Here is a 49,445-nt window from a genome sequence, read left to right as displayed (position 1 = left end):
CTCTCTATTTGATCACACTATTTTAACAAATAAAAGCCTGAAATCTTTGCTCGGCAATCTTTTCAGGCTTTACTTTCTCTAAATTTTTAATTCCTAAATTTGCTTTAGTATCTGCGGAATGTGGGTTCTAACCGCCCGGTTAACTTAATCAGTGACTCCTGCTATATAATGGATGTCAGTTATAATCGTTGACTGCTCATGCAAATTCCTCGTTTACATCCAGACACTATCGAAGAAGTGAAACTCCGGGCTGATATTGTTGATGTAGTCTCGGAGTATGTAGTCTTGCGGAAACGGGGTAAAGATTTTGTGGGGTTATGTCCTTTTCATGACGAGAAAAGCCCTAGTTTTACTGTCAGTCCCAATAAGCAAATGTATTATTGTTTTGGCTGTCAAGCTGCGGGTAATGCTATTAAGTTTGTCATGGATTTGGGAAAACGCCAATTTGCAGATGTGGTGCTAGATTTAGCCAAGCGTTATCAAGTCCCTATTAAAACTTTAGAACCTGAGCAAAGACAAGAATTACAACGGCAGATATCTTTACGTGATCAATTATATACTGTTCTCGCTTCCGCTGCCCAATTTTATCAACACACTTTAAGGCAATCTCAAGGACAAAAAGCATTAGAGTATTTAGAAAAAACTCGTCAATTTCAACAAGGAACAATTCAACAATTTGGTTTAGGTTATGCTCCTGCGGGTTGGGAAACACTTTACCGTTATTTGGTGGAAAGTAAACATTATCCGGTGCAATTGGTAGAACAAGCGGGATTAATTAAACCCCGGAAAGAAGGGGGCGGATATTATGATGTATTCCGCGATCGCCTAATGATTCCCATTCGTGATATTCAAGGCAGAGTTATTGCTTTTGGTGGCAGAACTTTAACAGAAGAACAACCGAAATATCTCAATTCTCCAGAAACAGAATTATTTAGTAAGGGGAAAACCCTATTTGCTTTAGATGAAGCGAAAGACGGTATTTCTAAAGTAGATCAAGCTGTGATTGTCGAGGGGTATTTTGATGCGATCGCTCTCCATGCAGCAGGGATTAATAACGCTGTTGCTTCCCTCGGTACAGCCTTAAGTTTAGAACAAGTGCGGCTCTTATTACGTTACACAGAATCCAAACAATTAATCCTGAATTTCGATGCTGATAAAGCCGGAACAACCGCCACAGAAAGAGCAATTGGTGAAATTGCTAATTTGGCTTATACAGGGGAAGTCCAATTAAAAATTCTCAATTTACCTAATGGTAAAGATGCTGACGAATATCTACATAGTCATACCCCAGCAGATTATCAACAACTATTAACAAATGCGCCACTTTGGCTAGATTGGCAAATTCAAAATATTATTAAAAATCGAGATTTAAAACAAGCTACCGATTTTCAACAAGTCACGCAACAAATAGTTAAACTATTGCAAAATATCGTTAATAGTGATACACTTAATTATTATGTTTCCTCCTGTGCAGAAATATTGAGTTTAGGAGATAGTAGACTTAAACCTTTAAGAGTTGAAAATCTCCTAACTCAAATTAAACCCGGTAGTATAAAACCCTCAATTCCGCGCACAAGCAAACCGCCAACTAAAACACCAAAGCTATCTTTAGTCCACACAGAACGCAGTTTACTAGAACGAGCCGAAGCATTATTATTAATCATTTATCTTCATTCTCCCCAGCAGCGGCAAATCATTATTGAAGATTTAGAAAACCGCAATTTAGAATTTAGTCTTTCTCATCATCGCTTTCTGTGGCAACAAATGGCAGAATTCACAGTTGATGAAGTTGATTTAATTTCTAGTGTCCAAAATAGATATTTAGAATTAGGGGAAGAATTAGACATAGTTTCCCATATATTTCATCTCAATGAAAAAAATAAAACAGAAATATTGCGAACTCCTCACGTTATTCAAGCAGCACTAGCTTGTATGGAAAGGGTATTTAGAGAAAAGCGCTATCGTTATTTTATGGAACAATGGGAAAAAATAGATCCTGAAACCGAACCAGAAAAAGATAAATATTATGCTGAAGCTATATATATAGAAAAAATTCATTTACACGACCTTGAGAAACAGCGACAATTTTCTATTACCGATTTAATTTAGTAGGTTGGGTTGACGCAAGGAAACCCAACATTTTCGGAACTTTGTTGGGTTGCGCGGTCGCTTAACCCAACCTACATTACTTACATTACTACGCTATCAGACATTATTCATTTGCTTCTTTCAAAATACGATCATAGAGTTTATCACCAACTCTAAAAGTTGTTTGAGAAATTAAATCATCCATTACTAATTTAACATTATTGATGAATCCTCTTTTCTTAGCAATTAAAAGCATACCTAATATGCCTGTTAAAGACAATCCTAATTTTACTGCTTCTCGTCTTCCTAACCTTTCATCAATTAATAGTTGATTGGCATTTAATTCTACAGCTAATATAATAGCTTCAGCTTCTCCTTGATCTAAATTTAACTCTAACTTTCTGACTGATTGCTTATTAATAACACTTCTTATTTCTATCCAATTTGCATTTTTTAGGGCGTTATTAACTTTTTCTCCTGCTCTAATATCAGTTAATTCATTATATACTGCTTGCGGTATAATAACTTTAACATAAATATCTTCAAGCAAAGACAGTTGATCAATCTTTGCTAAACTGCTAATTGGTGAAGTATTACTAACAATAATCATAGCCAACCTGTAGCTTGAAGAGTTTTAATATCTTCTTCAAATTCTTCAACATCATAGTGCATAGAAATATTGCGTTGTGCAAGTAATTCTTGAAACTCTACATAATTCATTTCAGCAATTTTACTAGCCTTACCCAGACTAACCCTTTCTTGTAAAAATAGCATAACTGCAATTTCTACTAATAGTTCACTCCCTGTCATTCCGCTAGAATTTAGCACTTCATCAGAAATAGTTAAACTCATAATTTAATCTCCTTGCAAACAACCAATTTTATGTTCACAGCTTAATACTGAGAGAGATTTTTTACACCATAAGCAGTTTTTCAAACATCCTCTAAGGGGGAATTAGCTTGTTGTTTTCTAATTGCACGAGCAATCAAAGGAGCTTTCTTTTCTAATCCTGTTAGGGTAAGATCACCATTAATATACAACTTATACCATTCTCGACGCTGACGAAGAACTCTTTCATCATCCTGTAAAGGTAATCTTTGTAAAGTAAATTCAGCCTTTTGGCGTTTTTCTTCTGGTACTGCATCAGTTATTACTAATTGTAGGGAAGGTAACAAAATTTCAAACCAATCATCTTCAACTTCAAACGGGTCAAGAATCTGGTTATCAAGAGTACCTTTACTACTATTAATTCAACCAGAAGCAAAACGGTAATTAGTCCATTCATAAGCTAAATGACGATGATTTTCACAAGATAGGAAATGGTCTACAGTGCCAACAGGTTCATACATAACAGTATAACCACAAAGATTACCAAAGCCATCAGCTAAATCACTTTTAAAATTTGACCAATAATCTTTTAGTCTTTTTTTATCTGGATTTTTTGCTAACCAATTATTACCTGGTTGTCGTGCTTTTGCATCAAAATTTTCTGGTTCTGCTGGAGGATTAAACTTTAACATATTTACTATGAGTCTGATGATTTTTAATTTCTTCTTTCTGCTATAACTATCCAACGTGGCCAAAATGGATCATGTCCCGGTAAAAGTCTTTGCAACTCCTGATGAATTTGTGATTGTGTTCTCAAATGTTCAGGAAAAGTATTCATATTATCATTACGCATCCACGCTTCTGCTGCTTCAATTGCGGTTTCTGATTCTTGGGAACGTGCTTGTTTTAGTCCAAATATTTCTGATGTTAACCATCCTACAGTATCTCCTTGTTTAGTCCAGAACATTTCATTTAGTTCAACCTCTTTTCCTTGTAGTTCAAATAGAAATAATTTATCTTGTTCTTCATGAAATATTGGTTCTAATGAAGCCAGAACAAGGGGAGAATGAGTAGTAACTAAAGCTTGTACTGTGATATCTGATTTTAACTGATTGACTACTGATAAAATAGACGGTAAAATCGCTCTTTGCCAGCGAGGATGGAGATGAGACTCAATTTCATCTATTAATAAAACTATTTGATTCATTGGTTCTTGCTGCGTTAGTTCACAAGCTTTTTCGTGTTCATACCAAGTCCATACTAATAAATAAGCAAGTCCCAGAATCCTCTTCATTCCTGCTGATGCTTGGGTAATGGGAATATTTCCATAAGAAAGATTAATTGTCGGAATATCACGTACATCATCTACAGATACTCGCGTTGGTTCTCCTATTTCCATCCATTCATCAGGATGAGGTACAAGTTGTTTAATGACATCAGATAAAAGTTGAAATGGCGTTTTTTGGGGTTGATTTTGCCATGTTACCCAATCTTGAATAAGACCGTTAGAAATAACTTTTCCTTTTAATTTTAACCCATTCCAAAGTGTATCAGGGGTAAAATTATAGGCATTTTTATGGTTACGAGCAGGGTCAAAGACAGAAAAACTTCCATCAACACGAACAAAAATAACTACTCTTTTTAAAATCTTTAAAAAATCACCTAAATGCGATTTATTCTGCCATTGCTGCTCGGAAAAATCAAATTGACTCTGAACATCTATTTCAGAAAAAAGTAAGCCGCTATTTTGTATGTTAAGTTTGGATATAATTGTGGGTAATTGACTTGTATTTCTTTGCGGATAAGCGGGTTGTTCTACCCAGTTTCCAGTAAGTACCCACCAAGCAACATCTAGTAAGAAACTTTTACCTAATCCATTATCCCCAGTAAAGATATTGACTCTATCAGCAAATTCAATATCAAATTGAGCAGATGGTCCTACAGACCTTAAATGAAGTTCTTTTAGCATTTAACTACTTCTCCAATATATTTTCATTCACTTGCAACTAAATTTTAAACCTCACCAATAACCACAGTTTAACAAGGTGGTAACATATCAGATAAACGGATTTGCAAATCAGGAAACTCTAAAGGTGAAACTGTTGCAGTTTCCATAATAATTACCTGACTTTCATAACCGTTTTGAGTCGGGTTCCTGAAAATGTGTAATTCACGTTTCACCACATCCAAAACCCAATAATCTTTAATTCCTGCCAAAGAATAAGCTTGAGCTTTAGTTTCACAATCTAATTTTAAACTACTATCTGCAACCTCAATAATTAAATAAACTTCTGATGGTGTAGGATGATGATCTGCATAGTCCAAAGGATCTATTTTTACAACGGAAATATCCGGTTCTGGTTCAGACCTATCATTCAATTTTACTGGGTCTTGAACACATATTAAAGCCCGATTTTCCAATCTTTTTTTTAGTACATAGTTTATTCTTCCCGTTGCTGAACGGTGCGCTGTTGATTTTGCACTTTTACAAAGTATCTTTCCTTCTAACAGTTCTACCCGTTCGTCTGGTGCAAAAATACCCGCTTCATTCATGCGGTGATATTCTTCCACAGTCCACAAGCGCAATTGTAGATTTGTTTCTGTACTTTGCATAGTGGCTTTTGAGCTTGACTAGATATAGTTTAAATATATTAGATATTAGATTAGATCCCCGACTTCTTTGAGAAGTCGGGGATCTGAGGAGAATGATAATATTTATGATTACTTCTGGGTGATATGTTTTAGCAACCCTTCACAGGCATCCATCAGTAAATCAATCACCTGATTAAAGCCCTCAACTCCGCCATAATAGGGGTCTGGAACTTCCTTGAGGGTGTGTGTAGAGCAAAAATCGCACATCAACCTAACTTTGGAATGATATTGCCCAGAACGGTCAACAGCGAGGATATCATCATAATTATTACGATCCATTGCCAAAATCAAATCAAACTCTTGAAAGTCACGGATTTGAAATTGCCGAGCTTGGCCAATGAGTTTAAATCCTAACTTATTCTCTGCTGCGGCGCTCATGCGTCTATCCGGCGCTGCACCAATGTGATAACCAGCAGTACCGGCAGAATCGCAAAGAATTGTATTATTTAAACTGGCTTGGTCAATCAGATGATTCATAATATTTTCTGCCGATGGCGATCGGCAAATATTACCAAGGCAGACAAACAGTAGCTTATAAGGCATAATATTTTGATTTAAATTTTGTGTCAGTTGCCAGTTATTTTACACTACTGACCACTGACCGGGAATTTTAGATTTTAGATTTTAGATAAAAAAATTTGGTACGAGTTTCCATCCTTGAGAACGGAAAAATACTCGCTGCGCTGCGTACGCTTCGCTAACGTCAATCCCAAATCCAAAATTTTTGAGCTTCTACACTTTAGGTTGGAGTCAATCCAAAATCCAAAATCCAAAATACTCGCTGCGCTGCGTACGCTTCGCTAACGTCAATCCCAAATTGAGTGACTACATTCCGGGTAATTCCAGTCCACTGGTTAGATCTTCCATACGTTCTCGCATGGTTTCGGTGGACTTTTTATAGGCATCCTTCATCGCCGCCGCGACTAAATCAGAAAGCACTTCTGAACCTTCTGCTAAAGCAGATGGAGCAATTTCTACTCGTTTGGGTTCTTGGTTGCCACTAACGACGACTTTAACAAGTCCACCACCAGATTCTCCAAGAATCTCCATTTGCTCCAATTCTTCTTGCAGACGCTTTGCACCTTCTTGAACTTGTTGCGCTTTTTTAAATGCTTCGGCTAGTTCTTTCATTTTGCCTAAGCCAAAGCCAAATCCCTGTCCTTTTTCTGCCATAACTGGTTATCCGCTGTACGATTGTTTAGAAATCAAATTCAATTATAGATGCGATTAGTCATTAGTCATTGGTAATTGGTAATTGGTAATTGGTAATTGGTAATTGGTAATTTAATTACTCTTGCCTATTGCCTATTGCCTATTGCCTCTTGCCTATATTTAACAACCTGCTTGAAACTCACCCAACATTTTCACTTCTGGTTCTAGCCAAATTGACCAGCGTTCTTGCACCTCATTTTGAACATGACGAATGAGGGAGAAAATATCACTGGCTTTAGCTCCTCCCCGATTGACGATAAAATTAGCATGAAGTTGGGCGACTTGCGCTCCTCCTAATTGATAACCCTTGAGTCCGGTTTGTTCAATTAACCAACCAGCAGTATAAGGTTTAGGATTTCTAAATACACTGCCACAACTAGGATAGCTGTAAGGTTGGGTGCTAAGTCGGTGTTTTTTATGTTCCTTAGTCCTAGCTGTCACTTGCACTGGATCTGCTCCTGGTTGCAGTTGGAAGGTGGCTTGAGTGACAATTCGCTTACCACCTTGGAGAAGTGAACTTCTGTATGTGTAACCTAATTCCTCTGGGGTGAGAGTTGCCAGAGTTCCATCTGGGGAAAGAACTTGAGCGCTAACTAACATATCTGCGATACAACTACTATGCGCTCCAGCATTCATTACCACTGCACCGCCTACAGTTCCAGGAATACCCACAGCCCATTCTAATCCTTCCCATCCTAAAGCGGCTGCGTCCCATGCTAGAGTAGGGATGGGTTCGCCGGCGGATACAGTTAATTGACCTGTGGCTGGGTCAAAGCTTTTAGACCGGAGATGCCGAGTGGCGATGACTAGACCGGGTATGCCGCGATCGCTCACCAACAAATTAGAACCAGCGCCCAATACTGTGATTGCTAAATTATTTGCTTTTGCGTACTCAATACTTACTTGTAAGGCCTCTAAATCATCGGGAGAAACATAGCACTCAGCCTCTCCACCAACTCGATAAGAAGTAAACGCTGACAAAGAAGTATGGGTTTTTAAAGGACAATTCGTCCCTGGTAGGTAAATTAATTTACTATTATCCACATCATCTTTTGTTTGCATTTGTGGAGTGAAATTAGAAAATTCGCAGATTTTGCCAAATCCCTGGGAAGTTATCATTTTTACTTCAATTAGTGAATTTTTGACATTTGTTATTTATAGGAACAGACAAGATAGTGAAGACATCAATTAACTGTAAAACTCAGCAGACAACAGGGTTTTACTCCTGAATCGGTGAATCTTTGTCCATGGCAGTGAATTGATGAAAATACTACTAGAGTGCAGTTCTTAGCCTAAGAAGTGGCGATCGCTGGTTCACTCATCATGGTAATCAGTTCGGGAATAGCCTGATTTAAGTTGCCCGCACCTAAGAACAGTGCCAAATCCCCTGGACATAAGGCTTGCCGTAAAAACTCACTAACCAAGGATAAAGTTTGTTGATAAACTACTTCAGGATTGTGTTTACTAATCGCAGTAGCTAAATCCTGTCCACTCACTTGTCCTAAATCAGGTTCACCCGCACTGTAAATATCCGTCAGCACAACTAAATCAGCATGAGTAAAAGACTCAGCAAACTCTTCTAAAAACGTTAATGTTCGCGTGTAACGATGGGGTTGGAAGATAGCAACTACCCTTTGTCCCGGTCTAGCTTGAAGACGAGCAGCCGCTAGAGTAGCGCGAATTTCACTAGGATGATGGGCATAGTCATCAATAAAAGTCACCCCAGCCGCTTCACCTCGGAACTCAAACCGTCGTCTTGCACCTTCAAAGGTAGCAATACCTTGGGCAATTTCTCCAAAATCTAATCCCAAAACTCTACCCACAGCCACTGCTGCTAGAGAGTTGCTGAGGTTATGATGACTCAATAGCTGTAAATTTAATAAACCCAAGGCTTTGCCTTTTTCCCATACCAACGCTGTTGTGCCATCAGCACGATAATCTATATTGGTAACGGTGTAATCAGCACCTTTATCCGGGTAAAGACTATAGGTAATAGTTGGTTTAAACCTATCACGCACTGTCTCACAATCAATACTACCTACCAACGTTTTGCAACCTTGAGTGAAGGTTTGGAAGGTATCAACCACCTCTTCCAATGTCTCGTAGTGGTCAGGATGATCTAATTCAATATTAGTAATAATACCAATCTCTGGAGCGTGTTTTACCAGAGAACCATCGGACTCATCTGCCTCTGCTACTAAATAACGGCTTGCACCCACTCTAGCATTACCTTCCCAAGCCTTAACTTCACCACCGACCAAAATTGTCGGATCAAGCCCAGCTTGCAATAGCATATAACCAATCATACTACTAGTCGTGGTCTTGCCATGAGTTCCTGCTACAGCAATACTGTAATAATCAGCAATCAAGGCCGCGAGAACGTCAGAACGATGCCAAATGGGGCAACCTAGTTCTAGGGCCGCCTTATACTCCAAATTATTAGCATTAATAGCTGTAGAACAAATCACTTGGGGTAAAGCGGTCTTCACAGCAGACAACTTTTCTGGGTAAATTAATGGTACCGTATTAGCCGCTACTTCTGACAGAAAAAATGCCAAATTGTTAGCTTCTTGTTTACTGAAAATGTGAGCGCCCAGGGATTCTAACTTATGCGTAATATGGTTAGCACGTAAATCTGAACCGGATACTGGCAATTGGCGTTTAGTTAGAACATAAGCCAAAGCAGACATTCCAATCCCACCAATCCCAATGAAATGAAATGGTCTGCCACTAAAATCTATAGAATTACTCATTTTTATTTACCTCTTACACCACACCACACCAGAATCACATAAGACACGCGTATCATAACAGGATTTTGATTGTTACAGATCCTAACTATGCCATCCAAAATATTCATCCCTGCTGAATGATTAAATTTTGACTTTCGTTTTGCTCTGTGAGCCAGATTACCCCCCGGTCGAAAATTCTTGCTGTTTTTAATCTGCCCATAAGATTATTCTGAAAATTTCTGCTACATCGGGAAAGAAAATTGTGTAAATTTAAATACATTTTGTTATGACGGTTTTAGCACTAAGTAGCATCGGCTTAGAGACAGCAACTTGCATTACTTATCAAAAGCCTCTGTCGGAATTGACTACAATAGTACATTGGTAGTGAAATTATTGTGCAATTTATAAAAATCATCATTGGGAGCAGGGAGCAGGGGGCAGGGGGATTTCCCTCTTCCTTGCTTCTTCCTTCTGACTCCTGATTATAAATTCTGTATTTTTTTGTTGATCTAAAACTTTCTGGTTATAAATAGCCACCCTCTTTGCGATATGATTGGGGTCAACGATATCAACTTATAGGCATAAATACAGAGGGCAAGACACTGTGATTAGAGTTGCAATTAACGGTTTCGGGCGCATTGGACGTAACTTTGCACGCTGCTGGGTGGGGAGAGAAAATAGCAATATCCAACTGGTCGGGATTAATGACACATCTGATCCTAGGACTAATGCTCACCTGCTTAGATATGACTCCATGTTAGGCCGGTTGAAAGGTGTAGATATTAGCGCTGATGATAACTCCATTACAATTAATGGTAATACAATTAAATGCGTATCTGATCGCAACCCAGATAACTTGCCCTGGAAAGAATGGGGAATTGACCTGATTATCGAATCAACAGGCGTTTTTACCAGCAAAGAAGGGGCAATGAGGCACGTCAATGCCGGGGCTAAAAAGGTTCTGATTACAGCCCCCGGTAAAAATGAAGATGGTACTTTTGTCGTCGGTGTCAATCATCATGATTATGACCACAACAAACATAACATCATCAGTAACGCTAGTTGTACAACCAACTGTTTAGCTCCCATTGCCAAGGTATTAGATGAAAAATTTGGTATCATCAAAGGCATAATGACCACTACCCACAGCTACACAGGTGATCAGCGTTTACTAGACGCTTCCCACCGTGATTTGCGTCGGGCTAGAGCAGCAGCTATCAACATTGTTCCCACTTCTACAGGTGCAGCAAAAGCAGTAGCTTTGGTGCTTCCTCAGTTGAAGGGTAAGTTAAATGGTGTGGCTTTGCGTGTACCAACCCCTAACGTTTCTATGGTGGACTTTGTAGTGCAAACTGAAAAGCGCACTATTGCCGAGGAAGTTAATCAAGCGCTGAAAGAGGCTGCTGAAGGTCCTCTCAAAGGCATTTTGGGTTACACCGAATTGGAACTTGTATCTTCTGACTATCAAGGTACAGATGAATCTTCTGTTGTTGATGCCAGCTTGACTCTTGTTATGGGCAATGACATGGTGAAGGTTATGGCATGGTATGACAATGAGTGGGGTTATAGCCAACGTGTTCTTGATTTGGCGGAATTAGTAGCTGCAAAATGGGCGTAATTGTCCTTTGTCAGTTGTTCTTTGTTTGAAGACTACTGACTAATGGAATGGGCGGGGAAACCCCGCCCCTACATGGAATGGGCGGGGAAACCCCGCCCCTACATGGAATGGGCGGGGAAACCCCGCCCCTACATGGAATGGGCGGGGAAACCCCGCCCCTACTAAGCAAAATGTTGAAATCCCTGGCTGAGGCTGAGAACTTGGTCGGGGATTTCTGCTGTTCCTTGGTGTAAAATTACCTTTGAGCCTGGGGTAATTGTGCCAATTATGGCTGCACTTGTGCCTAGTTTTTGCACTAATGCTAATGCTGGTTCCGGTGGTAAACACAGGACTAATTCAAAATCTTCGCCACCATAGAGGGCATATTCTAATGATTTTTCTGGTGTTAGCCACTCTTCAAAGGCTGATGGTAAGGGGATTTTACTAGATTCTATAACTGCACCGACTTGACTGGCTCGGCAAATTTGTAATACTGCATCTGCTAAACCGTCGCTGCTATCCATACCAGAGATAGGGAAAAGGCAGAGGGAGGTGAGAATTTCTTTGAGTATGGGGATGACATCTAACCGGGGGTTGGGGCGTTGATGGGCGGTGATTAAGGCTGCTTTGACTTCAGTTTTGAGGTTGTTACCTATTTCGGGATTTAAGAGTAGTTCTAAGCCTGCACGGGACGCTCCATGTATACCTGTGATTACAATAGCATCTCCTACTTGGGCGATCGCACGGCGGAGGATGAAGTTGGGGTTGGCTTGACCAAAGGCGGTAATTGCTAAAGTGGTAATGGGCGATCGCACTATATCACCACCTACTATCTTGACATGATATTTTGATAAGCATTCTGTCATACCCTGATATAGTCGCTCTACCCAATTTACAGTTACATCTCCAGGTAAACCTAGTCCCACAGTTATTCCCATTGGAGTTGCCCCCATTGCTGCTAAATCGGATAAATTCGCCGCCGCAGCCCGCCAACCGGCATCCTCTGGGGAAGTGGTAAGATCACTAAAATGCACGCCGTCAACGAGCATATCTGTGGTGACAATTAAAGATTGATTTGGCAAAGTTTCCAATACTGCCGCATCATCACCAATGATATCGGGTGGACAAAAGCGTTGTAATCTTTCTAAAAGACCTTGTTCACCAATATCTCGAACTCGCAGGGAAGATAAATTATTATTCATAATAAAATTTACTGATTACTTTATAGACTAAAATAAAAGTATCATCTAGGAGACTATTGCTAATCAAAAAATTATATCGCGGACTTTTTCCGAATTAAATATTACAGTTGAGCAGGTAATTTGGGATAGTCAGTGTAAATAGTGGGTTAGCTACCCTACAAATCTGAGATATTTTTAAAGGTAACAGAAATGGTTTCTAGCATTGGCATCACAGACAGCATTAAAAGTTTGAGTGATTTACAAACTCGTTGTCACTTACACCAAGCAGAAGATGAAAACTTTTTTAACGAATGGTTGACAGACTTACCCCAACTTAATACACAAGAACAATCGGGTGTTACTCGCATCAAACAGCGTTATGATTATCATCGCCTTGATGGTCTATTATTAGAAGGAACAATTAATCTTTTAGTAGTTTCACCACTTTTGGAACTTGCAGGTTTTCTAGATTCACCTTACCGAATTCGTTCACCCTATGGCATAACTTTAGAAATTGAAGAACCAGAAGAAACAGTTCGCGGTTTTATTGATGTCCTAGTTGTCCAGGGAAAATTTTGGATTTTTGTGGTTGAATCTAAACGAAATAGCATTCCAGTTGTCGCAGCAATACCGCAGTTATTAGCCTATATGTTAACTACTCCCCACCGGGGTAAATCAGTATTTGGTATGGCTACAAATGGTGATGAATTTATATTTATTAAACTAGCTATCACAGACAAAACTGAATACGACGTATCACGCACATTTTCCCTATTTCCCCGCCGACATGAATTAGCTGAAGTGTTGCAAATTTTAAAACGATTAGGAGAATCCATTGTAGCTTAATGCAGGTAATCTGATGTAATCAGATATGGCGTTGTCAACATTTAGGCTAAATTAGAAATCACTTCCAGGAAATTTTTCAAAATTATAGATACATTATCACTTCGCCAAACAGCAACGATTTCTAATACTGGTGATTGTCCTTCTATGGAACGATAGATTACACCATGTCGTTGCAAATTTTGTACATTAGCTGGAAGTAGTGAAATTCCCATTCCACCTGCAACTAAACTCAGAACAGTTGATATCCATGCAGCTTCTTGTCTAACTTTTGGCTTAAAACCTGCATCCAGACAAATATCATTAATTTGCTCACGTAAATTATATAACAGGTTATTTGGTGGAAGGATAAATTGCTCATTTGCCAGTGCTGCAAGTAAAATACTAGTTCGTCTTGCAAAACGATGGTTTTCAGGTAAAACAATGACCAGCGATTCTTGAAGAATAGGTATAAAAGTCAAAACATTATCATTATCGTTATTAATATTATGCAAATTATGTAGGTGGAAGAAACCTAAATCAAGTTTTTGGTTTCGCAATTTGTCAATTTGCTCATAAGAAGCTAGTTCCTGTAACATCAATTCTACTTCGGGAAATTTCTCGTGAAATGCTCTGAGAATGTCGGGTAGTTTACTATTGGCAATGGAGGTATTGATTCCTATATTTAATCGTCCTTTCTCACCACGACTTAATCGTTGACCTAATTCAATTGATTGTTCAACCTGATGGAGAATTTGACGGGCTGCTTGCAAAAACTCATTTCCAGCATCTGTTAATTTTAACGGGCGATGGTGACGATCAAATATTTGAAATCCAATTTTTTTTTCCAGCCACTTTATTTGCTTACTCAGAAATCCCTGATCGATTTCCAGATATGCAGCAGCGTTGCTAAATCCCTGCTTATCATTTACAGCGATCGCATATTTCAGATGACACAGTTCGAGTTGATCCCAATTCGACCATTTATGATCATCGGGCAGTTTGGGGTTAGTCATAGGGCTAAAAATTCTTGTTTTATCGGCATTATGACATTTTAGTCATGGAATGTTGCATAAATAGGGTGATTGTATCATAGGTTTCTCGGATATCTTCAGAACAACACAACCACTTGTCACTGGAGAAGCAGAAATGAAGCCTGAAAATAAACTGAGTCGAGTGTTGATTGCCGGTGGAACTCACGGGAATGAGTTCACTGGAGTACACTTGATCAAAAAGTTTGAGCAATTCCCTCAATTAATTCACAGGTCTAGTTTTGAAACACTGACGCTATTGGCTAATCCTCAAGCGTTTACAGCAGTAAGACGATACATAAACAAAGATTTAAATCGGTGTTTCCTACGCCAAAATTTAGAGGATTCAAAACTTTCTAGTTATGAGGATTTACGAGCTAAAGAGATTAACCATCTTTTTGGACAAAATGGTGAAACTCCTGTTGATTTTATCTTGGATTTACATAGTACAACTGCGAACATGGGCATAACCATAATTGTAGATAATTATGAACCCTTCAATTTGCAATTAGCAGCCTATCTCAATTATATGAATCCTTCAGTTAAAGTTTATAGTTCTGGAAACTCTGGTCGAAGTCATAATTCACTGCGATCGCTTGGCAGATTTGGAATTTGTATTGAGGTTGGATCTGTTCCTCAAGGTGTTTTGAATGCAGATTTTGTTCTGAAAACTGAAACCATAATATACACAATTTTAGATTATTTGGAACTGTACAATCAGGGAAAAGTTCCATCCTTGTCAAATAACCTAATCTGCTACGAATATATGGAAGCAATTGATTATCCGAGAAACGAACATGGAGAAATTAAAGCTATGATCCATCCTCACATTCAGTTTAAAGATTATGAGGTTTTGAATCCTGGTGATCCTATGTTCTTAACATTTGATGGTCAGATAATTAGCTATCAAGGAAACTCTAGTGTTTATCCAATCTTTATTAATGAAGCTGCTTATTACGAGAAATGTATTGCTATGTGTTTTACCGAAAAACGAATGATTACTGTTGAGTAAGCCAAAATTAGGACTTACATAAATAACTGTCAAGAACTCATCGGTCGTTCATTCTATTACCTATTGATTAGTTTTGACAATTTAACTTTCAATACTTCAAAGGAGTTACTAATGAATGCTCAACAGGAAGAGCTTTATCAAAATATTCAAAAATTTTCTCTAGATGATGCTGATGCAGTTTTATCATTTACTCCACGATTAGCAAAAGATAACGGTTGGACAATTGAATACTCCCAACGTGTTATTAACGAATACAAAAAGTTTGCCTTTCTTGCCATGATCGCTGGGCATCCTGTTAGTCCTTCTTCTCAAGTGGATCAAGCTTGGCATTTGCACTTAACCTATACTCACTCATACTGGGATGATTTTTGTGGCAAAATCTTACATAAACCATTGCATCATAATCCTAGTCTTGGTGGCTATAGTGAGCAAGAGAAGTTTCGCAGGTGGTATGAAAAAACGCTGATAAGCTATGAAAAAATATTTAATGAACTCCCACCAATTGATATTTGGCCGCTATCAAATATCCGATTCGCTCAAAATGTTCAGTACCAACGAATAAACACTCGTGGTTACTGGATTATACCCAAACCATCCTTGAATTTTCTTCGATTTCCTGGGTTGAAAGCAATACTAATTGCGCTGTTATCATCTATGTTAGTCCTAGCAATGAGTAGCTTTTTTCCTCTGCTGGCTAATACTCATAACTATTCCAATAATTGGAATAGCTCTGAATTTGTCATATCTCAGGTAGCCGAAAATAATCTAAGTTCTGGCAATACACCCACATCTAACCTTGAGAATAATCAAACTACCTCGGACGAAGCTTCCGAGTTGTGGTGGTTGTGGTGGTTGCTAATATTAATTGGTTTCTTGTGCGGTAGCGGGAACAGTAATGGTGGTGACAATAATAATAATAATAATTGCAGTGGTTGTGCCTGTAGTATGTGATGAGTCATATCTGGATTCACCATGCCAAAAAATGTTTTTTGTATACTAAGAGAATTTCAATCATCTGAAACGAAAATTTTTCATGAAAACTATCAGTATCCACTTTTGGTAGAAACATAATTCTTTAGCTCAAGATACCCTACTATATGGTTGGTTTTTTGAAAAAGTCTATCTGCCAAAACTGGAAGTTTTCAGAGTTAGAAGCATCATCAATTATCGTCAGTTTAGATTAGTAAACTTGTGTAGCTGAATGCTGAAGATAAGTTTTTGTTTTTGGCATCATACATGAAAACAAATTTGACTATTGCTAAAAAATAATCAGGGAGGATTTATGAGCCTAGAGGAATTATGGAGACAGAAAAGCGATCACCAGCTTGAGGTTGCAGCTAAAGAGCTTTCTAACTATACAGAAGAAACTGAACAGGTAATTCGAGCCGAAATACGCAGGCGTGGTATGCCTGAACCACCAATATCTAAAAGAAGATTAAAACCTAACAAAGATACTAAATAAGCTGTTGTGCATTTAGTTTGTATAATTCTAGCGGGCAAGATGCCCGCACCACAAAGTTCAAGTAAATTATGGTTATCAAATTTAGCTGCGTAACAGCTTACTACAAAAGAATAAAAGAAACTTCTCTTGCTTTCTGTGAATTGTTAATAGGTTTGTTTGGCTTGTTAGTAGGGGCTGCAATTTTATTAGTAACATTGGCAGGTCAAATTTCTGCAATAGTGGTTGGCTCTTTAATAATTTGGTCAGGTATTTCATCAGCTTTCATAGGTCAAGCATCGTTCACCTACATATCAGGTTATCACAATCCATTACCTTTATTTAAATTCAATCCAGGTTTAGGTAACTTTTGCTTAGGCTGGGGAATACTTTTTTCGGTAATAATAGCCTGGAGAAAAGAGAAAGGAAGCAAAGTATATTTTCTCTATGCTGCTATCTTTGGGATAGCTAACCTAATTGTAGGTTTAATAAACCTATTTACAACCCTTCAAAGTGATATTGGAATTCATCTATCAGGTTTACTTGCTTCGATTTTTTCTTTCTTCATGGGGTTGTCAATCGTGATTACTATCCTACAATCATGGGAAAGCAAAAATTAATTAATATCTGATATATTAATCTCGAAAATTGGATGTTGTCAGAGCTGTAAACATTATCAATTATGATAGGTTTGGAATAGCAAATATTTCTAGCTGAATGCTCAAGATAAATTTTGATTTTTGGCATTATACATGAAAGCAATTTTGAATATTTCTGAAAAACAAAGGAGATAAAAATAATGCTAAGTTGGATATCTATCAAGCCTCTACTACAGTTGAAATTTGACTATATTTTATATATTCTAGGCATTTTGAGTTTTGTAGTAGGAATATTCTTATCCTCAAGACCTGTTTTTATTCCTCCGATAAAACGTATACAAATTAGAGGTAATGATGAGCATGATTGCATAATTCATTTTGCCTTTCATATAGGATCTTTTTGCATATCACTTCCTTTCTTTAATTTCTTTTACACTTTAGCTAGTGAGTCAGCCCCATCAGACCCAAATAATTATTGGCATTTCGTAAAGTTAATTATTATTTTTTCCGGTTTCTTATATTTTATACAAACAATCTATGAAAGATTAATAGGTATTTTAGAAAAAATTAATAAACGCAAATCTTTACGACCAATATATTGTGAGAAATGCAAAAAAGAACTCAAACTAATAAAATCGGTGGTTGATTTCTTAAATGAAAAACAAATCACCGCTATGCGAATTAAAAGTATTTATTTTGAGGCATGGTATTGTCAAAGCTGTTGTACAAAAATTGATTGTAATTCTATCCATTTACGTGCCTATACAAGTTTATCGGATCAGTTTAAAACTTGTAGTCATTGTGGGGGATTAACCATGACCGTAACTTCTATTATAATTATAAAAGAGGCTACAACTAAAGAAAAAGGCGAAAGATTAGTTGTTTATACTTGCAACTATTGTTCTCAACAGGAAAATAAAGTTGAAATAATTCCTATTGATACTTCGGGTGATTAGGCTGGTTTTGAATAATTCACGAAAAGTACCAGCAGTCTAACAAATATTTTGCAGCAGACGCAAGACGGTTGAATTATTACGTTCCATTTTTGATAAAAATATTAATAGATTTTGGATTTTAGAATTAATCCAAAATCCAAAATTTAAAATTAATTAAGCTGCTTGAGGTTGAACTAAATTTTCTCCACCTTGAACAACAGTTGCAGATTCGATTTTGTCACCAGCTTTGAGCTTATCTAAAATCTCTCTTCCTTCAGTCAAATAACCAAACACAGCATAACGACCATCTAAAAGATTACGTCCTGCGGGAGTAAGTTCTGGTTCAAAAAGGAAAAAGAAAACTTGAGAAGAACCACCATTAGCTTCACTTTCGGGACGTGCCATAACTAACGCACCAAAAGACGAAAATGGTAAAACAGGCATATCTAAATAACGCCCAGCTTCTTCGAGAGTAATGCCATAGGTGGGTTCTTTTTCACCTTGGACTAAAATTTCTAGAGGAATAGCCCGATATTTGCCAGTTTGAGGATCAATAAAACCGACTTCCTTACCTACAGGATCTCCGGTTTGCAAGAAATAAGATTCTTCCGAACGGGTGAATTCTAAACCGTTATAAAAACCTCTTTGTACCAAATCCACAAAATTACCAGCAGTCACAGGGGCGCTATAGCCATCTACAACTACAGTCAAATCACCTTTATTAGTTTTGAAAGCAATCCTAGCGCGTCCTTTGAGTTGAGGTAAGTTACTATACTCAGCCGGAACTTCAAAGGGGAATTCCTTCACCATTGATTCTTCTAACAAGCTGACAAGATTGAGTAATTTAGCTCTGCCGTCAAGAACGGGTTCTTTTTGTTTAGTTTTCACCACTTCTTGCAGTTCTATGATGCCAGATTTCAATTCAGTCATCCAAGCTGCGGCTTGAGGTTGGCGTTCTTCCGGAACGCTTGCTAATATTTGGGAAGGTTTATCGAGTATCCGCAATGCCTGTTTGAGGTCATTATTAACTGCACCCCATCGTTTATTTGCCCGCAGTTGGTTAGAAATATCCTCTAAACGGTTTTGCAGTTTACGGACAGGTTGATTATCTATTGGCAGTGCATAGCGCAACAAAGCCTTACCGTCGGTAATTGCGTTTCCTGCTGGTAAGCCGGCGTTACTAGTGGGAGTCCACCCAGCCGTACCTGTGCCTAAAAATATTGTTAATAGCAATATTACCTTTAGGCTGTTCTTCACCCAGGACTTAAATAAGTTCAACATGAAATTTCCCTTTCTTCAGCATCAAAGTGTTGACTGGAAGTAACTCATTGATTATCTTCCCACATTGGGGGACTAGGAATGGAGGAGGCAGGGGAAGTAGGGGGCAGGGGAGCAGAGGAGAGAAATATTCTTTTGCAACTGACAACTGACAACTAACAATTAACCAATTATGACGCTAGAAGGGTACAATAAATGCCGATTGTCTTGCAAAATTTGAAAGTTTCATGATCTCTAGTAACGACTTTCGACCTGGTGTTTCAATTGTATTAGATGGTTCGGTTTGGCGCGTGGTAGATTTCCTTCACGTTAAGCCAGGCAAGGGTTCTGCCTTCGTGCGGACAACACTGAAAAATGTCCAAAGTGGGAAACAGTTAGAAAAAACTTTTCGGGCTGGAGAAAGCGTTCCCCAGGCAACTTTGGAAAAGGTGACGATGCAACATACCTATAAAGAAGGCGATGAGTTTGTCTTTATGGATATGGAAACCTATGAGGAAGGTAGATTAACTTCAGCGCAAATTGGCGATCGCGTCAAGTACCTTAAAGATGGTATGGAAGTGAACGTGATTCGCTGGGGTGAACAGGTTCTAGAAGTAGAACTACCTAACTCTGTAGTTTTGGAAATTGTGGAAACAGATCCTGGTGTTAAGGGTGATACTGCAACCGGTGGTACTAAACCAGCAAAATTAGAAACTGGGGCAACTATCATGGTTCCTTTGTTTATTGCCCAAGGGGAACGGATTAAGATTGATACCAGAGAAGACAAGTATTTAGGCAGGGAATAATTTTCCTATTTTTTGATACCAATTTGGAATAGTGAGGAATACAGCAGGAGTCAGCAATTAGGAGTCAGCGTCAGGAGTAAAACCCTGTTGTGGCTAAGTTTCATTCATGTCAATTGAGTTCCTAATCACCTGGAAAGTTGCCATAAAATCCCAAATCTAAAATCCCAAATCTAAAATTGGTGCTCATGATTTCAATCCCTTTTTTATAGAGGGATTAAATCCCTGCCTTACTGAGAATTTTAATTTAACAATTAGGTCGAGGTAAAATAATTGTGACATTAGACTTTAATGAAATCCGTCAGCTATTAGTAACTATTGCCCAAACAGATATTGCGGAAGTTACTCTCAAAAATAATGAATTTGAACTAACAGTCCGTAAAGCTGTCAGTTTTAACAATAATGCTCCGGGAACATTTAGTGGTGTGGTGAGTGCTGGTGTCACCCAGTTAGTATCTACAGCCTTACCAAGTTCCACTGAGGGGGCTGTAACCAATAAAGTTGTTGATAATTCAGTCGCACAACCTCCTCATTCTTCTTCACCAATTAATCAAAAATTAGTTGAAGTACCATCACCAATGGTAGGGACATTTTACCGTTCCCCAGCCCCAGGAGAAGCAGCGTTTGTGGAGGTAGGCGATCGCGTCAAAGCTGGTCAAAGTGTCTGTATCATTGAAGCTATGAAGCTAATGAACGAAATTGAAGCCGAAGTCTCTGGACAAGTGATGGAAATTTTAGTTCAAAATGGTGAACCAGTAGAATATGGTCAGCCTTTGATGAGAATTAACCCTGATTAAATAGGGAATAGGGAATAGGTGACAGGTGACAGGTGACAGGTGACAGGGAACAGGGAATAGGGAACAGGGAATAGGGAATAGGGAATAGGGAATAGGGAATAGGGAATAGGGAATAGGTGACAGGTGACAGGTGACAGGTGACAGGTGACAGGGAATAGGGAATAGGGGACAGGGGGAATACAATATATTTCCCAATGACCAATGACCAATGACCAATGACCAATGACCAATGACAACTGACCACTGACTAAAGCGGATAATTTTTCTGAAAACTTGCGCGGGTGAGAGGTTGTTGTAATTCCACACCTTCACCCCCTAAAACCTCTAAAAGCTTGCCATTGACTTCGATATATACGTTAGCTTGAGGATTTAAGCTGGTAGCAGTATATACAACTTGTCCCACACGCCCCATCATAGAAGTGCTACCTCCACCAGTGGTAAAGTTTTCAGACAAATTCACGTGAACATCATTATTTTCTGCTTTGAGTCCCAATAGTTGAGTACCCTGGGGAATAGTAGTAGAGTCAGTGCCTTCACTTGGACCGGCTAATAAAGTTTTAAATGCTGCTTCTAAAACTTGATTGGGTTGGGTAGCAGCAACTTTAAAGGGTTGGGGAACTAAATCCAGGCGATTTTCCTTGGATCTGAGCCAATATATACTAGCAGTCTGTTCATTGCCTTGCTGAGTGGTTGATTGCTTGATGGGCTGTTTAATAATTTGTGAAGAGTTATCAGGTGTAGAATTATTGGGAGTCTGGGCAGAAAACCAAGCCACACCACCGCTTACCACGACCACTGCTGCGGAAATAGCTGCTATCAGACTGGTAGAAACACCGTTAGTTCTTTGTTGGTTATTCATAATATAAAACCTACTGGATTGAGGATGGAAATAGTATTTGTAAGATAAGTAGCCTGTTTATAAACGTTCTTCCCCGGTGTAGATATTGGCTTTTGATTTGGACATGAACTGTTATTGCTAGTTTTGCCCCTTGCCACTCCAATTGTAGAGTGATCTTTACGAGTCCGTTACCTTTCTCTTTATCTAAATCCTATGGTTTCTTGAAAAAACTTTTAAATTAGACTTGAGTAAAATATGGTAAGCAAATCAAATAGTCGGCAAATAAACGGATCAAATTTTCAATAATTGTACGTTGTGCGATCGCTCTAAGAAGCGTAGCCATGCCCTCAATGGCTTTACACACCATACATATCTGCTATATTAATCAACTTTTCCAGGGCAATTTCCCGAAAAATGAATTGATAAATACTATAATAGGTAATTAATCCCTTATTTGTGGTTGTTATGGTTGTTACTGCTTCGACCCACAAGATTACCTGGGAACTCTTGCCTGAAGATTTTGTTTTAGAAGATGAACCAGTGGATAATGTTAATCAACCTTCTTTAGCTGCTGCACTAACGGAAAGCCTACAACTGGCCGGGAAACTCCCCGAAACAGCCCTGGCTACGACTAATTACGGCATCTGTACCGCAGTTAATGGCAAAATTGTCATCAAAGCACCTGATTGGGCTTATATACCCAAAATTACCGTGCCTAGAGAGCAAATACAACGTAGTTATACTCCTCACAAACAGGGTGAAATACCGGTTGTGGTGATGGAATTTCTTTCTGACGTAAATGGGAGTGAATATTCCAGTAAACGGACTTTTCCCCCTGGTAAATGGTTTTTTTATGAAGAGGTGTTAGAAGTTGCAAATTATCTGATTTTTGCACCTGATACGGGTGTTTTAGAATTTCATCGCTTACAAAGTTCAGGAAAATATCAATTACGTTCCCCTGATGAAAATAACCGTTATTGGATAGGGGAAATGGATTTATTTATTGGTGTATGGCAAGGAAAGCGCGAAAACCGTGATGGTTATTGGTTGCGCTGGTGGGATCAGGAAGGTAATTTGTTATTGTGGGGGTTTGAGTCGGTTGAGAAGGAACGCGCAGAAAAAGAACAAGAAAGACGAGAAAAAGAACAAGAAAGACGAGAAAAAGAGCAAGAAAGACGGGAAAAAGAACAAGAAAGACGGGAAAAGGAGAGAGCTTTACAACGGTTAGCGGAGTTGGAGAAACGATTACGAGATGCGGGAATTGAAGATTAGGAATTACGCAGAAGAACACGCGACTCGCAAACCACTACCGTAATTACTGCCGCCAGCAACTATGTAGTGACGATAGGCACAACGGCAGTTGCCTGACTCTTGCAGCCAAGAACCACCGCGTAATATGCGTTTGTTATCGTTACCAGTCCAAACGCTACCATCATTAGGTGCATTTGTATAGTCTTTATGCCAAGCATCTTCACACCATTCCCATACATTACCGTGCATATTATACAAATCAAAGTTGTTAGGGGGAAATCCGCCTACATCTGTGGTTTGTTTGTATTTATTATGATGATTAACTACATCTGTATTAATGGTTTCACCGAAGTAAAATGGAGTTGTGGTGTTGGCTCTACAGGCATATTCCCATTCAGATTCGCTGGGTAAGCGATACATTTTACCTGTGTATTCCCCCAACCTAGCACAAAATTCTTGGGCATCTAACCATGATATTTTTTCCACTGGCAGATTTGCACCTTGGAAGTGTGAGGGTTTGGGGTTTAAATCTATGTTGATTTTGGGTAAACTGGCGATTTTTTGCCATTGTGCTTGGGTAATTGGGTATTTTCCGATATAGAAAGGTGAAATTGTCACCTGATGTTGGGGTTTTTCATTTTTATATCCCTCTCCTTCTGGTGAACCCATAGAAAATGTACCACCAGGAATACCGACCATTTCCAGAAATAAATTATTTCCTAAATTGTCTCTAAAAACTATGGGTTGTTTTGGGGAAACAATTGTTGTTGTAACTTGCTGAGAGTGACTAGAAGAAATGGTTATTTGTGAAAGTTGCTGTGGTTGCAATACTGATAAAATTTCTGTTGCCGATTGAAACCGATTTGAGGGTAGGTCTTGCAGCATTTTATCTAAAATTATTTCTAAGTCATGATTTACAAATATATATTTTTTCCATATCCATTGCATGATTGTTAAGTCAAATAGTGGATCAGTACCATCGGGTCTTTGGAAATATCCTGTTAATAATCGAATACAAGTTACAGCTAAACTATAAAGATCGCTGTTGGGATAAACTATGCCGCGAAATTGTTCTGGTGGTGCATAACCAGGTGTACCTGTAACTGTTCCCAGTTTGGTGAGGACGTTGTTACCTACGTCTTTGGAGACTCCAAAATCAATTAAAAATAAAGTACCTGTTTGCGAATGTTTAATAATATTTTCTGGTTTAATATCTCTATGAATTACTTTATTGTCATGAACAAATTGTAAAATATGTAATAATTCAATTAATATTTTTTTTACTTCAAATTCGCTAATTTTTCCCTTTTGTCGCAGTTCACTTAATAAATTTTGACCTTCGATAAATTCTTGAATTAGATAAAGTCTGCCTTCTTGGGGAAAGAAGGCGAGTAAATCTGGAATATGGGGATGTTTCCCTAAATCGTTGAGTCTGAATGCTTCTTGTTCAAATAACTCTGTGGCTTTTTTGAGCGCCGCACTGCCTGATTGTTGGGGTAAAAATTGCTTAATGACGCAGGGGGTATCTAATCTTTGTTCGTCTACTGCTAAAAATGTCCGTCCAAAACCACCTTCACCAATGATGCGGACGGCGCGATACCGTTCTTTCAGCACTATTTGACTGCCACAGGATTGACAGAGAATAGTTTTTGGTGGGTTTCGCTGTAGACACGCGGGGTTAAGGCACTGACTCATAAATGCTAGTAAGTAATTATATGGATATACTGGAAACGGGTAAATGCTAGACTTTTGCCCAGGCAAAAATCTTTGTATATCAATACTCTTAGTGATTTTAGAGGTAAAGCTGCAACCCGTTTTTAGTATAATTATAGTCACATTTTAGCAGTGATATAGGTTAGCGAGAAAATGACATAATCAAATTTTGTAAATAATAGACATCTCCAGAAATGAAATGTACATGACTGGAAACCCCTGTAAAGACGTTCCGGCGGAATGTCTCTACAATCATTTTCACCAGATGTCTAATTTAGATAGTTTTTCTAAATCCTTAACAGATATTATCTCTATCCAATCTGCTAATTTGACTAATTTAACGGCTGGGTGTGTACCTGTTGTTACTTCATAATAAACTTCTTGCGCAATAATTACTTTACCAAAAACATCCCGCAATAAATTGAGTTGTCCAACTTTTGCTAATTCACTCAAGGGAGTTGTATCGGAGACAATAATCACTTTTTATACTGGCTTAAAATTGCTAGCGTTTGAGTAACTTCTTGCTGTAGTTCTTCCTTTGTTTGACTGGGGAAGGGAGATATTTGGTAAATATCCATTAAATCAGAAAGTTGCCATTGTTCAATTTCTAATAATTCTGCTGCACGTCCAGCACTAATATCTCCATGACGTAATAATGTCATGATGTATGCTTCTTTGGCTTTTTTTCTGCTTCTAAACAATGAATTTCTGGGACTTCGGGTAAGGTGAGGGTAAATTTGACTTCTGTTGCGGCCATTTTATTTTACCATTACTAAATATTGGGTTTCCTTGCGTCAGTTTAATCTACATCACTTAATTATACAATATAATAGCTGAGTGATCACATTTTGAAAGTTTGACTAAAACCAGAGTGTCAGTAACCCAGCCCTAAAGGAACTGGGCTTGCAAGAGTAATCAAGTAAGCCGTACTGACCAAACCACCCTGAGTTTACTCTCATGGTAGCCGTTATTTGAGTCACGACACCCATGCGTTCGCGCCAGCGTGCCCTCGGGCATAGCCAGTGTAAAATTGGAAAATTAACCAAGACTTATAAACAACTTGAGTTTGGACTAAATTGACTTCCATAGCCTGAAACCCTTACTAGACAAGCATTGGAACTTACGAATCCAAAGGAGACTTCTAAAGCCTGAAACCTTCTCTCAGCTTGCGTCTGAAGCTTTAGCCGAATAAATTAGTCCAAACTCCAGAAACAAATCTTAACGGCAGTAACGACAGGCAAGATGCCTGCCCCACAAGGGTTAATTTTAACTCTCTATTGCCTCATTAATCCATTGTTGCAATGTATTGATAACTTCGTCAATGGCAATTTCTTGAGATTCACGGGTTGCACGTTTGACTACTTCGACTTTACCATTTGTAATGGCTCTACCGGTGACGATTCTGAAGGGGATACCGATTAAATCTGCATCTTTGAATTTAACACCGGCCCGTTCATCTCTGTCATCTAATAAGGTTTCTACACCTGCTTGGTTGAGTTCTGTGTAAAGTTTTTCGGCAACGGCGATTTGCCCTGCATCTTTAATGTTAGGAATGGTGATGATGGCGTGATAGGGGGCGATCGCTATTGGCCAAATTATGCCATCCTTATCATAGGATTGTTCTACGGCTGATTGTGCTAACCGTGACACACCGACACCATAACAACCCATAACTAAAGGCTTTTCTTCTCCTTGTTCGTTGGTATAAGTTGCACCCATCGCCTGGGAGTATTTTGTCCCCAGTTGGAAGATGTGACCGGCTTCGATGCCTCTAGCTGTTTGTAGGGTTTGGGTTGGGTCGTGGAGGGAGCGATCGCCTAATTTGGATTTCCGAATATCTACGGTTAGTGCAGGTAGCTTAAATTGCTCACCCCAATTTGCGCCAACTACATGAAAACCAGCTTCATTTGCACCAGTGACAAAGTTCTTTAACTCCACAGCGGTTTTATCCACCAACCGCACAAACTGAGAATTTACCTGTTTACTTTCCGCAATATAATCATCACTAATATCTGGTGCTATGTAACCTAAAGGCAAAGATTTTGCTTGCCATGTTGCTTGGGCTTCGGCATTTGGTACAGTTAAAGTGAGGATAGTTTTAGCACCAAATTGAGGAGCTAACTTAGTTAATTCATTTTGTAATTTAACTTCATTGATTTCCTGATCTCCGCGAATATTTATTAACACCAAAACAGTTAAACCGTTATCATAAACAGTTTGATATAAAACGTTTTTGACAATTTGGGTAGGAGAACATTTCAAGAAATTACAAACGTTGTCTATAGTTTCTGTTCCCGGAGTTTCCCGTTTTTCGTAAGTTGTAAAAGGTGAAGTTTCCGCTTCTGCTGCTAAAGAAACCGCCTTTTCTACGTTTGCTGCATATTTACCATCTTCAGTATAGAGAACTTCATCTTCTCCCGCTTCTGCTAACACCATAAATTCTGTAGAACCAGAACCACCAATAGCCCCAGAATCAGCTTCCACAGCCCGAAAAGCCAAACCAGAACGCCGCAACATATTACTATAAGCAGTGTACATTTCCTGGTAAGTTTTTTTCAAACTTTCTTCATCAGCATGGAAAGAATAACCATCTTTCATAATAAATTCTCGTCCGCGCATTAAACCAAACCGAGGACGAATTTCATCCCGAAACTTAGTTTGAATTTGATATAAATGTACAGGTAATTGACGATAGGAACGAATCATATCACGGGCAACTGTGGTAATTACTTCTTCGTGAGTTGGTCCTAGTCCTAATTGTTGTTCTCTTCTATCCACAAGAGAAAACATAATTCCCTCAGCTTTAGTATAGGTGTCCCAGCGTCCCGACTCCTGCCATAATTCCGCAGGTTGTAACTGTGGTAATAAACATTCTTGTGCGCCGGTAGCATTCATTTCTTCCCGGACAATTTGGGAAACTTTTTGCAAAACCCGCCACATTAGGGGAAGATAAGCATAAATCCCACCACCAATGCGACGGATATATCCAGCACGGAGTAACAATTTATGGCTGGGTATTTCCGCATCAGCCGGATCATCCCGCAGTGTAACAAATAACATTTGTGATAATCGCATTGTTTTTACCTTTATTTGCTAATTTTTCAAATCGCGTAGGTTTAAAATGTTTCCACGTCAGAAGAAAATAGGGAACAGGTTGCAGAAAATGTTTACCTATTACCCATTACCTATTACCCATTACCTATTACCAATAAAATGTATCAAGCACAACCACCTTTAGAATTTATTCCGCCAGCTTTTAACCCTTTGTTGTTAAAGTTAGTACATCTAGTCCTACCTAACTGGATTCGCTGGAAAACACCCATTAGCAACATTGAAGCAAACAACGTTGAAACTTTGGCGGATTGCTATCAACGGTTTCAGGATGGTAAAATCCGGTTTATGTTGGCGTTTCGTCATCCTCAAACAGCAGACCCTCTTTGTTTAACTTATTTACTGTCCCAAATCTTGCCTAAAGTAGCACGAGTTGGGGGTATACAGCTACAATATCCGCTTCATGCCCATTTTATCTATGATCGGGGCATTCCTCTCTGGGCTGGTTCTCAAGTTGGTTGGGTAATTTCCCATTTGGGGGGAACTCCGATTCAACGCGGTAAAGCTGACTGGACTGGGTTGCGTTCGGTGCGGGATTTGTATGCTAATGGTCAGTTTCCCATGGCTGCTGCGCCAGAAGGCGCTACAAACGGTTTATCGGAGATTATTAGTCCTTTAGAACCGGGTATCGCACAGATGGGTTTTTGGTGTGCGGAAGACTTGCAAAAAGCGGGAAGAGATGAGGAAGTTTTAATTTTACCAATTGGCATTAAATATAGTTACGTTAATCAGCCTTGGGATAATATAGCAAATTTGTTAACTGAATTAGAAGCGGCTAGTGGTTTATTGGTAAATCAAGAGAAAACTGAGGCTAATTTTACTGCGCTTTATCCTCGATTATTGGGTTTGGCAGAACATTTATTATCGGTAATGGAGCAATTTTACACTAAGTTTTATCATCAAACATTACCAAATGAGAAAATTACGAATGGAGGAATTACAGATAGAAATGAAGCGTTAGCTTATCGGTTGCAATCTGTGATGAATATTGCTTTATTTATTGCTGAACAATATTTTGATTTGCCATCTAGGGGAAATTGGAATGATAGATGTAGACGGGTGGAACAAGCCGGTTGGAATTATATATTTAGGGAAGATTTTAAGGATATTAAATCATTATCACTCATTGAGAAAAGTTTGGGAGATAGAGTTGCTGAAGAAGCACATTTTCGGATGTGGCACATGAGGTTGGTTGAGAGTTTTGTTGCTGTTTCTGGGATGTATATCCGCGAAAAACCAACTGTGGAAAGATTTGCTGAAATGACTTTACTTTTATGGGATATGATTAATAAAATTAAGGGGAATATTCCTTTAAATCGTCCACAATTGGGTAAGCAGCAGGTGAGGATAACTGTGGGTGAACCAATTTCTATTTCGGAACGTTATGCAGTTTATAAAAGTAGTCGAGTTGCTGCTAGACAGTCGGTGGCTGAGTTGACGACTGATTTACAGCAGGTTTTGGAGGGTTTGGTTGATAAGGGATGATGTTTTTGGTAATTTAGATAATTTTTGTCAGAATCAGGATGTCCAAGATTTGAGGATTTTCAGGATGTAACTTTTTGATTATTAGTATGGAGAGAAGCAAATATTTATGAGATATAATATAAGAATAAATATATGAGTCTCATCTATCAACCATCAAATAACAATCCTGTACATCCTTTAATCCTGGATATCCTGATTCTGACAAAATAATTATATTTCATGAAGCATCATCACCCTCCTGGGAATAAATTCCAAGTCTTATAGCGAAAGTCCGTTAAAACGGACTAAAAGAATTTTGCAATAAACATCCTGTAAATCCTTTAATCCTGGATATCCTGATTCTGACAGTTGAGAGTTTATAATTGACATAGAGTGTGATATTGCCTATAACCTAGTAAATGACATAGATAATTATGAATGTACAACTTGTTGACTCCCTTGTAGAAATTGTTTCCAAATTAACTCCCGAAGATCAGAAACTTTTCTTATCTAAACTTTCTCATATCAATATAATTCCGTCAGCAGAACAGCAAAATTTAACATCAGCAGAAAAAGTAGCACAATTTCAAGAATGGTTATCTCAATTTCCTCAAAGTAGTATTACCCTATCAGATGAAGCACTGCGTCGAGAAAATATTTATGATGATAGAGGAATATGAAAAGCTATTTACTTGATACCAATATTATTCTTAGATTTGCAAATTCTCAATCTCTGGAATATAACCTTATACAGAATACTATTTCTGAAATTTTATTACAAGGTGGTCAATGTTTTATTACCTCTCAAGTAATTATTGAATTTTGGGTCGTTGCTACTCGTCCTGTTAATGTTAATGGATTAGGGTGGACTGTAGAACAAACAACTCAAGCAGTACAAATGCTAATAAATCAATTTGATTTACTAGAAGAGACACCAGATGTATTTTCTATTTGGTTAAACTTAGTGACAACATATAATATTTCTGGTAAACGCACTCACGATATACACATATTAGCCGTGATGCTTGCTCATAATATCAGCCATATTTTAACTTTAAACCCCAAAGATTTTATAGCTGTTCCAGAAATTACGATTATTCATCCTCAAAGTATGAATAGCTAAGAATATTGTGAATAAAATTATCCTGTAAATCCTTTGGATAATGATTCTTTCACAAAGATGCGACCTAGTAATCGCGTCTGGGTGAACCTTATTGTATTGTTTTTTACTCACTTTTAACACACAATTGGGAGCGAGTAAATTCACCTCAATGCGTTATTTTGATTGAGTTTTAGCCATTTCACAAAACGAAATATATTTTGATTTTTTTATGATATTGTTTTGTTGTATCAATATTTTACCTTGGAGAAAACAGTTATGGGTTGGCTAGAAAGACTATTTGGGCAGGAAAAACCAGAAAATGCTCAAGTGAATCCTGATGAATATTTAATGGCTGAAAACTCTGCGGAAGGCGAAATTACTCCTCCAGAGCGTGTGGGACTCAATGGGGAATATGATCAAAGTGGTTTAGCAAAGCGAGTGGCGCTGGCTTTTGATGTAGACTCCCGTTTTGATGAGATAAATTCTATTTATATTGCCCAGTTGGGAGGTACAGTAGTTTTGAAAGGGGAAGTTCCCAATCAAGATATTCTGGATCAGTTAGTCGAGATAGCTAAAGAGGTTAATGGTGCTACCGATGTTGTCACCGACGAAGTAACAGTTGGGTGATTATTCCCTACTTGAGCCTTTAAAAATGGCTGGAAAAAAGATTGTAGATACGTTCCATAGAAAGTCTCTACTCGTCATTAGATTTTTAGTTATTTGGCGCTATTTTTTAATTCGGCGTTGGTGAATTGGGGTATGAAAGTCGAAAATTCCATCTCTCAAACTCTTACTCTCTGTGCCTCTGAGTCTCTGCGTGAAATAAAATCATACTTTTACTCAGCAACGCCTTTAATTCGTTCCAGGCTTTGACAACTTTATCTAATTTGTTTGGTAGTTGAGATTGCGAGATGTCATTATATTGGGTTGTGGCTTTTTGACTGGTTAGGGTATAGCTAATATGTAATATGTAACTGCTCAATAATTCGGGGTAAATCGTTCAATGACAAGCCTCAAATGGCCTAAAATCGTTCCCGAATAGTTAGTCCGTCCCCATTTATTGAGCAGATACAATTTAACTCAAATGATTCTCTAGCAAGGACGCGATCGCTTCTGGCTGAACTTTTTTGTATTGTTTTTTACCTAACATCAAAACACAATTGGGAGCGCTGCTACAGCGTTTTTGACAATCGGTGTGTTCAATTGTCACTTTATCAGATAAACCGCGATCGCCTAAAGTTTTTTCTAAGTCTGACAATAACCCCTTTCCACCCCGTTTCAGACAACCAGATTTTTGACATACCATAATTTTGGCTTTGGGTTGAGGAAGAAAATTTTCCAGCACACAAAAACCAATGGCTTGAATTTGATAAAGTTGCAGTTTGAGTTTATTGTTACGGAGATTTAATTTACTAATAGCATCTATGCGAATTTGTTCACCAGGAACTAAGGATAAACCTAGGGAACAACGTAAATTTTTAGGAATTTTTAGTTTAATATTTCCCCCAGGAACTGCTAACTGTAAATGTTTACATTTCCCAGCATCTTTACCCACAAACCCTAAAAACTGTCCTTCAATATTCAATTCCGATAAGGTCAAATATTTTTCACCCATTTGCGATAACCCAATTTTTTCAAGAGGAAATAGCTTATCTGTTGGCTTCCACACCCGCCAGGGAATAAATTCCCTGTCTCATAGCTCAAGTCCGTTAAAACGGACTAATAAATTTGGTTCTTGCGTAGATTTTATGGAGAACCCAGTTCAAAATCATTGAAAGCCTTATTGTGTCGGCATTTCATTCAAAATATGGGCATTATAGTTTATGATCCTTGCCCCGTAAGGGTTTTGTGATAATCAATCCTCAACCTCCATAAAACAGACGCAAGAGCCATAAATTTTCTTAATGTTTAGTCATCTTTAGATGACTTTCGCTATTAGACTGGGAATTGATTCCCAGGCGGTTTTTACCCTTACCCACGTATTTGTTTCATTATTAAAGTGAAACGGTATTATCTGGAGTTATGTTGATGATTCCAATCAAGAAGGAAGAGGAAAAAGAGATTTTTACCTTTTCCCTTCTGGGGATGGATTGAAATGTTAAGAAAGACGTTTAGCTTCCACTGTTACTGGTAAACGACTTTTATCGGGAAATTCACTAACTTCTAATTCCCAACCATTAGTTAAAGTGAGAATTTTACCTGCTTCGCTATCTGTTTCTTTAACTACTTCTTCTTCTAAGTCTTTTTTAGGGACGTAGACAACCAAAGTACCAGTATTATTCATTCGGAGCATTACTTTCATGTGTTTCCTCAGCAGATTCTAGTTCTCTTTTTCGACAACCGATGATGTACCCTGTTTCCAAAAAATGTACAGCATAGATATAATAAGCTTGCAAAAATGTGCCAATGCTGGAGACATAACCAACATCACCAATGTTTGCTAAAACTTCCCCAATTTCTCTACCGGGAAAAGTTCCATCGTTTTTGATTAGTTTCTTAACTCGAACTTTTTGACCAATTTCAAAAATGGGTTGCGAGTCCAGTTCTATTTCATCACGTTGCATGGGAATACCTTTTTTCGCTGACTAAATTTAATAATTCTTCTGTAGTGAGACTGCGTTTTTTGAGGATTGATTGCTGACGGACTACATCTAAAATAGCTTGGGTTTCTTGAGAATCGAGAAAGATGCCATGCTGTTCTAATAGATTAGACAATGAATGCCGACCAGAATGTTTACCTATGACTAAACGCCGTTCCCAACCGACATCTTCAGGAGCATAAGGTTCATAAGTAACGGGGTTTTGCAATACACCATGAGCATGAATACCAGACTCATGAGCAAAGGTATTTTCACCCACAATTGCTTTCCAAGGTTGAACATTAGCACCGGAAGCTTTAGCGACTAATTGAGATAGTTTTAACAAGTGTTGAGTTTGGATTCCTAAGTCAACACTGTAAATACATTTTAGAGCCATGATTACTTCTTCTAAAGCGGCATTTCCGGCTCTTTCTCCTAGTCCATTAACGGTAGTATTTACAGATAAAGCACCAGCTTTGATTCCGGCTAAGGCGTTAGCAGTTGCTAGTCCAAAATCATTATGGGTGTGAATCTCAATAGGAATTGATAGAGTTGATACTAAATGCTTAACTTTCAGGTGAGTTCGGAAGGGATCAAGTACCCCAACTGTATCACAAAACCGAAAGCGAGATGCGCCCCATTCTTGTGATAACATGGCAACATCTTGGAGAAAGTTTTCGTCGGCTCTCGAAGAATCTTCGCCACCGACTGATACCCAAAGACCTTGATCTAAGGCAAAGCTAATACAGTCTTTTAGTTTTTGTAAACTTACTCGCCATTGTCCATGAAATTTAGCGGCAATTTGCACTCCAGACACAGGAATGGCAATATGTACTCGTTCTAGTCCACAGGCTATAGAAGCTTTAATATCTGATAATACAGCACGATTCCAACCTAATAGTTTAGCGTTTAAATCTAAGTTACGAATGGCAACAATGGCGCGAATTTCTTCTTCTCCCATTGCCGGAATACCTACCTCTAATTCATGGACACCAATGGCATCTAAGAATTGAGCGATCGCTACTTTTTCTTCTAAGTTAAAAGCAACACCTGCTGCCTGTTCCCCATCACGTAATGTCGTATCATTAATCATGATTTGATACATTTTCAAGGTCCCTCTAGCGGAGTTTTTTGTAATATCCTTGTTCGCTACAATTTTTCATGGTGGTAGATGGGTAGTAAATTATTAATTGAGCGAATAAATCATGATTCATGATTTACGATCCTTAATTATTAACTAAATATTGCTGTTGCATCTGTATGACAAGAAACAAAAAATAAGTATAATTTATCCAATATTTTCTGTAGTATTATTTGTGGATTTTGTTAATAGCCAATAACCCAGACAAATATTAGTAAATCCTGTAAAAAATAACATACTCATGCCAGCAATCAAACTAAGTAGGTTAGCATTGAAAATTGTCGTTTTGGGAAGGCAATAGGCAAGAGGCAAGAGTGAAGAAGCTTTGGGAAATTTTACTTTTCTTTACACACTTTGGTTTTATTATTTTCACCTACTTAGTAATCATAATTATTACCTCTTATATTTACTGATAATTTTTCATTTACCTCAATTCAGGATGTTCTGCAAGCCAATCAAAAATTCTGTCTAGTTGTTGTAAATCCACTAAACCATATTGCCAAAGCAGCATCGGTAAAGGTCCATGATTGAACTCAGGATGTCTCGTTGCTACAGCAATATCAGCCTGGGAAAGTGCCAGTTCTTTTTCCAGAAATTGCAGTAACTTCCTATCAATACGATTAATCACCATAATTGGACATTGACAATTGAAATCAACATAAGGTACAAGTTATTCCCATTAGCAATTACTAATTTTTTTAGTTTTAGCAAACTGGGTGAACCTTAGCTTATGTGAATTATCTAGAATATGCAAGATAGTTTGTGAGTGAATAATGACTTGAGATCAATCAGACTTGCATTAAAAATTAACCTCTGATATGCTTTGGATTAGACAGGGCTAGAATTTTAATTGTTATCAGTCGTACTAATCAAAAAAACATGATTGTTTCCAGCAATCTTTACTCAACACCGTTGCACAAACAATTCTCTAACCATGTCACCAATTGATGACGAGAAGCAAAAAATTGCATCAATGTACTACGAACAAGAATCGCTTCTTCTAGGTTATTAACTTGCACGCGCAAAGAACCATCCGGGGGACAGGAACAGGAAATCATCAACTCTTGCAACCGATGATAAATACACCATCTATCACCTAAAGGAACTTGCAAAATTTGTTCACCGACAGTTAAAAAGTTACAATTTGGTGACATCAGTAATTCACAATTTATGAAGTTAACTTGATTGATCATCTTGGTGATGATTGGTGAGAGTTTGGACTTGTTGTTCTAACTGCTCAATCCGCGAGAGTAAAGAACGAATTACACCTGCCTCTATATCGGGTAATTTGCCATGTTCTAAGGGGGAAATGGGGTTACTAGACTTAGGAGCGATAATCCGTCCAGGAATGCCCACCACAGTGGCATCTGGAGGCACATCACGCAAGACAATTGACCCTGCACCAATACGGACGCGATCGCTAATTTGAATATTTCCTAATACTTTCGCACCTGCACCGACAACAACATTACTACCTAATGTCGGATGACGTTTACCGCTTTCTTTCCCAGTTCCTCCCAATGTTACACCCTGATAAATGAGTGTATAATCTCCCACAATGGCAGTTTCACCAATGACAACACCCATGCCATGATCAATAAATACACCCTTGCCAATTTTTGCCCCTGGGTGAATTTCAACACCTGTGAAAAACCGTCCTAAATGAGAAATCAACCGGGGAATAAAACCCACTTTATGGATATGTAACCAATGGGAAAGACGATGTAAACACAAAGCATGAAATCCGGGGTAACAAAATATTACCTCTAACCAATTACGTGCTGCTGGATCACGCTCAAAAATAATCCGAAAATCACTGATTAATGGTTCTAAAAAAGATCTAAAACCTTCATATTTACGTAGCTTTGTATTTACAGTCTCAGTCTTACTGATCCTGTTTAATGACTGGTGCATTGGTATTGTTAGGTGAAAAAATCCTGTACTGTTTTCATGCTTATAGCAGATAACTTCTAAACAGACAGAATTAGCAACGCAGATTAGATTTATTAAATTTATTAAGCTTGTACTCAATAGGTTTAAAACCCTATTTAACAGAACTTTACATTTTGTCTTGGGGTAGGGGGACTAGCTTTTGATCACAGGGGTACTGGTATTTTCAGATCAGGGATGCAGCTTTTTTGTACTCACCAGAAACCTCTTAACCTGTAGGACTTTGCAGCTATTTAGCCAAGATATTTTTCCATATATTTAGTTGTACTCATTTCCTGATAAACATTGTTTTGATGACAGTAAATATAGATTTTATGTATTACTCACTACTATTATTATTTTATTATTTTGGTAGTGGAAAGGTGGATTTCTTTATTTTGTTTTCGGATTTATTTGCTGTATATGGGGATACAAAATTGTAATAAGATCCCCGACTTCTTTGATTCATTCTGTCCATAAATAATAAATCAATGTTAGAAGTCGGGGATCTGGGTATGAACGATTGCTATATCAATCAAGAACCAAAGAAATATTTCATCTTAATCTTAATATCAGTAGTAGTTTTAGATACAGCAACAGCCGAATCATTAAACTTAGGCGGTCCAGTGAAAACCTCTGGATTGTTAGAAAACCCAAAACCTTCTATGGGCGCACCAAAAGCACCAGTATCAAGATTACCATTTTCATTGGCATCATGAATTAATCCAACAGCATAACTACCTGCTCTCAAGTTATTGAAAGTCAGTTTTTGAGATAGTTCTGTGATCTTGATACATTGGGATTGTAAAGCATTTTTACTATCACGAGGAAATCCCTGACTTTTATCAAAAATAGTCGCACAAATTTGTCCAGATTTGTTTTTGAGTCCCTCTACTTCAATTGTCAGACTACTATTCAACTCTGCCTTAGCATTAGCTAAAAAGAGTAAGTTTCCCAATATAGGGAGTAGTAACATTAGCCCCAGACTTGATGTTTTCTGCAACGCAATGTTTAACTTTTTCTTCATTAATTTACCCCGTATTAAATAGAACTAATATGTTACTTCGCAATGTTGTCAAGTTAGATTTTGTGGAGTTGCTGATTAAGGGTATGAATTTTAGTCTCACGCAAAGGCGCAAAGGTAAGAGTTTTCAAGGTTCAATTTGGGAATTTCATGCTTCAATTTAGCAACGCCGACTTTGTGAATTACCTAACAGACACTTTTGTAAATATAACAGTAAATATAACAGAAAGTAACAAAATGTCAAAAATCAATAATCAATCAATAACTAAAAATGTGCAAATTTACCCAAAATATAGAATCCAGGCGACTGGAAGTCACGGCTACACAGGCAAAACCCACCTGCGTGGGTTTTAAATTTCCCTAGTCCGCGTAGGCGGACTTTGTTTGTATAGCCGTGTATTCCTGACGGGAGCCGGAGGCATCTTTCTAATCGCCAGCTTATTTCTGTAAAATTGGGATGCTCCCGACAACAATAGCTTTGATCACATTTTTCCTAACTTGCTTTGTTTACTATATTTATAGTCTAGTGATGGGGGAAAGTTCATGGCTAACATAATTATCAATATCATCAAAAAATAATGATCAAAAAATTAAATCTTTTGCAAAATATCTGCATTAATATAGATGGTGTAATTAGGCTGTATTTATTGTATGGCAAGGAATACAGCTATAAAAATGTCAGCAATAATCAAAAACTTAAAAAAATATAAATGGCATTTTTACGCTAAAAAAAATGATAGGTTGTATACAGAATTGAATTTCGCACGTATCTGGAGTAATCGGGCCGATTTGACTCCAGTTTTTTCACCTCAAATCTCTGAAGAACAAGAGTTTCCAGGAGAAGTTGTAGGAAAGTTGAGTACAGTCGAATATCAGGAAAATTCGCTAAAAATATAGCCAAAACCCTTGCGGGTATTGAGTTTGAGATGAGTACAAAGAAATCCTGAACCCCTAACTATAAATACTCGTACCCCTAACTATAAATACTCGCACCCCAACCCGAAAAAATCTTTTTTAACTTTTGTATCGTTGCAATGTAAGGATTTAAGGATTTGAGTACAAACATAATAAATTCAATAAGTTCTATCCTGGTGTAAACCAAAGGGGGCAAAAAAAGGGCTGCTATAAATCATTTATCGCCAATCACTTAACGCTCCTTAACAAAACCAAGTTAACAGTCAAAAGTGAGTGGAGGGATGAGATTAGCACCATATCTAAAATAATTTAGATATTGCCAGTAGTAAAAGCATCTCCCACAGTGGCTCTCAAGTCCACCTCCAACAGCGAAATTCAATGACACTACCTGCTACAGATATTCTCACCTCCGACCATCAGGATTCCCTTATCATCCCCGCTAAATCTGGTAATTGTGGTTGCGACAGCAGCACAACTCCAGAAATGGACGAAAAACTCATAGAGCGTATTTCTAAACACCCCTGTTATAGTGAAGAAGCTCATCATCACTATGCACGGATGCACGTTGCCGTTGCTCCAGCTTGCAATATCCAATGTAACTATTGTAACCGCAAGTATGACTGCGCTAACGAAAGTCGTCCGGGAGTAGTGAGTGAATTACTCACACCGGAAGAAGCTGCCCATAAAGTGTTAGTAATTGCCGGAAAAATTCCCCAAATGACTGTGTTGGGAATTGCTGGACCTGGTGATCCTTTAGCTAATCCAGAAAAAACTTTTCGGACTTTTGAATTAATTGCAGACAAAGCACCAGATATTAAATTGTGCTTATCCACAAACGGTTTGATGCTGACAGAACATATTGATCGCATCAAACAATTAAATATAGATCACGTTACTATTACCCTTAATACCATTGACCCCGAAATAGGCGCACAAATCTATTCTTGGGTTCACTATAAACGCAAACGTTACAGAGGGGTAGAAGGAGCAAAAATTCTCCTAGAAAAACAGTTGGAAGGATTGCAAGCTCTCAAAGAAGCTGATATCTTATGCAAAGTTAATTCCGTGATGATTCCCGGAATTAATGATCAACATTTGGTAGAAGTTAATCAGGCTATTCGGGAGAGAGGCGCATTCTTACATAACATTATGCCGCTGATTTCTGCGCCAGAACATGGGACTCATTTTGGTTTAACTGGTCAACGTGGACCAACAGGAAAAGAACTGAAGGAAGTCCAAGACAATTGCTCTGGTAACATGAAAATGATGCGCCACTGTCGCCAGTGTCGAGCCGATGCGGTAGGATTATTAGGAGAAGATCGTAGCCAAGAATTTACTAAAGATAAGTTCATGGAAATGGCTCCAGAATATAACTTTGAAACCCGCCAAGAAGTTCACGAAGGGATTGAGAAATTTAGAGAAGAAATTAAGGCTGCCAAAGATAAAGCATCAACTGGCAAAAAATCTGCTAATAGTCCTAAAATATTAGTTGCAGTAGCCACAAAAGGTGGTGGATTAGTTAACCAACACTTCGGACACGCGAAGGAATTTCAAGTCTATGAAGTTGATGGAAATGAAGTTCGTTTTGTTAGTCACCGCAAGATTGATCAATATTGTCAAGGTGGTTACAGCGAAGAAGCTACCGCAGATAATATAATGAAGGCGATCGCAGATTGTAAAGCAGTCTTGGTATCAAAAATAGGCAATTGTCCCAAGGAAAAATTAGAAGCAGCAGGAATAAAAACTGTTGAAGCCTATGATGTAATTGAAAAGGTTGCTTTAGAATTTTACGAGCAATATGTTCAGGCTAATGGGTAATTAGTAATAGGTCATGGGTCATAGGTAATATTGTTCCAATCACCAATCACCAACCACCTATTACCTATTACCTCTTCACCAATTCCCACAAAGGTAAATAATCATGGCTTACGAAATTACTAGCCAGTGTATTTCCTGCAAGTTGTGTTTATCTGTTTGTCCTACCGGTGCAATTCAAGAAGTTGACGGTAATTATTGGATTGACTCTAAACTTTGCACAAATTGCGCTGGTAGTATTCACACTGTACCTCAATGTAAAGCCAGTTGTCCTACTGTTGATGGTTGCGTTAAACAACCTAGTGATTATTGGGAAAGTTGGTTTGCTAATTACCACCGTGTTTTAGCAAAGTTAACCAATAAACAAGACTACTGGGAAAATTGGTATAAGTCCTATTCTCAGAAGTTTTCCGAACAGTTGCAAAAGCAGCAAGGAGAAGCAATTATATAGGTGACAGGGGACAGGTGACAGGTGACAGTTAACAGGGAATAGGGAATAGGGAATATTTATCTTTATTCCGACTCCTGATAGCGTGGCGTTAGCCATAATCCTGACTCCTGACTCCTGACTCCTTCTTTATCACTTTATACTTTTATAGAGAAAATCATGCAAAATAATTGTATCTATCTTGATAATAATGCCACCACTAAAATAGATCCTCAAGTTGTTGAGGCAATGATGCCTTATTTGACGGACTATTATGCTAATCCTTCTAGTATGCACACTTTTGGTGGACAACTTGGTAAGGCTGTAAAAAAAGCTAGAGAACAAGTTGCTGCTTTGCTGGGAGCAGAAGAATCAGAAATTGTTTTTACCAGTTGCGGAACTGAGGGTGATAATGCGGCTATTCATGCGGCGTTATTAGCTCAACCCGAAAAACGTCACATCATCACTTCCCAAGTAGAACATCCGGCAGTTTTAAATGTCTGCAAACAATTAGAATCTAAAGGTTATCAAGTTACTTATTTGTCAGTAAATGCTAAGGGACAAATAGATTTGAGTGAGTTAGAAGCTTCTCTAACTGGTAACACTGCTTTGGTGACAGTAATGTATGCCAATAATGAAACCGGCACTATCTTTCCAATTGAAGAAATTGGTGCTATGGTTAAGGAATACGGCGCTCTCTTCCACGTTGATGCAGTGCAAGCGGTAGGTAAAGTACCCTTGAATATGAAGACCAGCACCATAGATATGTTAACTATATCTGGTCACAAAATTCATGCTCCTAAAGGTATTGGTGCTTTGTATGTAAGACGTGGGGTTCGTTTCCGTCCTCTATTAGTTGGTGGACACCAAGAACGAGGACGGAGAGGAGGTACAGAGAACGTTCCCGGAATTATTGCTTTAGGAAAAGCTGCGGAATTAGAACTGTTACATTTAGAGGAAGTAACTCAGAGATTAACAAAGTTGCGCGATCGCTTGGAACAGTCTCTTTTATCCAAAATTCCTGATTGTGAAGTAAATGGTGATGCCAAAAATAGATTACCAAATACTACAAATATCGGTTTTAAATATATTGAAGGTGAAGCCATTTTACTTTCTTTAAATAAGTACGGTATTTGCGCTTCCTCTGGTTCTGCTTGTACTTCTGGTTCTCTAGAACCTTCTCATGTTTTACGAGCTATGGGTTTGCCCTATACTACTTTACACGGTTCGATTCGCTTCAGTCTTTCTCGCTACACAACTGAGGCGGAAATTGATCAAGTAATCGCCGTAATGCCGGAAATTGTTGACCGTCTTCGGGCTTTATCTCCCTTCAAGAATGATAATGCTGATTGGTTACAACAACAGTCAATGGTCAGTAGTCATTAGTAGTTAGTCATTAGTCAGTGGTCAGTTTTCATTTACTACTAACTAATGACAAATCACCAATCCAAAATCTAAAATCCAAAATCTAAAATTAACTATGTGGGACTACACTGATAAAGTATTAGAGTTATTTTACGATCCTAAAAACCAAGGGGCAATTGAAGAAACTGGCGAAGCTGGTGTGAAGGTGGCAACTGGTGAAGTAGGAAGTATTGCTTGTGGTGATGCTTTAAGATTACATTTGAAAGTTGAAGAAGCAACAGATAAAATTCTCGATGCTCGGTTTCAAACTTTTGGTTGTACAAGTGCGATCGCATCTTCGAGCGCTTTAACTGAAATGGTCAAAGGTTTGACTTTAGATGAAGCTTTAGGAGTGACAAATAAGGAAATCGCTGATTATTTAGGTGGTTTACCTGAAGCGAAAATGCACTGTTCTGTTATGGGTCAAGAGGCTTTAGAAGCGGCGATTTATAATTATCGTGGCATTCCTCTAGAGGCACATGACGATGAAGAAGGTGTCCTCATTTGTAGCTGTTTCGGAATAACTGATGCTAAGATTAAGAAAGCAGTTGCACAAAACAATCTCTTCAGTGCAGAGCAAGTAACAAATTATGTAAAAGCTGGTGGCGGATGTGGTTCTTGTTTAACGAAGATTGATGATATAATAAGGGAAGTAAAGCAGGAAGCCGCCAACAAAAATCTCTACAGCTACAAGGCGAAAGCTAAAACAGAAATTCCTAGTTCAGAGCCACAAAGACCATTAACTACAGTTCAAAAAATTGCTTTGATTCAAAAGGTATTAGATGAAGAAGTCCGACCTGTTTTAATCGCCGACGGGGGAGATGTAGAACTTTATGATGTTGAAGGCGATAAAATTAAGGTAATTCTTAAAGGTGCTTGCGGTTCATGTTCTAGCAGCACTGCAACTTTAAAGATTGCAATTGAAGCGAGATTACGCGATCGCATCAGTAAAGAAATTATTGTCGAAGCAGTGTAGGGGCGGGGTCTCCCCGCCCAGGGGTTTCAACTCCCCGCCCAGGGGTTTCAACTCCCCGCCCAGGGGTTTCAACTCCCCGCCAACGCCCATTAACCAATTATTCTTACAACCCAATAAATACTATGAACACCACTAGATTTTCTGTAGAGCGATCGCCTCCATAAATAGCGACGTTCTACACACGCTCACCGCCGTAGAACTTTGGCCGTGAGAACCAACAGACAAAACCACCAATCAACTAATTCTAGGAAACACGAACAATGACTGAAGAAAAAATTAGACAGATAGCTTTCTACGGCAAGGGCGGTATCGGTAAATCTACCACTTCTCAAAATACTTTAGCCGCTATGGCTGAAATGGGTCAACGCATCATGATCGTCGGTTGCGATCCTAAAGCTGACTCTACCTGTTTTAATAATATGGACATTATTTAGACCCAGAGGGTTCACCTGTACCTTGCTTCTTTGCAGATAGCGTCTAAAGATGACTAAGTAACCCGAAAATTCTTTACCCAAAACCTCTTCCCTGTTCCCTTGTCATAACAATAATTTTTAATGTTCACCTACTTAGAGGATGTTTTAAAAGTTTTTAATGTATAAATAAACCCCTCTCCAAACCTCTCCCCGCCGCGGGGAGAGGCTTTAAAACCCCCATTCCCTGGCAGGGAAGGGGGGCTGGGGGGTTAGGTTTTTGGAAATTACTAGTACAACACGGCGTAAATAAATCAACCATTATCAATCGCCAAAAAGCTTGCTCAGTATTAGTTTTGACTTTTGACTTTTGACTTCCGCACCCACAACTATTCCCTATTCTCAACTTATCGGGTTAGTATAACAAGTACCGAAGAACCCTTATTTTTAACTGAGACTAATATTTTAATATTGGTAAATCTACTCTAGATTTTCATCAAACAAATATTTTATAGTGGGGGATATTGATGCTATTGCCTTGAGCTTAGAAATTGATCAGAAAAGTGCAGAATACTACTGCTTGTCTTTTGAAAATTAGTGATGAAACTATAATAAATCAAGGAATCTATATAAATTTGAAAACTGCGTAAATTAGCTTAGTTAATAATCCCATTGTGTGGGTATTGATGACCCCATTCCCCAAACCAATTATGATATCTAGTATGACAGATTCAGCGGTAAAAGCTGCTATTGCGTCCATATCTTTGGAGTCAGTAACAACAGAAGAAAAAATCCAAATGCTGATAGAAATTGGCACAGGGTTTCAAAAAAAACCGAAAACAGCCCAAGATTTACACAATGCAATCGGGCTATTTGAGCGTGCATATCAGATGTGTGGGGAGGAGTATCTTTTACTGAAAGCACGGGCTAAAGTGGGCATTGCAGGGACATTACAGATGATTCCTGATGGTGATTCCCAACTTTTGCAACAAGCACGGGCAGATTATGAGGAAGCTTTGCCCATTTTACAACAATTTGCCCCAGCGGCAGAGGTAGCCGCAGTGCAGATGAATTTGGGATTGGTTTTACAATCTCTTGTTCCCGAAAATTTAGGGCGGATAACTGAGAGTATTCATGCTTATCATGAAGCTTTGCGGGTGTTTACTTGGGAAGATTACCCCCAGGAATATGCGATTTTGTATAATAACATAGCGATCGCCTATCTTTCCATGCCCATGTCATCGGCACAAGAATCTTTACGTCAAGGTTTAGCAGTCCAGTCCTTTGAAATCGCCCTCAAACATATTAACATAATTGACCATCCTAAAGAATATGCAATGTTGCAAAATAATTTAGGAAATGCCTTACAATATTTAGTGAGTTCCCATCCTGTGGAAAATAATTTACGCGCTGTTTTAGCTTATGATGAAGCTTTAAAAGTGCGTAATCTTCAAGATACACCGTTAGAATATGCCAATACAATTTCTAACAAAGCTAACCTTCTCTTCAACTTACCCGACAACCTCGAAAAACCAGAATTAGGAAATCCCCAAAATCTCTTAAAAGCAGAAGAATACTATCAAGAAGCTTGGCGAATATTTACAGAACATAAGCAATTACAACAAGCCGAAATAGTAGCTAAAGCCCTACAAGATTTAACCGCAGAAATTCAAGCATTTGCCTTAAATTAAACCCAGAATAGGAGAATGATCATGTTTGATTTAGTTAATGATCCGGGAGTGGTCAAATTTTTGCATAGTTTAAATACAGAATTAGATTTTACCACAGAATTTACTTGGTTAATCATCGCCGCAATTTTATCAATGATTGGTGGTGCAATTGGCGGAATTATCCTTGCAGGTAAAGATATAGGATATCAATTTGCAGCCACAATTGGCAGTTTATTTGCACCAGCAGGAGTAATTCCTGCGGTAATTTTAGGGTTATTTATCCTAAACTTATTAGCTAATCATTAGGAGCATATATGTTAGAACTAAGTTGGTTTTCTGTTAAATTATTTCTCAAGGGTAAACTATTCCGTGACCCCATATATTTTCTGCGTCAAACCATAATTGCTAGTACTATTGGCACAGGTATATTAGTATTATTAGCACAAGCATCAATTCCCCTCTGTATTCCCATTAGTGTAGCTAGTTTAACGACAGGTGCAATTATGCCCTTTCTCTTGCAAGATTTTAAAATGAAATGAGGTTTTAACAATCTCTCTAAATAAATCCGTAGGGGCGCAGGCCTGCGCCCTAAACTAATTTCAAAATAACCAATTAACCCCAGATAAATCCATAAAAATAATGAATAATCTTGAAGAATTGATTACAGATATCAATCGTTTTGAAGCGATTATTGCTAACTGGGATGAAAGTCAACGTTGTGTAGCTGTGGGGTTACAAAGAGCAATTGAGTCTCTACATAAAGCAGCACTAACTAATTTAATTAAAAGTCTTAAACAAGATAATATATCAGCTTTGCGTCAAGCCGTAGATGATGAAATTGTCTATGCAGTTTTCTTATATCACAATTTAGTTAAACCGCCATTATCAGAACGTATCCAAACAGCATTAGCAGAAGTTCGTCCCAGTTTACAAAGTCATCAAGGAGATGTAGAATTAGTAGCAATTAAACTACCGGATACAGTTGAAGTTAAATTAACTGGTAGTTGTAGTAATTGCACTACTTCTACTCTCACTTTAACTCAAGGAATAGAACAAGCAATTAAAAAACATTGTCCAGAAATTACCAAAGTAGTTGCTGTTAATCATAATTCCCCTACTTCTACTAATGATAATGCTAATTCTTTAGATTTTTATTGGGTAAAAGTAGCCACATTAGATGAAATAATTGAAAATCGGATTTTAGCAGTTAGAGTTAATAATCATGACGTGATTCTGTATAAACAAGATGATCATATTAGCTGTTATCAGAATCGTTGTTCCCATTTGGGATTTCCTTTAGATAAAGGTAGGGTAGAAAAAGGAGTTATTACTTGTTCGGCCCATGAATTTAAATATGATTTAAATACAGGTGAATGTTTAACAGTCCTAGATATTTCACTTCAAAGCTATGAAGTTAAAGTTAAACATGATAACGTTTATATAAAAATCAGGTTCTTCGGTACTTGTTCTGCTAAACCAATAAGTTGAGAAAAGGGAACAGGGAACTTAATGTCCGACATTTTTGCTATTCCCTGTTAAGATTTCCCTAAGTAGGTGAACCGAAAAATTTAAAGGTATGTGAAGAAAAGTAAAATCGCCCAAAAGTCTCTTCCTGTTCCCTTGCCCCAAGGACAATTTTTAACGCCAACCTACTTACTCCTATTAGTTTAGGAATAAATCTGTTCATTATCAACAGACAAAAATATCAAAAAATAGCTAAAGTAGCTATAAGACTTCACCTATTATGATATGCAGGAAACAGCGACTCAAGTATTGATTCGTGTCTCTAAAAAATGGTATAGGATTCGGTATTTAGATCCTTATACCAGAAAGAGATTAATGTTATTATCAGAGGAAGAATTTGAAGTAGAACTTCAAGGACTGCTTAAACCCGTAGCTTGACTTCTTTGATTTCACCATTGGCAACTTTTACGTAATCAATTAATTCTTTATATATTAAAGATTTATCAGCCCAGGGTGTTTCATCCCAAAAATTAATATTGCTACAACAAAACGAAAGAATATCAAATAGTTCGCTGTTGATTTTGTTAACTACGGTTTCTTTTTGTTTGATTTTATTTATCTCTAAAATTGTTTGGTCAATGGCATCTTGAATTATGGGGTTTTTAGGTAAAAGTCTCAGTGCTTTTAGTTGCTCCTTCCTAGCAGTCAATTCCGGGCTATCTTCTGCCTCAATATTTGAATTTGTAATTGCATATTCCTGAATTTCCCTGTGGCGCTCTACTAAGGTTTGATCTACCGCCAAAATAATATTTGGTAGATAGGTACTAATTTTATTGCCACAAAAATCATTTCCCATATTTTCATGTTTTTTGCAGCGGACTCTATATGTCGAGTTTCGTTTCTTACAAAAGCATTTGTAACCGCACTCAGCGCAAATAATCTGCCCCGCTAGTGGGAAAATCTCTGTTTCCTTTTTGTCCTTACCGTAGCTGTATTTAGATTTATTCTCCTCAAGTTTTCCAACTATGCGTTTGAATATATTTTCACTAATTAAGGGTTGGTGAGTATCTTCATGAATATCCCAGTTTTCAGGTTGGTTTAAATTGCCTTTGATATTATAAGCGGTACAGCCCCTGAGTACGGGGTTTAAAAGCCAGTAACGCAGTCCGGCCGCAGTCCACTTGAGATGATAAGTTTGCAGTAAATATTGACCCGTACTCCTCAATGTAGCCCCATCACCAAGGAAATATTCAATCATCTTGTGAGCGATCGCCCATTTACTAATTCCATTCATCTCAGACAAATCAGGAGCATACTTTTCATCCACGCGACAATACCCAAAAGGTGGCCGGGGAGAAGCCTTTTTCTGCTCTCTAAAAAAGTTCATACCATTTTTGATGCGATTCGCAAGTAGCCTAGATTCAAATTCCGCCAATCCAGCCATCTGATTCACAGAAAACCACCCAAAGGGAGAAGATGGGTCAACAGGTGCATCCAAAACCGTGAGTTTGACCTTGTACTCCTCAAAGATAGCGATCGCTTTGTGAATCCCCACGACACTGCGTCCTAGTCGGTCAATTCTCGTGCAGATGACTTCGGTGATCTTGCCATGTTTGCACTGAGCAATCATTTTATTAAATTCTTTCCTCTGATCGCTGCGCCCGGACTCAACATCCGAGAAGATGACAATAGCACCCGCCCTTTCTACTCGTGCTGTTTGTTGTTCCAAAGCATTACCTTCATCCTGTTCACGGGTGGAAACCCTCACATAACCTGCTTTCATGATTATTCCTCATACTGCCCACATTATTAATATAACTCTACCCGTTTGATGCTTCACTCTAAGGCTCAAACCACCGTTCTTCACTTGGCTGCTGAAAGAGGATCTGTTGAAGACCTAGAACTTCATGAAGTAATGCTCAAAGGTTTCCGCGACGTTAAATGCGTGGAATCCGGTGGTCCAGAACCCGGTGTAGGTTGCGCCGGTCGTGGTATTATCACCGCTATTAACTTCCTAGAAGAAAACGGTGCTTACACAGACTTAGATTTCGTATCTTACGACGTATTAGGTGACGTTGTATGCGGCGGTTTTGCTATGCCTATCCGTGAAGATTCAGCTATTTTGTCTAGGGTTTTTGTTAATGCAATTGATTGGAAACTTTGATTTTTTTATGCCCTATTTTTGCCCTGGGAAATTTTAGATAAATGGGGTTTTTGTGAGGATTCATTCTTTTATTTACCCTATTTTGTCCCTAGGGTCAACGGGATACATGATTTTTGATAAATGGGTTACTTTTTGGTTATTTCTAAATGATATTTAATTTTTAATAACCCATTAGTAATAGCATGAAATAAAATATTTATTACATTTTATTAAAAACGGTTATTGCTCTAGTCATATTCCATATACATATAATACAATTATGGTGTATAATGTACTTTTAATAACTTTTTATTGTATTTTGACAGTCAAATGGAAGATACACGCAATAAAATTATCAGTTTTGTCGAATATGTCCGTCAGTTGACGGGGGATGAAAAAGGTGAAGCACAAGTATTTTGCGATCGCCTATTTCAAGCATTTAACCATCAAGGTTATAAAGAAGCAGGAGCAGAATTAGAATATCGCGTAAAAGTTAAAGGCAAATCTACCAAATTTGCTGATTTACTATGGCGACCACGGTTACTGATGGAAATGAAAAAACGGGGTGAAAAGCTAGAAAAACACTACCAACAAGCCTTTGAATATTGGCTACAATTAGTTCCCCATCGGCCAAAATATGTAATTCTCTGTAACTTTGATGAATTTTGGATCTATGACTTTGATATCCAACTGCAAGAACCTGTAGATCAAGTAACATTAGAAGATTTACCAAATCGGTATACTGTCTTAAACTTCCTGTTTCCTGAAAATCGTAAACCGCTATTTAATAACAATAGGACTTACGCATTGACAAAAAAATGAATCTATGTTGATGAAGCAGCACAAGCATTGGTAAGATTGTCCACAATGTAGTCGCGCACAACTAAAGTGAATAAGTTTCTTTGCACTTCATACCAATTAGAAATTATGTTTTCAGAGCGCATTTTTTCTAAACGAACAAATGCTTGAAGTGAACAAAATATGTGTGTTTTGATTGCTTGGCTATCTCTCACCATAAATCGACAAATTCCACATACTTGTTTAATGGCTCTGTGAAAACTTTCAATTCCCCAATGGGTATCATG

The 49,445-nt window shown here is 38.1% G+C and carries 53 protein-coding genes and 3 pseudogenes; 28 read left to right on the top strand and 28 right to left on the bottom strand.

All coding sequences use genetic code 11. The features are described from left to right. The first annotated feature begins 198 nt into the window (after positions 1-198). On the top strand, positions 199-2,109 hold the full coding sequence (gene dnaG, locus IQ226_RS13475; protein ID WP_193896096.1) for a DNA primase: 1,911 nt from the start codon (positions 199-201) through the stop codon (positions 2,107-2,109). A 103-nt stretch (positions 2,110-2,212) separates the two neighbouring features. Here dnaG and IQ226_RS13470 read toward each other — a convergent pair whose 3' ends face one another. From IQ226_RS13470 to murC, 10 genes are all read right to left on the bottom strand, one after another. Beyond that, complete coding sequence (locus tag IQ226_RS13470) at positions 2,213-2,698, bottom strand: DUF3368 domain-containing protein (RefSeq protein ID WP_193896094.1); 486 nt, start codon at positions 2,696-2,698, stop codon at positions 2,213-2,215. Next, entirely contained in the window at positions 2,695-2,940 is a 246-nt protein-coding gene (locus tag IQ226_RS13465) for a UPF0175 family protein (protein ID WP_193896092.1), read from the bottom strand. The genes IQ226_RS13470 and IQ226_RS13465 overlap by 4 nt, the downstream gene beginning before the upstream one ends. An 80-nt stretch (positions 2,941-3,020) precedes the next feature. Beyond that, positions 3,021-3,263: a hypothetical protein gene (locus tag IQ226_RS25150; RefSeq protein WP_228039424.1), complete on the bottom strand. Its 243-nt coding sequence runs from the start codon at positions 3,261-3,263 to the stop codon at positions 3,021-3,023. Between the two features lie 75 nt (positions 3,264-3,338). Next, a complete protein-coding gene (locus tag IQ226_RS25145; RefSeq protein WP_228039423.1) occupies positions 3,339-3,608 on the bottom strand; it encodes a hypothetical protein in 270 nt (89 codons plus the stop codon). Positions 3,609-3,631: 23 nt separating this feature from the next. Then, positions 3,632-4,885 carry an AAA family ATPase gene (locus IQ226_RS13455; RefSeq protein ID WP_193896091.1) on the bottom strand — a complete coding sequence of 418 codons (1,254 nt, stop codon included), beginning with the start codon at positions 4,883-4,885 and terminating at the stop codon, positions 3,632-3,634. A 68-nt stretch (positions 4,886-4,953) separates the two neighbouring features. Continuing rightward, entirely contained in the window at positions 4,954-5,529 is a 576-nt protein-coding gene (locus IQ226_RS13450) for a Uma2 family endonuclease (RefSeq protein ID WP_193896089.1), read from the bottom strand. 108 nt (positions 5,530-5,637) lie between these two features. Next, positions 5,638-6,111, bottom strand: a complete 474-nt coding sequence (locus IQ226_RS13445) for a low molecular weight protein-tyrosine-phosphatase (protein ID WP_096665455.1) — start codon at positions 6,109-6,111, stop codon at positions 5,638-5,640. Positions 6,112-6,393: 282 nt separating this feature from the next. Then, complete coding sequence (locus IQ226_RS13440; protein ID WP_193896087.1) at positions 6,394-6,741, bottom strand: YbaB/EbfC family nucleoid-associated protein; 348 nt, start codon at positions 6,739-6,741, stop codon at positions 6,394-6,396. A gap of 159 nt (positions 6,742-6,900) precedes the next feature. Continuing rightward, a complete protein-coding gene (gene murB / locus IQ226_RS13435) occupies positions 6,901-7,899 on the bottom strand; it encodes a UDP-N-acetylmuramate dehydrogenase (RefSeq protein ID WP_193896085.1) in 999 nt (332 codons plus the stop codon). Positions 7,900-8,072: 173 nt separating this feature from the next. Then, the gene (gene murC / locus IQ226_RS13430; protein WP_193896083.1) at positions 8,073-9,533 is read right to left on the bottom strand and encodes a UDP-N-acetylmuramate--L-alanine ligase; all 1,461 of its coding nucleotides are present in this window, start codon (positions 9,531-9,533) and stop codon (positions 8,073-8,075) included. 583 nt (positions 9,534-10,116) lie between these two features. On the opposite strand from murC, the gene IQ226_RS13425 reads away from it, so the two are divergent. Further along, complete coding sequence (locus IQ226_RS13425) at positions 10,117-11,130, top strand: type I glyceraldehyde-3-phosphate dehydrogenase (RefSeq protein ID WP_193896081.1); 1,014 nt, start codon at positions 10,117-10,119, stop codon at positions 11,128-11,130. Between the two features lie 161 nt (positions 11,131-11,291). On the opposite strand, the gene thiL is transcribed toward IQ226_RS13425, so the two are convergent. Continuing rightward, on the bottom strand, positions 11,292-12,311 hold the full coding sequence (gene thiL, locus IQ226_RS13420) for a thiamine-phosphate kinase (protein ID WP_193896079.1): 1,020 nt from the start codon (positions 12,309-12,311) through the stop codon (positions 11,292-11,294). Positions 12,312-12,500: 189 nt separating this feature from the next. Between thiL and IQ226_RS13415 the strand changes: the two genes are divergently transcribed. Further along, the gene (locus IQ226_RS13415) at positions 12,501-13,136 is read left to right on the top strand and encodes a type I restriction endonuclease subunit R (protein ID WP_193896077.1); all 636 of its coding nucleotides are present in this window, start codon (positions 12,501-12,503) and stop codon (positions 13,134-13,136) included. Between the two features lie 41 nt (positions 13,137-13,177). Here IQ226_RS13415 and IQ226_RS13410 read toward each other — a convergent pair whose 3' ends face one another. Continuing rightward, positions 13,178-14,128: a LysR substrate-binding domain-containing protein gene (locus IQ226_RS13410; RefSeq protein WP_193896075.1), complete on the bottom strand. Its 951-nt coding sequence runs from the start codon at positions 14,126-14,128 to the stop codon at positions 13,178-13,180. A 133-nt stretch (positions 14,129-14,261) separates the two neighbouring features. Here IQ226_RS13410 and IQ226_RS13405 point away from each other — a divergent pair, with 133 nt between their 5' ends. The 5 genes from IQ226_RS13405 to IQ226_RS13385 all read left to right on the top strand — a co-directional run bounded on the left by IQ226_RS13405 (position 14,262) and on the right by IQ226_RS13385 (position 18,148). After that, entirely contained in the window at positions 14,262-15,155 is an 894-nt protein-coding gene (locus IQ226_RS13405; protein ID WP_193896073.1) for an aspartoacylase, read from the top strand. 111 nt (positions 15,156-15,266) lie between these two features. Next, positions 15,267-16,106 (top strand): hypothetical protein, encoded by an 840-nt coding sequence (locus IQ226_RS13400; RefSeq protein WP_193896071.1) that lies wholly within the window; start codon positions 15,267-15,269, stop codon positions 16,104-16,106. Between the two features lie 331 nt (positions 16,107-16,437). Further along, positions 16,438-16,617 (top strand): hypothetical protein, encoded by a 180-nt coding sequence (locus IQ226_RS13395; RefSeq protein WP_193896069.1) that lies wholly within the window; start codon positions 16,438-16,440, stop codon positions 16,615-16,617. A 68-nt stretch (positions 16,618-16,685) separates the two neighbouring features. Continuing rightward, positions 16,686-17,213: a hypothetical protein gene (locus tag IQ226_RS13390; RefSeq protein ID WP_193896067.1), complete on the top strand. Its 528-nt coding sequence runs from the start codon at positions 16,686-16,688 to the stop codon at positions 17,211-17,213. Between the two features lie 179 nt (positions 17,214-17,392). Beyond that, a complete protein-coding gene (locus IQ226_RS13385) occupies positions 17,393-18,148 on the top strand; it encodes a hypothetical protein (RefSeq protein WP_193896065.1) in 756 nt (251 codons plus the stop codon). Positions 18,149-18,301: 153 nt separating this feature from the next. Here the strand turns inward: IQ226_RS13385 and IQ226_RS13380 are convergent, their stop codons facing one another. Then, positions 18,302-19,408 carry a peptidylprolyl isomerase gene (locus IQ226_RS13380; protein WP_193896063.1) on the bottom strand — a complete coding sequence of 369 codons (1,107 nt, stop codon included), beginning with the start codon at positions 19,406-19,408 and terminating at the stop codon, positions 18,302-18,304. 224 nt (positions 19,409-19,632) lie between these two features. On the opposite strand from IQ226_RS13380, the gene efp reads away from it, so the two are divergent. Continuing rightward, a complete protein-coding gene (gene efp / locus IQ226_RS13375) occupies positions 19,633-20,190 on the top strand; it encodes an elongation factor P (protein WP_193896062.1) in 558 nt (185 codons plus the stop codon). Positions 20,191-20,462: 272 nt separating this feature from the next. After that, positions 20,463-20,984 carry an acetyl-CoA carboxylase biotin carboxyl carrier protein gene (accB, locus tag IQ226_RS13370; RefSeq protein ID WP_193896060.1) on the top strand — a complete coding sequence of 174 codons (522 nt, stop codon included), beginning with the start codon at positions 20,463-20,465 and terminating at the stop codon, positions 20,982-20,984. A gap of 247 nt (positions 20,985-21,231) precedes the next feature. Here accB and IQ226_RS13365 read toward each other — a convergent pair whose 3' ends face one another. After that, the gene (locus IQ226_RS13365; protein ID WP_193896058.1) at positions 21,232-21,843 is read right to left on the bottom strand and encodes a GerMN domain-containing protein; all 612 of its coding nucleotides are present in this window, start codon (positions 21,841-21,843) and stop codon (positions 21,232-21,234) included. Between the two features lie 444 nt (positions 21,844-22,287). Between IQ226_RS13365 and IQ226_RS13360 the strand changes: the two genes are divergently transcribed. Next, positions 22,288-23,094, top strand: coding sequence for a Uma2 family endonuclease (locus IQ226_RS13360; RefSeq protein WP_193896056.1), 807 nt, complete (start codon positions 22,288-22,290; stop codon positions 23,092-23,094). 3 nt (positions 23,095-23,097) lie between these two features. Here IQ226_RS13360 and IQ226_RS13355 read toward each other — a convergent pair whose 3' ends face one another. The 4 genes from IQ226_RS13355 to IQ226_RS13340 form a co-directional block, all read right to left on the bottom strand. After that, positions 23,098-24,768 carry a bifunctional serine/threonine-protein kinase/formylglycine-generating enzyme family protein gene (locus IQ226_RS13355; RefSeq protein ID WP_193896054.1) on the bottom strand — a complete coding sequence of 557 codons (1,671 nt, stop codon included), beginning with the start codon at positions 24,766-24,768 and terminating at the stop codon, positions 23,098-23,100. A gap of 276 nt (positions 24,769-25,044) precedes the next feature. After that, positions 25,045-25,266, bottom strand: coding sequence for a hypothetical protein (locus IQ226_RS13350; RefSeq protein ID WP_228039421.1), 222 nt, complete (start codon positions 25,264-25,266; stop codon positions 25,045-25,047). Next, entirely contained in the window at positions 25,263-25,448 is a 186-nt protein-coding gene (locus IQ226_RS13345; protein ID WP_255539963.1) for a UPF0175 family protein, read from the bottom strand. Before IQ226_RS13345 ends, IQ226_RS13350 begins: the two co-directional genes overlap by 4 nt. 604 nt (positions 25,449-26,052) lie before the next feature. Further along, positions 26,053-27,861 (bottom strand): proline--tRNA ligase, encoded by a 1,809-nt coding sequence (locus IQ226_RS13340; protein ID WP_193896051.1) that lies wholly within the window; start codon positions 27,859-27,861, stop codon positions 26,053-26,055. A gap of 138 nt (positions 27,862-27,999) precedes the next feature. On the opposite strand from IQ226_RS13340, the gene IQ226_RS13335 reads away from it, so the two are divergent. The 4 genes from IQ226_RS13335 to IQ226_RS13320 all read left to right on the top strand — a co-directional run bounded on the left by IQ226_RS13335 (position 28,000) and on the right by IQ226_RS13320 (position 31,090). Next, positions 28,000-29,382, top strand: a complete 1,383-nt coding sequence (locus tag IQ226_RS13335) for a 1-acyl-sn-glycerol-3-phosphate acyltransferase (RefSeq protein WP_193896049.1) — start codon at positions 28,000-28,002, stop codon at positions 29,380-29,382. Positions 29,383-29,795: 413 nt separating this feature from the next. Next, entirely contained in the window at positions 29,796-30,041 is a 246-nt protein-coding gene (locus IQ226_RS13330; protein WP_193896047.1) for a hypothetical protein, read from the top strand. After that, positions 30,038-30,484 (top strand): type II toxin-antitoxin system VapC family toxin, encoded by a 447-nt coding sequence (locus tag IQ226_RS13325; protein WP_193896045.1) that lies wholly within the window; start codon positions 30,038-30,040, stop codon positions 30,482-30,484. Before IQ226_RS13330 ends, IQ226_RS13325 begins: the two co-directional genes overlap by 4 nt. Before the next feature lie 255 nt (positions 30,485-30,739). Continuing rightward, on the top strand, positions 30,740-31,090 hold the full coding sequence (locus tag IQ226_RS13320; protein WP_193896043.1) for a BON domain-containing protein: 351 nt from the start codon (positions 30,740-30,742) through the stop codon (positions 31,088-31,090). Positions 31,091-31,538: 448 nt separating this feature from the next. Here the strand turns inward: IQ226_RS13320 and IQ226_RS13315 are convergent, their stop codons facing one another. From IQ226_RS13315 to IQ226_RS13280, 8 genes are all read right to left on the bottom strand, one after another. Next, complete coding sequence (locus IQ226_RS13315; RefSeq protein ID WP_193896100.1) at positions 31,539-32,078, bottom strand: (2Fe-2S) ferredoxin domain-containing protein; 540 nt, start codon at positions 32,076-32,078, stop codon at positions 31,539-31,541. 483 nt (positions 32,079-32,561) lie between these two features. Further along, the gene (gene nifT / locus IQ226_RS13310; RefSeq protein WP_193896042.1) at positions 32,562-32,765 is read right to left on the bottom strand and encodes a putative nitrogen fixation protein NifT; all 204 of its coding nucleotides are present in this window, start codon (positions 32,763-32,765) and stop codon (positions 32,562-32,564) included. Continuing rightward, the gene (locus IQ226_RS13305) at positions 32,740-33,027 is read right to left on the bottom strand and encodes a nitrogen fixation protein NifZ (RefSeq protein WP_096665361.1); all 288 of its coding nucleotides are present in this window, start codon (positions 33,025-33,027) and stop codon (positions 32,740-32,742) included. Before IQ226_RS13305 ends, nifT begins: the two co-directional genes overlap by 26 nt. Continuing rightward, positions 33,017-34,147, bottom strand: coding sequence for a homocitrate synthase (gene nifV, locus IQ226_RS13300; RefSeq protein ID WP_096665359.1), 1,131 nt, complete (start codon positions 34,145-34,147; stop codon positions 33,017-33,019). Before nifV ends, IQ226_RS13305 begins: the two co-directional genes overlap by 11 nt. 460 nt (positions 34,148-34,607) lie before the next feature. Then, positions 34,608-34,814: a DUF2949 domain-containing protein gene (locus tag IQ226_RS13295; protein ID WP_193896040.1), complete on the bottom strand. Its 207-nt coding sequence runs from the start codon at positions 34,812-34,814 to the stop codon at positions 34,608-34,610. A gap of 268 nt (positions 34,815-35,082) precedes the next feature. Next, the gene (locus tag IQ226_RS13290) at positions 35,083-35,337 is read right to left on the bottom strand and encodes an Asr1405/Asl0597 family protein (RefSeq protein WP_027404317.1); all 255 of its coding nucleotides are present in this window, start codon (positions 35,335-35,337) and stop codon (positions 35,083-35,085) included. A gap of 22 nt (positions 35,338-35,359) precedes the next feature. Next, positions 35,360-36,097 (bottom strand): serine O-acetyltransferase, encoded by a 738-nt coding sequence (gene cysE / locus IQ226_RS13285; protein WP_193896038.1) that lies wholly within the window; start codon positions 36,095-36,097, stop codon positions 35,360-35,362. Between the two features lie 550 nt (positions 36,098-36,647). Then, the gene (locus tag IQ226_RS13280; RefSeq protein ID WP_228039419.1) at positions 36,648-37,088 is read right to left on the bottom strand and encodes a DUF2141 domain-containing protein; all 441 of its coding nucleotides are present in this window, start codon (positions 37,086-37,088) and stop codon (positions 36,648-36,650) included. A 699-nt stretch (positions 37,089-37,787) separates the two neighbouring features. On the opposite strand from IQ226_RS13280, the gene IQ226_RS13275 reads away from it, so the two are divergent. The 11 genes and pseudogenes from IQ226_RS13275 to IQ226_RS13225 all read left to right on the top strand — a co-directional run bounded on the left by IQ226_RS13275 (position 37,788) and on the right by IQ226_RS13225 (position 46,655). Next, on the top strand, positions 37,788-38,033 hold the full coding sequence (locus IQ226_RS13275; protein WP_193896034.1) for a hypothetical protein: 246 nt from the start codon (positions 37,788-37,790) through the stop codon (positions 38,031-38,033). A gap of 396 nt (positions 38,034-38,429) precedes the next feature. Beyond that, the gene (nifB, locus tag IQ226_RS13270) at positions 38,430-39,869 is read left to right on the top strand and encodes a nitrogenase cofactor biosynthesis protein NifB (RefSeq protein ID WP_193896032.1); all 1,440 of its coding nucleotides are present in this window, start codon (positions 38,430-38,432) and stop codon (positions 39,867-39,869) included. 103 nt (positions 39,870-39,972) lie between these two features. Continuing rightward, a complete protein-coding gene (locus IQ226_RS13265; RefSeq protein ID WP_193896030.1) occupies positions 39,973-40,317 on the top strand; it encodes a DUF362 domain-containing protein in 345 nt (114 codons plus the stop codon). A 156-nt stretch (positions 40,318-40,473) separates the two neighbouring features. Then, positions 40,474-41,679, top strand: a complete 1,206-nt coding sequence (gene nifS / locus IQ226_RS13260) for a cysteine desulfurase NifS (RefSeq protein WP_193896028.1) — start codon at positions 40,474-40,476, stop codon at positions 41,677-41,679. 94 nt (positions 41,680-41,773) lie between these two features. Then, positions 41,774-42,673 (top strand): Fe-S cluster assembly protein NifU, encoded by a 900-nt coding sequence (nifU, locus tag IQ226_RS13255; RefSeq protein WP_193896026.1) that lies wholly within the window; start codon positions 41,774-41,776, stop codon positions 42,671-42,673. Between the two features lie 260 nt (positions 42,674-42,933). Beyond that, positions 42,934-43,080 (top strand): annotated as a pseudogene (locus tag IQ226_RS13250) (AAA family ATPase); the annotation flags it as partial. A gap of 713 nt (positions 43,081-43,793) precedes the next feature. Then, positions 43,794-44,774: a hypothetical protein gene (locus IQ226_RS13245; protein WP_193896024.1), complete on the top strand. Its 981-nt coding sequence runs from the start codon at positions 43,794-43,796 to the stop codon at positions 44,772-44,774. Positions 44,775-44,795: 21 nt separating this feature from the next. After that, entirely contained in the window at positions 44,796-45,059 is a 264-nt protein-coding gene (locus tag IQ226_RS13240; protein WP_193896022.1) for a hypothetical protein, read from the top strand. A gap of 8 nt (positions 45,060-45,067) precedes the next feature. Further along, complete coding sequence (locus tag IQ226_RS13235) at positions 45,068-45,292, top strand: hypothetical protein (RefSeq protein WP_193896020.1); 225 nt, start codon at positions 45,068-45,070, stop codon at positions 45,290-45,292. A 100-nt stretch (positions 45,293-45,392) separates the two neighbouring features. Continuing rightward, positions 45,393-46,241: a NifU family protein gene (locus IQ226_RS13230; protein WP_193896018.1), complete on the top strand. Its 849-nt coding sequence runs from the start codon at positions 45,393-45,395 to the stop codon at positions 46,239-46,241. Between the two features lie 261 nt (positions 46,242-46,502). Beyond that, on the top strand, positions 46,503-46,655 hold the full coding sequence (locus tag IQ226_RS13225; protein WP_193896016.1) for a hypothetical protein: 153 nt from the start codon (positions 46,503-46,505) through the stop codon (positions 46,653-46,655). On the opposite strand, the gene xisF is transcribed toward IQ226_RS13225, so the two are convergent. After that, positions 46,639-48,000, bottom strand: coding sequence for a fdxN element excision recombinase XisF (gene xisF, locus IQ226_RS13220; RefSeq protein WP_228039418.1), 1,362 nt, complete (start codon positions 47,998-48,000; stop codon positions 46,639-46,641). The two genes, IQ226_RS13225 and xisF, sit on opposite strands and share 17 nt — an antisense overlap. A gap of 33 nt (positions 48,001-48,033) precedes the next feature. On the opposite strand from xisF, the pseudogene nifH reads away from it, so the two are divergent. Both nifH and IQ226_RS13210 read left to right on the top strand, forming a co-directional pair. After that, positions 48,034-48,336, top strand: a pseudogene (nifH, locus tag IQ226_RS13215) (nitrogenase reductase); the annotation flags it as partial. Between the two features lie 354 nt (positions 48,337-48,690). Further along, positions 48,691-49,182 carry a type IIL restriction-modification enzyme MmeI gene (locus tag IQ226_RS13210; protein WP_228039417.1) on the top strand — a complete coding sequence of 164 codons (492 nt, stop codon included), beginning with the start codon at positions 48,691-48,693 and terminating at the stop codon, positions 49,180-49,182. A 2-nt stretch (positions 49,183-49,184) separates the two neighbouring features. Here the strand turns inward: IQ226_RS13210 and IQ226_RS13205 are convergent. Next, positions 49,185-49,445 (bottom strand): annotated as a pseudogene (locus tag IQ226_RS13205) (IS701 family transposase); the annotation flags it as partial.

Origin of the sequence: Dolichospermum sp. LEGE 00240 (genome assembly GCF_015207875.1) — a bacterium.
GTDB classification, from domain to species: Bacteria; Cyanobacteriota; Cyanobacteriia; order Cyanobacteriales; family Nostocaceae; genus Dolichospermum; species Dolichospermum gracile.
Note: the sequence above shows the minus strand (reverse complement) of the source record. Positions and strands in the feature narration are given on the sequence as shown.

What these genes read in the sequence shown, in the direction of transcription:
- dnaG (WP_193896096.1), top strand. Translation starts at nt 199, where the DNA reads ATGCAAATTCCTCGTTTACATCCAGACACTATCGAAGAAGTGAAACTC.
- IQ226_RS13470 (WP_193896094.1), bottom strand. Translation starts at nt 2,698, where the DNA reads ATGATTATTGTTAGTAATACTTCACCAATTAGCAGTTTAGCAAAGATT.
- IQ226_RS13465 (WP_193896092.1), bottom strand. Translation starts at nt 2,940, where the DNA reads ATGAGTTTAACTATTTCTGATGAAGTGCTAAATTCTAGCGGAATGACA.
- IQ226_RS25145 (WP_228039423.1), bottom strand. Translation starts at nt 3,608, where the DNA reads ATGTTAAAGTTTAATCCTCCAGCAGAACCAGAAAATTTTGATGCAAAA.
- IQ226_RS13455 (WP_193896091.1), bottom strand. Translation starts at nt 4,885, where the DNA reads ATGCTAAAAGAACTTCATTTAAGGTCTGTAGGACCATCTGCTCAATTT.
- IQ226_RS13450 (WP_193896089.1), bottom strand. Translation starts at nt 5,529, where the DNA reads ATGCAAAGTACAGAAACAAATCTACAATTGCGCTTGTGGACTGTGGAA.
- IQ226_RS13445 (WP_096665455.1), bottom strand. Translation starts at nt 6,111, where the DNA reads ATGCCTTATAAGCTACTGTTTGTCTGCCTTGGTAATATTTGCCGATCG.
- IQ226_RS13440 (WP_193896087.1), bottom strand. Translation starts at nt 6,741, where the DNA reads ATGGCAGAAAAAGGACAGGGATTTGGCTTTGGCTTAGGCAAAATGAAA.
- murB (WP_193896085.1), bottom strand. Translation starts at nt 7,899, where the DNA reads ATGATAACTTCCCAGGGATTTGGCAAAATCTGCGAATTTTCTAATTTC.
- murC (WP_193896083.1), bottom strand. Translation starts at nt 9,533, where the DNA reads ATGAGTAATTCTATAGATTTTAGTGGCAGACCATTTCATTTCATTGGG.
- thiL (WP_193896079.1), bottom strand. Translation starts at nt 12,311, where the DNA reads ATGAATAATAATTTATCTTCCCTGCGAGTTCGAGATATTGGTGAACAA.
- IQ226_RS13415 (WP_193896077.1), top strand. Translation starts at nt 12,501, where the DNA reads ATGGTTTCTAGCATTGGCATCACAGACAGCATTAAAAGTTTGAGTGAT.
- IQ226_RS13410 (WP_193896075.1), bottom strand. Translation starts at nt 14,128, where the DNA reads ATGACTAACCCCAAACTGCCCGATGATCATAAATGGTCGAATTGGGAT.
- IQ226_RS13405 (WP_193896073.1), top strand. Translation starts at nt 14,262, where the DNA reads ATGAAGCCTGAAAATAAACTGAGTCGAGTGTTGATTGCCGGTGGAACT.
- IQ226_RS13400 (WP_193896071.1), top strand. Translation starts at nt 15,267, where the DNA reads ATGAATGCTCAACAGGAAGAGCTTTATCAAAATATTCAAAAATTTTCT.
- IQ226_RS13395 (WP_193896069.1), top strand. Translation starts at nt 16,438, where the DNA reads ATGAGCCTAGAGGAATTATGGAGACAGAAAAGCGATCACCAGCTTGAG.
- IQ226_RS13390 (WP_193896067.1), top strand. Translation starts at nt 16,686, where the DNA reads ATGGTTATCAAATTTAGCTGCGTAACAGCTTACTACAAAAGAATAAAA.
- IQ226_RS13385 (WP_193896065.1), top strand. Translation starts at nt 17,393, where the DNA reads ATGCTAAGTTGGATATCTATCAAGCCTCTACTACAGTTGAAATTTGAC.
- IQ226_RS13380 (WP_193896063.1), bottom strand. Translation starts at nt 19,408, where the DNA reads ATGTTGAACTTATTTAAGTCCTGGGTGAAGAACAGCCTAAAGGTAATA.
- efp (WP_193896062.1), top strand. Translation starts at nt 19,633, where the DNA reads ATGATCTCTAGTAACGACTTTCGACCTGGTGTTTCAATTGTATTAGAT.
- IQ226_RS13365 (WP_193896058.1), bottom strand. Translation starts at nt 21,843, where the DNA reads ATGAATAACCAACAAAGAACTAACGGTGTTTCTACCAGTCTGATAGCA.
- IQ226_RS13360 (WP_193896056.1), top strand. Translation starts at nt 22,288, where the DNA reads ATGGTTGTTACTGCTTCGACCCACAAGATTACCTGGGAACTCTTGCCT.
- IQ226_RS13355 (WP_193896054.1), bottom strand. Translation starts at nt 24,768, where the DNA reads ATGAGTCAGTGCCTTAACCCCGCGTGTCTACAGCGAAACCCACCAAAA.
- IQ226_RS13345 (WP_255539963.1), bottom strand. Translation starts at nt 25,448, where the DNA reads ATGACATTATTACGTCATGGAGATATTAGTGCTGGACGTGCAGCAGAA.
- IQ226_RS13340 (WP_193896051.1), bottom strand. Translation starts at nt 27,861, where the DNA reads ATGCGATTATCACAAATGTTATTTGTTACACTGCGGGATGATCCGGCT.
- IQ226_RS13335 (WP_193896049.1), top strand. Translation starts at nt 28,000, where the DNA reads ATGTATCAAGCACAACCACCTTTAGAATTTATTCCGCCAGCTTTTAAC.
- IQ226_RS13330 (WP_193896047.1), top strand. Translation starts at nt 29,796, where the DNA reads ATGAATGTACAACTTGTTGACTCCCTTGTAGAAATTGTTTCCAAATTA.
- IQ226_RS13325 (WP_193896045.1), top strand. Translation starts at nt 30,038, where the DNA reads ATGAAAAGCTATTTACTTGATACCAATATTATTCTTAGATTTGCAAAT.
- IQ226_RS13320 (WP_193896043.1), top strand. Translation starts at nt 30,740, where the DNA reads ATGGGTTGGCTAGAAAGACTATTTGGGCAGGAAAAACCAGAAAATGCT.
- IQ226_RS13315 (WP_193896100.1), bottom strand. Translation starts at nt 32,078, where the DNA reads ATGGGTGAAAAATATTTGACCTTATCGGAATTGAATATTGAAGGACAG.
- nifT (WP_193896042.1), bottom strand. Translation starts at nt 32,765, where the DNA reads ATGAAAGTAATGCTCCGAATGAATAATACTGGTACTTTGGTTGTCTAC.
- IQ226_RS13305 (WP_096665361.1), bottom strand. Translation starts at nt 33,027, where the DNA reads ATGCAACGTGATGAAATAGAACTGGACTCGCAACCCATTTTTGAAATT.
- nifV (WP_096665359.1), bottom strand. Translation starts at nt 34,147, where the DNA reads ATGTATCAAATCATGATTAATGATACGACATTACGTGATGGGGAACAG.
- IQ226_RS13295 (WP_193896040.1), bottom strand. Translation starts at nt 34,814, where the DNA reads ATGGTGATTAATCGTATTGATAGGAAGTTACTGCAATTTCTGGAAAAA.
- IQ226_RS13290 (WP_027404317.1), bottom strand. Translation starts at nt 35,337, where the DNA reads ATGTCACCAAATTGTAACTTTTTAACTGTCGGTGAACAAATTTTGCAA.
- cysE (WP_193896038.1), bottom strand. Translation starts at nt 36,097, where the DNA reads ATGCACCAGTCATTAAACAGGATCAGTAAGACTGAGACTGTAAATACA.
- IQ226_RS13280 (WP_228039419.1), bottom strand. Translation starts at nt 37,088, where the DNA reads ATGTTACTACTCCCTATATTGGGAAACTTACTCTTTTTAGCTAATGCT.
- IQ226_RS13275 (WP_193896034.1), top strand. Translation starts at nt 37,788, where the DNA reads ATGGCAAGGAATACAGCTATAAAAATGTCAGCAATAATCAAAAACTTA.
- nifB (WP_193896032.1), top strand. Translation starts at nt 38,430, where the DNA reads ATGACACTACCTGCTACAGATATTCTCACCTCCGACCATCAGGATTCC.
- IQ226_RS13265 (WP_193896030.1), top strand. Translation starts at nt 39,973, where the DNA reads ATGGCTTACGAAATTACTAGCCAGTGTATTTCCTGCAAGTTGTGTTTA.
- nifS (WP_193896028.1), top strand. Translation starts at nt 40,474, where the DNA reads ATGCAAAATAATTGTATCTATCTTGATAATAATGCCACCACTAAAATA.
- nifU (WP_193896026.1), top strand. Translation starts at nt 41,774, where the DNA reads ATGTGGGACTACACTGATAAAGTATTAGAGTTATTTTACGATCCTAAA.
- IQ226_RS13245 (WP_193896024.1), top strand. Translation starts at nt 43,794, where the DNA reads ATGATATCTAGTATGACAGATTCAGCGGTAAAAGCTGCTATTGCGTCC.
- IQ226_RS13240 (WP_193896022.1), top strand. Translation starts at nt 44,796, where the DNA reads ATGTTTGATTTAGTTAATGATCCGGGAGTGGTCAAATTTTTGCATAGT.
- IQ226_RS13235 (WP_193896020.1), top strand. Translation starts at nt 45,068, where the DNA reads ATGTTAGAACTAAGTTGGTTTTCTGTTAAATTATTTCTCAAGGGTAAA.
- IQ226_RS13230 (WP_193896018.1), top strand. Translation starts at nt 45,393, where the DNA reads ATGAATAATCTTGAAGAATTGATTACAGATATCAATCGTTTTGAAGCG.
- IQ226_RS13225 (WP_193896016.1), top strand. Translation starts at nt 46,503, where the DNA reads ATGCAGGAAACAGCGACTCAAGTATTGATTCGTGTCTCTAAAAAATGG.
- xisF (WP_228039418.1), bottom strand. Translation starts at nt 48,000, where the DNA reads ATGAAAGCAGGTTATGTGAGGGTTTCCACCCGTGAACAGGATGAAGGT.
- IQ226_RS13210 (WP_228039417.1), top strand. Translation starts at nt 48,691, where the DNA reads ATGGAAGATACACGCAATAAAATTATCAGTTTTGTCGAATATGTCCGT.